Genomic DNA, 57,671 nt, shown 5'->3' with positions numbered 1-57,671 from the left:
GGTTGCGACATATGGTTTACGAGATCATTGCCGCTTCCTCGACACGCTTCCCCTGCTTCGACATCCGCTGTCGAAACCGATCATCCCCATGTTGTTTTTTCAATCCCTCCGGAGAGGGGGGCGCACCTTCGCTGAGGTGCAGGACCCATCGTACGTGACCAACGCACCGGGGTGCCAGCCTATTCCTACTGGCCCCGCTGCCTCCGCTTCGCCGCCGCGATCGCCCGGTCCGACTCCCGCCGGTCCTGCTGCTCACGCAGGGTCTGCCGCTTGTCGTACTCCTTCTTTCCTCGCGCGAGGGCGATCTCGGCCTTGGCCCGGCCGTCCTTGAAGTACAGGGCGAGGGGCACGATCGTGTGACCCGTCTCCTGGGCCTTCGACTCCAGCTTGTCGATCTCCTCGCGGTGCAGGAGCAACTTGCGCTTGCGGCGCACGGAGTGGTTGGTCCAGGTGCCCTGGTGATACTCGGGGATGTGGGCGTTGTGCAGCCACGCCTCCCCCTGGTCGATCTGGACGAAGCCGTCGGTCAGCGAGGTCCGTCCTTCGCGCAGCGACTTGACCTCCGTGCCGGTCAGCACGATGCCGGCCTCGTAGGTGTCGATGATCGCGTAGTCGTGGCGGGCCTTCTTGTTCTGGGCGACGATCTTGCGCTTGCCGCCCTTCTCGCCGTCCCGGCCCTTGGCGGCCGTCCCGCCCTGCTTGGGCTGGGACTCCTTCGGTACGTACATTCCCTTGCTCATAGTGCCGTCCATTTTCGCACTACGGAGGGGGTGTACGGGAAGTCGTTTACGACGGGGGGCCCAGTCCGCTCAGGACCGTCTCCGCGCGCTCGATCATCTGCTGGTCGGCGTCCAGGTCGGGGGTGATGCCCGCGCCGTCGACACCGCGTCCGGACGGCGTCCGGTAGTGCCCCACGGTCAGCTCGGCCACTGACCCGTCGGGGAGCCGGCTGGGCATCTGCACCGAGCCCTTCCCGAAGGTGCGGGACCCCACGACCACCGCGCGCCCCCGGTCCTGCAACGCACCCGTGAGCAGCTCGGCCGCGCTCATCGTGCCGCCGTCGACGAGCGCGACCAGGGGTCTGGTGGTGTCGCCGCCGAGGTCGGCGTGCAGGGCCTGCTGGGCGCCGTCGACGTCGTAGGTGGCGACGAGACCGCCGTCGAGGAAGGCGGAGGCGGCGGTGACGGCCTCGGTGACCAGGCCGCCGGAGTTGCCGCGCAGGTCGAGGATGACGCCGGAGGCGGCGGGGGCCTGTCGTACGGCGGTGCGGACGGCGTCGCCCGAGCCCTTGGTGAACGAGTCGATCTTGATGACGGTGATCCCGCCCGCGAGCTGCCGGACGGTGACCGAGTCCGTGGACAGCCGGGCCCGTCGCACCGTCTCGTCCCACGCGCGCGTGCCCCGCTCCAGCCCGAGCGTGACCGCCGTACCGGCCGCCGCGTCGGTGGCGTCACCGCGCAGTAAGGAGATCACCTCGGTGACGGGCCGCCCGTCGACCTTCCGCCCGTCGACACTGCGCAACTGGTCCCCGGCCCGGATCCCGGCGACGGCCGCGGGCGACCCGGCCCGCACCTTGGTCACCTCGATACGCCCGCCCCGCTCCCGCCGCGCCCACAGCCCGACGCCGGTGTACCGCCCGTCGAGGGCCTCTTCGAACTCCTCGTACTCCCCCGGCGAGTAGACGGCACCCCACCGGTCCCCACTACGGCTGACGGCCCGCTCGGCCGCCTCCACGGGCGACTTCCCCGCGGCCATGGCCTCGGCGGCGGCCTCGGCGACATTCTCCTGCCGCTCGGCCGGCACGGCCGAACCCGCCCTGTCCTGGGTACCTTTCCGGTCGGCCTCGGGCAACGACCCGGTCGCGGCCCCCGCCACCAGCACACTCGCGAACACCAACGTCAGGGCCGCCCCGCGGCCGATGCGACGGGGCTGACAGAACAGGTCTCGGCCTGACATGCGGGTGAGTCTAGGACAACGCGAAGGGCCGCACGGGCGGTTGCCCGTACGGCCCTCTTGGCATGAGTCACACCTTCAGGTACTTGCGCAGCGCGAAGAACGCCGCCAGGGCCGGCATCAGCAGGCTTGTCGCCAGGATGAGCGGGAGTTTGGTCAGTACGGCGTCCCAGCCGATGAAGTTGATCAGGTTGAGCTTCTCGGACAGGGCCAAGCCGTGGTCGATGATGAAGTACCGGGCGACCACCAGGAATCCGCAGGCGACCGTGCCTCCGATGAGCCCGGCGACCGCGGCCTCCATGATGAAGGGGGCCTGGATGTAGAAGCCCGAGGCGCCGACCAGGCGCATGATGCCGGTCTCGCGCCGTCGGCTGAACGCGGAGACGCGCACCGTGTTGACGATCAGCATCAGGGCGACGACCAGCATCAGAGCCATGACCGCGCGCGCGGCCCAGTTCATGCCGTTGAGGAGGCCGAAGAGGTTGTCCAGGATGCCCTTCTGGTCCTGGACGGACTGCACGCCGTCGCGGCCGTCGAAGGCGGTCGCGACGACCTGGTACTTCTCCGGGTCCTTCAGCTTGATGCGGTACGACTCCTGCATCTGGTCCGGCGTGAGGGAGGCGGCCAGCGGGGAGTCGCCGAACTGCTCCTTGTAGTGCTTGTACGCCGCGTCCTGGGACTCGTAGGTGACCTTCTCGACGACCGGCATCTTGTCCAGGTCGCCGAGGATCTCCTTCTTCTGGTCGTCGGTCACCGCGCCCTTGGCGCAGTTGGGGTCGGACTCGGCGTCGCTCTTGTTGCAGAGGAAGACCGAGACGTTGACCTTGTCGTACCAGTAGCCCTTCATGGTGTTGACCTGGTCGCTCATGAGGAGCGACCCGCCGAACAGGGCGAGTGACAGGGCGACGGAGACGACGACGGCGAAGGTCATCGTCAGATTGCGACGGAGACCGACACCGATCTCGGACAGTACGAACTGGGCGCGCATGGCGTCTGGTTGGGCCTTTCCGTGGACTGTGCGGTCAGTGCTGGTAGCCGTAGACGCCGCGCGCCTGGTCGCGGACGAGGCGGCCCTGCTCCAGCTCGATGACGCGCTTGCGCATCTGGTCCACGATGTTCTGGTCGTGCGTCGCCATCAGCACGGTGGTGCCCGTCCGGTTGATCCGGTCGAGGAGCTTCATGATGCCGACGGAGGTCTGCGGGTCGAGGTTGCCGGTGGGCTCGTCGGCGATCAGCAGCTTGGGCCGGTTGACGAAGGCCCGCGCGATGGCCACGCGCTGCTGCTCACCACCGGACAGCTCGCCCGGCATCCGGTCCTCCTTGCCGCCGAGCCCGACGAGGTCGAGCACCTGCGGCACGGACTTGCGGATCTCGCCGCGCGACTTGCCGATGACCTCCTGCGCGAAGGCCACGTTCTCCGCGACCGTCTTGTTCGGCAGGAGCCGGAAGTCCTGGAACACCGTCCCCAGCTGGCGGCGCATCTGCGGCACCTTCCAGTTGGAGAGGCGTGCGAGATCCTTGCCCAGGACGTGCACCTGGCCGTGGCTGGTCCGCTCCTCGCGGAGCACCAGCCGCAGGAAGGTGGACTTTCCGGAGCCGGAGGACCCCACGAGGAAGACGAACTCGCCCTTCTCCACTTCCAGGGACACATCCCTGAGTGCGGGGCGGGTCTGCTTGGGGTAGACCTTGGAGACGTTGTCGAATCGGATCACGGATGCACCACGGTTAGCCGGGGGTAGATGAGCGTGACCATACGCGACCGGGGTGTGCGGGCGCAGGCGCCGGTCGCGGTTGCGTGCTGGTTGTGCCTTTTGTGTACCTGCTCAGGGGGTCACTCCGAGAGCGCTCGAGCCGTTTCCGGAGGAACCTGGCACAGTGGAGGGGGAACGTTCCGGACCCCGAGAGCGTTCTGTAGTAGGAACCGGCACTAGGAGGGCGAGCGCATGACGTACGACCGGCTGGTGTGCGCGAACTGCGCCGCGCCCGTGAATGAGGGCCGCTGCCCCGTCTGCCGCGCGAACCGTGAGCGGCTCACCCAGGACAATCTGTTCGGCCAGCTCAACCCCATGACGCTGATCGCTCTGCTCGCGGTGCTGATCGCGGCCTTGGCCCTGCTGGCCCACCAGACCGCGTAGGCGCCCGTAGGGAACGCCGGAGGGGCCCGGAGCGATCACTCGCTCCGGGCCCCTCGTCGTACGCCTTGCACACCTGTCGTGTGCGCGGGGTCACCGTCAGGCGGCGGCACCGCCGCGGCCGCCCACGAGGCGCGGCAGGATACGGAAGCCGATACCGCCGGCGATCATCGTCGCGGCACCGATGACCAGGAACGTGGTCTTGTCGCCCGCGCCGGTCTCGGCGAGCTCGGCGCCGCCGCCCTGGGCCGACGTGTCGGTGGAGGTGTCCGAGCCGGTGTCGGTCAGGGACGAGGAGCCCTGCTGCTGGGCGGAGGTGTCGGAGCCGCCGTCGGGGTCGGCGTTGTTGCCGCCCCCGTTGCCGTTGCCGCCGCCGTTGTTGCCGTCGTCGGTCGGGTCAGCGGTGGGCTCGTCCGTCGGGTCCTCGGTGGGCTCCTCGGTGGGCTCCTCCGTCGGCTCGGTGGGCTCGTCGGTGGGCTCCTCGGTGATCGGCGGCTCGTCCGTGGGGAGGTCCGTCGGGAGGTCGGTGGGGACCGTGTCCGTCGGCGTCGGATCCGGGGTCGGCGATTCCTCGCCGCACAGGATGCCGAGCAGGCAGTCGTCCGTCTCGGCCGCGGAGGCGGCACCCGCGGCGGTCAGGGAAGCGCCGGCCGCGATCACGGCACCGGCGGCTATGCGCGCGATCCGGATGCGCGTCTTCTTGGTCATAAGGTTGCTACCCCCAGTAGCTCATCGTCAGTGAGGCGGCGCTCGGGGGCCGTGATCGACGGGGGCGGCTGCGCTCGGGTCCCCCGGTTCACATGCGCCCCAGAGATACGCATGCCGCGCGTAACCCTTCCCATTTTTCAAAGCAACGTCAAGGCCGTTGCGTACGCGATGTCCGGGTAAGGGTTCTTTGCCGGGGGATGGAGCCTGTGAGTGTGATGTAAAACCCAGACATCCGGGCACAGAAAAGGCAACTACCGCCACGGGGGCAGTAGTTGCCTTGTCGACAAACTTACTTCTCCTGCTGCTTGCGCCAGCGAATTCCCGCTTCGAGGAAACCGTCGATCTCGCCGTCGAGCACGGCCTGCGGGTTTCCGACCTCGAATTCGGTGCGCAGGTCCTTGACCATCTGGTACGGGTGCAGGACGTACGAACGCATCTGGTTGCCCCAGGAGCTGCCGCCGTCCTTGAGGGCGTCCATCTTCGCCCGCTCCTCCTGGCGCTGCCGCTCGAGGAGCTTGGCCTGCAGGACGTTCATGGCCGTGGCCTTGTTCTGGATCTGCGAGCGCTCGTTCTGGCAGGAGACCACGATGCCGGTGGGGAGGTGGGTGAGCCGGACCGCGGAGTCCGTCGTGTTCACGCCCTGGCCGCCGGGGCCCGAGGAGCGGTAGACGTCGACGCGCAGATCCGACTCGTCGATCTCGACGTGGTCGGTCTGCTCCACGACGGGAAGGATCTCCACACCCGCGAAGGAGGTCTGGCGGCGCCCCTGGTTGTCGAAGGGCGAGATCCGGACGAGCCGGTGGGTGCCCTGCTCGACGGAGAGCGTGCCGTAGGCGTACGGCACCTGTACGGCGAAGGTGGTCGACTTGATGCCGGCCTCTTCGGCGTACGACGTCTCGTAGACCTCGGTCTTGTAGCCGTGGCGCTCGGCCCAGCGCAGATACATGCGCTGGAGTTGCTCGGCGAAGTCGGCGGCGTCGACGCCACCGGCCTCGGCGCGGATGTTGACGAGCGCCTCGCGGGCGTCGTACTCACCGCTCAGCAGCGTCCGGACCTCCATCTCGTCCAGCGCCTTCTTGACGGAGACGAGCTCGGACTCGGCCTCCGCGAGCGTGTCCGGGTCGTCCTCCTCCTCGGCCATCTCGAAGAGCACGGAGAGATCGTCGATCCGCCCGCGCAGCGCCTCGGCCTTCCTGACCTCGGCCTGCAGGTGGCTCAGCTTGCTGGTGATCTTCTGCGCCTCGTCCGGGTTGTCCCACAGGGACGGCGCGGCCGCCTGCTCCTCGAGCACGGCGATGTCTGCCCTCAGCTTGTCGAGGTCCAGAACGGCCTCGATCGACTCCATGGTCGAGGAGAGGGACTTGAGCTCTTCGGATACATCGACGACTGCCACGCCTCCAGCCTAACGGCTGTGGCAACCGACCAGCGCCGAGCGGTATCGGGGCGGGAAATCCGGCGCGCACCCCCACCCGCCGTCACGGAGACGCCGGTGCCGAGTTCTTCGTGTCCTGGGGAGTTCCCGCGTCGTCCCCCGAGGTGGCCGCCCATGTGCCCACCCCGGCCGCGGCCACGAGCACCACCGCGGCGACGCTCACCACGACCCGGCGCCGACGGGTCGCGGCCCGGTTGCGCGCGGAACCGGGCCGAGGGGCCCCCGCAGCCCGCGGCACCCGTGCCGTCCCCCGCGCGCCTCCCGCCAGTTCGTCCGGGGCCGGCACCCTCATCGACGTATGGGTGTCCCGGTTGGAGTCGGCCGGCTTCGCCCCCGGCACCAACGGCACCGCGCCGCGCCGTACCGGCGCCGAGGACGCGGGCTGCTCCGAGGGCGCCTCGTAGGGCTCCTCCTCGTCGTCCTCCGCGTCCGGCTCGTCCACGTCCAGCGGCGGCATGCCGACGAGCAACGGCAGCAGCTCCCGCAGCCGCGCCCCCAGTTCGGAGGCGCGCAGCCTGGAGGCCGGCGCCTTGGCGAGGCACTGCACGAGCAGCTGCCACAGCTCGTCGGGGATGCCGGGGAGCGGCGCCACGGTCTCGGTCACATGGCGGCGCAGCACCGCGCCCGGGTGTCCGCCGCCGAAGGGCGTGAAGCCCGCCAGCAGTTCGTACAGCACCGTCGCCAGCGCGTAGATGTCCACGGCCGCGCGCGGCGGCAGTCCCTCCACGATCTCCGGCGCCAGATAGTCCGGCGTACCGATGATCTTCGTGGCGCGGGTGCGGCGCGGGGTGTCGATGAGCTTGGCGACCCCGAAGTCCGTCAGCAGCGCCCGGTGCGAGCCGCCGGGCCCCAGGGGGCCCTGCATGTCGAGGAGTACGTTCTCCGGCTTGACGTCCCGGTGCACGACGCCCGCCGCGTGGGCCGCCGCCAGCCCGTCCGCGATGTCCGCGACGATCGCCACCGCCGCCTCGGGCGCCAGCCGCTTGTCCCGGTCGAGCCGGGTGCGCAGGTCGGTGCCGCGGACGAGGTCCATGACGAGCGCGAGGTCGTTGCCGTCCACCACGAGGTCGCGGACCGAGACGATGTTGGGGTGCTCGAGCCCGAGCAGTGCCGTGCGCTCCTGCACGAACCGCCCGACGAGCTCCTGGTCGGACGCGAGGTCCTCGCGCAGCAGCTTGACGGCGACGGGCCCCTCGGGCCCCTCACCCAGCCACACCGTGCCGGCACTGCCCCGCCCCAGGATCTGGTTGGCGGTGTACCGGCTGCCGATCTTCCGTGCCAAGGCTGCTCCTACAGACGCGTGTTGGCGACGCTGCGCCGTCCTGGGGGATAACCCCCAGACCCCCAGCCGACAAAAATACGCGTCCGAAGAGCCGACCTTCACCACGGAGGCCGAAATCACCCGCCAGGTGTCGACAAATCTCCAGAGTCGTCGCCGATCCGGCGGCCTACGGGGGCTACTGGCCGCCGGAGCCGCCGCCCAGGTCCCCGATCCATCCGGACACCGTGCCGATCCAGTCGCCGATCTGGTCCCAGTAGCCCTTGCCCGTGCCGATCCAGTCCTGGAGCGGGCTCAGCTCCCAGATCAGCCAGCCCGCGACGAAGAGGATGACGATCGTGAACAGGCAGCCCTTGAGGCAGCCCAGACCCGGGATCCGCATCGGGCTGGAGCTGCGCTGCCGCGGCTGGCGGGGCTCACGCTGCGGCTGCTGCGGCTGCTGGGGCGGTGCGTACCGCTGCGGCTGCGGCTGGGGCTGCGGCGGCGGCGCATACCGCTGGGGCTGCTGTTGCTGCTGCGGATGACCGCCGTAGCCCTGCTGGGGCTGCTGGGGCTGTGGGCGCTGCTGGCGCTGCGGCGGCTGCTGCGGGCGGGCGACCTGCCGCTGGGGGCGGCGGCGCAGCGGGTCCTGGTTCGGGTCGAGGTACTGGACCTGCGTCTGCTCGTTGCGGTCGCGGGCCGCGCGCAGCTGGTTCTGCCAGGGGTGCGGGTCCTCGGGTCCGCCCTGTCCCTGCTGGCCCGGCTGTCCCGGCGGCACCGGCGGCAGGACGGCCGTCGGGTCGGCGGCGCCGCGGTTCGGCAGGACGGCGGTGGGGTCGGCGGCACCCACGTGCGGCAGGACGTTGGTCGCGGCGTTCGGGTCGTACGCGCCCGCACCGTGCTGCATCACCTGGGTGGGGTCGGCGGAGCCCGGTACGGCCGCGGGGGCCGGGTCGGGCGCGAGGAGGGCCGCGACGTTCTCGGCGGCGGCGATCTGCGCGGAGCTCGCGTGCACGCCCACGCCCGCGGCGACGACCCGCAGACCGCGCGCGAGGTTCTCGGCGCTGGGCCGGTCGTCGGGGTTCTTGCGCAGACAGCGCTCGATGATCGTCCAGAGCGGGTCGGGGACCGTGGACGGGCGCCGGGGCTCGGAGCTCAGGTGCTGGTGGAGCACCTCCAGGGCGGAGCCGCCGGAGAACGGCGGGCGGCCGGTGACCAGCTCGTACAGCAGGATGCCGGCGCCGTAGATGTCGACGGCGGAGGTCTGCGGGCGGCCCTCGGCGGACTCGGGGGCCACGTACGCGGGCGTGCCGACGAACTCGTGGGTGCGGGTCAGGCCCGGGGAGTCGGCGAGGCGCGCGATGCCGAAGTCGGTGAGCAGCGGGTGCATCTGGCCGCCGTGCTGCTTGAGCAGGACGTTGGCGGGCTTCAGGTCGCGGTGGACGACGCCGTCGGCGTGGCTGGCGGCGAGCGCGTCGGCGATCTGCGCGGTGAGCAGGGCGGCGCCGACGGGGCTGAAGGGGCCGTTCTCCCGGAGGTAGCGGTGCAGGTCGGGGCCCTCGACGAGGTCCATGACCAGGGCGAGCAGATCGCCCTCGACGACCAGGTCGCGCACTCGCACGATGTTCGGGTGGGTGAGCCGGAGCAGGACGGAGCGCTCCCGCAGGAACCGCATCACGATGTCCGGGTCGCTCGCGAGCTCCTCCTTGAGGACCTTGATCGCGACTGTCTCGCCGGCCTGCCCCTGCACGGCGGCCTCGGCGCCCGCGGCCTCACGCTGGCGGGCACGCCACACGGTCCCCGTGGCACCGCGCCCCAGCGGCTCCTCGAGGAAGTACTTGCTGCCTACCGGCCGCACGTCATGCGCTCCCTGCTGCTTGCCTGTGTTCCGGTCCACTGTAGTGCCGTCTCCCTGAGCACTACGTAGGCGTTGCGAAGCCTGTTCGCAGGAAAGACGCCCGACTCGGTCTCCTGGTTGCCGAAGGGTGACGTGACCGATCTCAAGTGATCGTCGACGATGCACTGGTCAGGCACTTTTAGGGGCAGAGCTGACCAATCAAGATCACTTATCCTCGGGAGCGGGGCGCGTTGTCAGTGGCAGGTGCGAGGATGCCTCCAGTACTGGCCGATGTGCTCGTGTGGGGTGGGGGACAGTCCGCGCCCGGGCAGAAGGGACCGCTGACGGCGATGCAGATCCGGCTGACCGTCGTAGACCCGCTGGGCCCGCCTGCCGAGGCCCACGTCCGCGCCGCGAGCTGCGACGTGCTGGTCACAGCACCCGCCGGTACGGCCCTGGCGGCGATAACGTCCGCACTGGCCTCCGCGGTCTCCGGCGACGGCCCGCTCACCTCCGGCACCGGACAGCCCGTGCTGTACGCCGGTGCCGAACGGCTCGACGCCCAGCGCTGCACCATCGGCGAGCCCCCGCTGACCGACGGCGCCGTGCTCTCCCTCGGCGCCCCCACCGACCCTGAGCCGCACCCCGAGGTGGACGACGCGCCCACCCGCCTCGACGTGGTCGCCGGGCCGGACGCGGGCGGGGTCCATCTCCTGCACGGCGGCCGCATCGAGATCGGCCGCTCCGCCGACGCCGACGTCCCGCTCGACGACCCGGACGTCTCCCGGCTGCACTGCGCGGTGACGGTCGCCGCCGACGGCCGTGTCTCGGTCGCCGACCTCGACTCCACCAACGGCACGGTCCTCGACGGCGTCCGCGTGGGCACCCGCCCGGTCCGCTTCGCACCGGGCGCGCTGCTGCGCGTCGGCGAGTCGGCCCTCCGGCTGGCTCCGCCCGGCGGCCCGGGCGCGCGGCTGCGCACGGCGCCGGACGGCGAGGGGCACGTGCGCGTGGCGCCTCCGACGCAGACCGACACCGGTTCGGGGGCACCTTCCGGACCGACGCGGTCCGTTTACGGCACCGCCGACTTGAGCACCGCGCCGGTGCCGCAGGACGTGGACCAGCCTGTCGTGCCCGGCCAGGGACAGGCACCACGGATCGAGAGCAGAGGGGCGCGGGCGTACGAGGCCAAGGGCCCCGTGTCCCGCCGGCGGGTGTCCGGGGTCGCGGGGCTCTCCGGGGCGCCGGGCGCGGGCGCCGGGGGCAGTGGCGAGACCCACGGCGGACGGCTCGGCGTGCGCGCCTCCGACGGGGGTTACGGGGGTCCGGCGACCGCGGGCGGCCCGGCCTCCGACGACGGGGGTGCCGCGAGCGGCCACCCCGGCCCGGACGGCGTTCCGGCCTCCGGCGGACCGCAACACGGTGCGGCCACGCGCGGCGGCCCCGCCGCCCCTCGTGGCACCGCCGCGTCCGGCGGGACCTCCGGCCCCGGAGACACCCGCGCACCCGGCGGGACGTCCGGCTCCCGGTCCACCCCGGACCACGGCGTGCCGACCGACACCGCACACGCCTCCGCGGCCACCGGCTCCGGCTCCGGCTCCGGCTCCGGCTCCGGCTCCGGCGACGAGCACACCCGCGCCGTGGACACCCCGGCGGGCAGCCGCCGCAAGGGCACCCCCCTGCGGGGCACCGACGTACCGCAGGGCGTGCGCAAGCGCGGAGGCCTCGGCGCGTGGGCACGGAAGCTGACCGGCGGCCGCGGTGAGCAGAGCACCGCGGCCGGGAGCGAGACGTACGACGAGGAAGTGGCCGACACCCCGCCCGTCCCCTCGCCCGTCACCCCGCAGCAGCCGGAGACCTGGCCGGACCCGGCAGCACTGCTGCTGACCGCGCTGGGCCCCGGACCGCGTCTCTGGGAGCGCGGACCGGACCACCCGGAGGCGCTCACGGTGCGGCTGGGCACGGCGGACCGGGCGGCACCCGACGGCTCGGGGCTGCTGCCCGCGGTGCCGGTCACCGCCGATCTGCGCGAGGTGGGTGCGCTGGGGCTGGCGGGCCCGCGCGCGCGGCTGGCCGGGCTGGCCCGCGCGGTGGTGGCCCAACTCGCCGCGCTGCACTCCCCCGACACCCTCGAGATAGTCCTGATCAGCGCCGACCGCTCCCGTCCCGTGGCCGAGCGCACCGCCGAGTGGTCCTGGCTGGGCTGGCTCCCGCATCTGCGCCCGGCCCACGGCCAGGACTGCCGCCTCCTCCTCGCCTACGACCGCGAACAGGCGACGGCCCGCACGGAGGAGCTCCTGCGACGCCTGGACGAGACACCGCAGCCGACGGGAGCGAAGGGCCGACCGGGGCTTCCCGCTCAGGGGCCCGGCGGCAAGGGGCTGCCGGAGCAGGACCGGGGGCGCGACGCGACCCGTGCCCGCAGCGAGAGCGACAGCCGAGGCGTCACCCCGGCCGAGGCCCGCGGCGCGACCCGGCGGCCCTCCTGGGCGCGCGACGACGACAGGGCCGACAGGGCACCCGGCTTCGAAGGGCCGTACACCGTCCTCCTCGTGGACAGCGACCCCGGCGGCGCCGATGTGCGCGAGGCCGTGGCGCGGCTGGCGCTGGAGGGCCCGCGGGCCGGGATACACGTGGTGTGTCTCGCCGAGACGGCACCGGCCTCGCCCGCGTCGCCGGTGACGGAGACGTACGAGACGGCGTGCGCGGCGTCCCCGGCGTTCCGGGAGTGCGGCGCGGTCGCGCTGCTCAGCGGGGACGTGGCGACGGCGTTGCGGCTGATGCGGGTGGCGCGGGGCGGAGCTCTCGGCTCCGACGGCACCGTCGTCCTCAGTTCCGACGACCCGCTCGCGCCCGGCCGCCCTTCCGGCCCCGCGGACCGCGGTCCCGTCGGCGAGGTCCCCGCCGGTCATCCCGCCCCCCAGACCCACACGACCGGGCCCGTGGGCCACGGCACCGTCGCCACTGTGGACGCCGTCTCCCCCGCCTGGGCGGAGCGGTTCGCGCGGGCACTGGCACCGTTGCGCACGGACGGCGCGGGCGGTGAGCGGCAGGCGCGGGTGTCGGCGCCGTTGCCGCAGATGGCGCGGCTGCTGGACGAGTTGGGGCTGGCACGGGCCACCCCGGCGTCGCTGATGACGCGTTGGGCGGACGCGGCGGACGACACGGAGGCGCTCGGCGGACGGGCCCTGGCGGTGCTGGGCGCCGGGCCGCGCGGGCCGGTCTGCGCGGACCTCGTGGCCGACGGCCCGCATCTGCTGATCGAGGGCCCGGCGGGCAGCGGCCGTACGGAACTGCTGCGCGCGGTCGTCGCCTCGCTGGCCGCCGCCGAGCGGCCGGACCGGCTGAGCATCGTTCTGATGGACGGCCGGGACAGCGTGGGCGCGGGCGCCGGCCACGGCGAGGGCCTGCGGGTCTGTACGGACGTACCGCATGTCACCACCCACCTCACCGCCAACGACCCCGTGCGGATGCGGGAGTTCGCCCAGTCCCTGAGCGCCGAGCTGAAGCGGCGGGCCGAGCTGCTGGGCCGCTCCGACTTCGCCGAGTGGCACACCGGACGGGAACTGACGGGCCGTATGGTCGCCCAGCGCGGGTCCGCCGCGGGAGCCGGTGACCTCGAGACCCCGCCCAGCTCGACCATTCGTCTGCGGCCCGCCGCGGCCCGTCGGCAGACCGAGTCGGCACCGCCGTTGCCCCGTCTCGTGGTGGTCGTCGACGATCTGGACGCCCTGGTCTCCCCCGCGCTCGGCTCGCCGGGCCGGCCCTCGGCGGGTTCGGTGATGCGCGCGCTGGAGGCCGTGGCGCGGGAGGGCGAGCGGCTCGGCGTCCACCTGGTGGCCGCGGCGGCCTCCGGTGGTCGTACGGCGGAGTCGGACGCGGCCAGGAGGGCGGCCCTGCGGGTCACCCTGGACGCCCCGGCATCCGGCCCGGACGAACCCGCGCCGGGGCGCGGCCGGCTGGCCTCCTCGGACGGCAGGGTCACGCCCCTCCAGAGCGGGCGGGTCACCGGACGTATCCCCCGCACGGCGACGCTGCGCCCGACCGTGGTCCCCCTGGACTGGCACCGCATGGGCGACCCGCCGGCCCGCCGCCCGGTACGGGAACTGGGCAACGGGCCGACGGACTTGGCACTGCTGGCGAGCGCGCTGGAGCGGGCGGCCCGCGAGGTGGCGGCCACGGAGGTCCCGTCGCTTCTCTAGTCCCGGTCCGGTTCCGGTGCGGTTCCGGTCGACGAGCGCTGTCCAACGTCTGTGTCCCGTTACGACGCGACAACGATCCCCCGCTTGACACCGCACGCGGTCTTGCCGACCCCAGGCCCCCGGCGTAGACCAGAGCCACGGGACAGCGCTCGACGTTCGACGACGAACGAAGAACGGGGCAGTGATGCGCAGCACGAGCACATACCGGACACGAAGGGTCACCGCGACAGCCGCCGCCCTCCTGGCGGGAGCCCTGACGCTCACCGCGTGCGGCGGGGACGACGACAACGGCAGCGACAACCCGACCAAGGGCACGGAGACCGGCGGCACCTCCGTCACGCTCCCCAAGCTCGACGGCCAGACGCTGGAGGTCGCCGCCGTCTGGACCGGAGCCGAACAGGAGAACTTCACCAAGGTCCTGAACGAGTTCACCAAACGCACCGGCGCCAAGGTCAAGTTCGTACCGACCGGCAACAACACCTCCACCTTCCTCGCCGCCAAGATCGAGGGCGGTCAGCCCCCGGACGTGGCGTTCCTGCCGCAGGTCGGCGTGTTGCACCAGTTCGCGGAGAAGAAGTGGCTCAAGCCCCTCGGCGCGGAAGCCAAGGCGCAGTTGGACAAGAACTTCTCCCCGGGATGGCGTGACCTCGGGGCCGTCGACGGCCAGCAGTACGGCGTCTACGCGAAGGCCGCCAACAAGTCCCTGATCTGGTACAACACCGCGGCCTTCGAGGCGGCCGGGATCTCCGAGACGCCCAAGACGTGGAAGGAGTTCATCTCCACCGCGCAGACGCTGTCCGACGCCGGCTCCCCCGCCGTCTCCGTCGGCGGCGCGGACGGCTGGACGCTCACCGACTGGTTCGAGAACGTCTATCTGTCCCAGGCGGGTCCGGAGAAGTACGACCAGCTCGCCAAGCACGAGATCAAGTGGACGGACCCTTCCGTCAAGGACGCCCTCAGCACGCTCGCCGAGCTGTGGGGCAAGGACGAGCTGCTCGCGGGCGGCCGCAAGGGCGCGCTGGACACGGAGTTCCCGAAGTCGGTCACCCAGGCCTTCACCGGTGACACCCCGGCCGCGATGGTCTTCGAGGGCGACTTCGTCACCGCGAACATCAACGCCGACACCAAGGCGAAGGTGGGCACGGACGCCAAGGTGTTCCCGTTCCCGGCGGTGGGCTCCGACTCCCCGGTGGTCAGCGGCGGCGACGTGGCCGTGGCGCTGAAGGAAAGCAAGGGCGCCCAGGCGCTGCTGACCTTCCTCGCCTCGACGGACGCGGCCGAGGTCTGGGCGGCGCAGGGCGGTGTCCTGTCCCCGAACAAGGAGATGGATCAGAGCACGTACAAGGACGACGTGACCCGGCAGATCGCCAAGGCGCTCATCGACGCGGGTGACGACTTCCGGTTCGACATGTCCGACCAGGCACCGGCGGCCTTCGGCGGCACACAGGGCACCGGCGAGTGGAAGGACCTGCAGGACTTCCTCAGCAACCCGAGCGATGTCGCGGGCGCCCAGCGGAAGCTGGAGGCCGACGCCGCCAAGGCGTACGGGGCCGGCTGACGCCATGGCCTCCGTGGCGAACTCGACGGAGGGCGCCGGCGCACTGCCGACGCCCTCCGTGTCTCCGCGCAAGAGCGTGACGAAGACGCGGCTGTGGGTGGCGGTGCTGTTCCTGCTGCCCGCGCTGATCCTTCTCGGCGCGCTCGTGGTCTACCCGATCGGGTGGTCGGTCTGGCGCAGTCTCTACGACGCCGACGGCTCCGGCTTCGTCGGCCTGGACAACTACGGCGACATCTTCAGCAACGACGCGACGCTGACCGCGGTCAAGAACACCGCGATCTGGGTCGCGGTCGCCCCGGCCGTGGTCACGGCGCTCGGTCTGATCTTCGCGGTGCTCACCGAACGGGTGCGCTGGGGCACGGCGTTCAAGCTGATCGTCTTCATGCCGATGGCGATCTCGATGCTGGCCGCGGGCATCATCTTCCGGCTGGTGTACTCGGCGGACCCGGACCAGGGGGTCGCCAACGCGGTGGTGACGACCGTGCACGACACGTTCGTGGACTCCTCGGTCTATCCGAAGGCCCGCCCGAACGCGGCGGTGAGCGATCTGAAGGCCTCGGGCGACGGCTCGTTCACCTCGACCGGCACGGTGCGGGCGGGCACGCCGGCGCTGCTCCCGCTCGTCGGTATCGCGCCCAACAAGCTCCCCGGCAGCCCCGAGGGCGCCAAGGCGGCCACCGGTGACGGCGTCACGGGCACCGTCTGGCTGGACTTCAAGCTGGGCGGCGGCGGCACGAAGGGCCAGATCGACGCCGGGGAGAAGGCGCTGAAGGGCGTGAAGGTCGAGGCCGTGAAGGACGGCAAGGTGGTCGCCTCCACCAAGAGCGGCGCCGACGGCACCTTCAATCTGCCCGGCGAGGCCGACGGGGCCCAACTGCGGCTGCCCGGCTCGAACTTCTCGGCGCCCTACAACGGCATCGACTGGCTCGGCCCGGCACTGATCACTCCGGCGATCATCGGGGCGTACGTGTGGATGTGGGCGGGCTTCGCGATGATCCTGATCGCGGCCGGGCTCGCGGGGGTGGACCGCAACCTCCTGGAGGCGGCCCGGGTCGACGGCGCCAACGAGTGGCAGGTGTTCAGAAAGGTCACGGTGCCCATGCTGGCGCCGGTCCTGGTCGTCGTCCTCGTCACGCTGATGATCAACGTGATGAAGATCTTCGACCTGGTCTACATCATCGCCCCGCAGCCCAGCCAGGACGACGCCAACGTGCTGGCGCTGCAACTGTTCCAGTCGTCGTTCGGCGGCGGCGCCAGCTACGGCATCGGCAGCGCGATCGGCGTCATCCTGCTGCTGCTCGTGCTGCCGGTGATGTGGGTCAACCTCCGACGGCTGCGGAAGGAGCGTGAGCGGTGACCTCTCTCGACACGACCGTGCGCGCCAAGCGCTCGCTCGCCGCCCGGGTGGCGAGCGGGGCGGCCGGCGGGGCGATGCGGGTCTTCCTGATCGTCATCGCGCTGGTGTGGCTGGTGCCGACCTTCGGGCTGCTGGTCTCCTCGTTCCGCGACCCGACCGACATCGCCACCTCGGGCTGGTGGAAGGTGTTCACGGCTCCGGGCCAGCTGACCGCGAACAGCTACGAGACGATCCTGAAGAACGACACGATCACCAGCTCCCTGTTCAACACCATCTGGATCACCGTCCCCTCGACCCTGCTCGTCGTGATCATCGGGGCGATGGCGGGATACGCCTTCGCGTGGATGGACTTCAAGGGCCGTGACACGTGGTTCATGGTCGTGGTGGGGCTGCTCGTGGTGCCGGTGCAGATCGCGCTGATCCCGCTGACGTTCCTCTTCCGCGACGTCGGGATCTTCGGCGACATCATCGCCGCCGTCCTCTTCCACGTCGCCTTCGGGCTGCCGTTCGCGATCTTCCTGCTGCGCAACTTCTTCGCGGAGATCCCCCGGGAACTCCTGGAGGCGGCGCGCCTGGACGGGGCGGGCGAGGCCCGGCTGTTCGCGACCGTGGTCATGCCGCTGGCGGCACCCGCGCTCGCCTCGCTGGGCATCTTCCAGTTCCTGTGGGTGTGGAACGACATGCTGGTGGCGCTGGTGTTCACCAACGCCGACTCGCAGCCGCTGACGGTCGCCCTGCAGCAGCAGGTACGGCAGTTCGGCAGCAACATCGAGATCCTGGCGACCGGCGCCTTCATCTCGATGGTGATCCCGCTGCTCGTGTTCTTCGCGTTCCAGCGGCAGTTCGTGACCGGGGTGATGGCGGGCGCGGTCAAGTAGCCCGTACGGCAGCCCAATTGAGGGGGCGGACCGCGGTCGGTCCGCCCCTTCGCTCTCACCGGGAATTCCCCCGTATGCCGCACACCACGTAACCAAGTCACATCACCGGCAGTTCCCGGGCAAGGCCGACACGGCCCACCGCCCGCGCCGACTCTTGGATGTGCCTTGCCCAGGTTCAGTGTCATCGTCCCCGCATACAAGGTTCAGGCGTATCTGCACGAGTGCCTGGACTCGGTGCTCTCCCAGTCGTGTTCTGATCTGGAGCTGATCGCCGTCGACGACTGCTCGCCGGACGCCTGTGGGGCGATCGTCGACGAGTTCGCGGCCCGGGACCCGCGTGTGCGGCCGGTGCACCTGGCCGAGAACCGTGGAGCGGGCGGCGCGCGCAACGCCGGTCTGGCGGCGGCGACCGGTGACTACCTGGTGTTCCTGGACGGCGACGACACCCTCACCCCGGACGCGCTGCGGGCGATCGCCGACCGGCTGAAGGAGACGGGCGACCCGGACGTCCTGGTCCACGACCACGCGCTGACCGACTGGACGGGCGCGGCGGTCCGCGACGGCTTCGCCACGCAGCTCACCGAGGAGGGCCCGGCGCCCTTCCGGCTGGAGGACCGCCCGGGTCTGCTGCGCCTGCGGGCGGCGGCCTGGAACAGGGTGTACCGCCGGGAGTTCGTGGAGCGCGCGCGCTTCACCTTCCCGTCGGGCCACTGCCAGGACATTGCCTGGACGTATCCGGCCCTGATGGCGGCGGAGACCCTCGCGACCCTGGACCGGGTGTGCGTCCACCACCGCCGACGCCGCCAGGGCGCGGTCCCCGGCACGAGCCGCGGCCACTTCGATGTCTTCGACCAGTACGACAGGGTCTTCGCGTACGTCGACCAGCACCCCGAACTCGCCCGGTGGCGCCCGGTGTTGTTCCGCCGCATGGTCGACCACCTGTCGACGGTCTTCACCGAGCGGTACCGGCTGCCGCGCCGCGTCCGGGCCGAGTTCCTGCGCAAGGCCCGCGCCCACTACCGCCGTTACCGCATCCCGGGCCACCCCGTCCCGGTGCGCGCCCGCCTGCGCCACACCCTGGTCCGCCTGGGTCTGCATCGCACCTTCCGCGCACTGGAGCTGGCCAAGAGGCTCAGCCACCGGACCGCCCACCGTGCCACCCGCCTCGCGAAAGCCCTGCGCATCGCGGCCCTCCGCCTCCACTACCGCGTCCAGCGCCGCCTCCCCCTGCGCGCGGACCACGCCGTCTTCGCCGCCTACGGCAGCCGCGGCCACGGCTGCAACCCGGGCGCCCTGGAGCAGGCGTTCCGCACCCACGCGCCGCACATCCGCACGGCGTGGATCGCCGGCGCCGAGCACCACCACACGATCCCCACCGCCACCCGCCGGCTGCGCCCCGGCTCGGCCGCGTACTGGACGGCACTCGCCCGCTCCAAGTACCTGGTCAACAACACCGACTTCGACCACCGCCTGGTCAAGCGCCCCGGCCAGGTCTTCGTCCAGACCCAGCACGGCACGCCCCTCAAGCACATGGGGCTGGACCTCCAGGAACACCCGGCGGCCGCCCGCGGCATGGACTTCACGGCCCTCCTCGACGATGTCGACAAGTGGGACTACCTGCTGTCCGCCAACCGCCACACCACCCTGACCTGGGAGCGCGTCTACCCGGGCACGTACACGACACTCGAGTACGGCTGTCCCCGCAACGACGTGTTCCAGCAGGCGACTTCGCAGGACGTACGCCGGCTGCGCGAGTCGCTCGGCATCCCGGAGGGCACGGTCGCGATCCTGTACGCCCCCACCCACCGCGACTACCGCCGCACCCAGCGCCCCGCCCTCGACCTGGACCGCGTGCTGCGCCGTCTGGGCCCCCGTTTCGTCGTCCTGGCCCGCGCCCACCACCGGCACGGCGGCCCCCTCGCGACGAGCACCGGCAGGATCATCGACGTCACCGACCACCCGAGCGTCGAGTCCCTGTGTCTGGCCTCGGACGCCCTGGTGACGGACTACTCGTCCCTGATGTTCGACTACGCCAACCTGGACCGCCCGATCGTGATCCACTCCGACGACCGGGAGGCGTACGAGGCGGCCCGCGGCACCTACTTCGACCTGCGTGCCTTCCCGCCGGGCGCGGTCGCGCGCAGCGAGGACGAGTTGACCGACATCTTCTCCACCGGCCACTGGCGGGGCTCGCGCTCCACTCAGCTGCGCTCGGCGTTCCGCGAGCGCTTCTGCCCCTACGACGACGGACGCGCCGCCGAGCGGGTCGTACGCCATGTGGTGCTGGGCCAGACCGAACCGGCACCCTTCGTGCCGCTCGCCGAGCGCTTCCCGGTGCCCTCCGCGGCGGCGGCGCTCGAACTGCCGCCGCAGGCGACCGTGGAGCGGGCCTCGGCCCCGTCACTCGTCACCGAAACCGTCTGAACGCCGTCCTCATCCAGGGGAGTTCCCATGCCCTCCAGCCCGTCGCGGCCCACTCCGACCCGCCCCCACACCTGGCGTCCGGCAGGCCGCCCCGGCGGCTGACCCGCCGGGCGGCCGGGGAGAGCGCCGCTGCGCCAGGCGTGTGATGCGAGGCGCGGCGGCCCGCTCCGACGGGAAGGCTGGTGCGGTGAGCAGCGGTCTTCTGAGCCGACGGTCTCTTCGTGGCGCGACGGCGCTGCGCGGCGGCCGTGCCTGGCGTCCCGGCCCGTATCTGGTCTTCGGCTTCCTGTGCTGGCTGGTGATGTCGCTGGCGTACTGGGCGGCGCCGCTGTGCTGCGAGGCGGGGCTGCACGCGGCGGTGATCGAGCGGCTGCGGGTGGATCTGTGGCATCCGCGGCATCCCCTGGCGGATCTGCCGGGTGCGGGCAGCCCGTACTACTCGCCGTACGCGGTGGCGCAGGGCCTGTTCGCGCGGCTGACGGGGCTGGGTGGCTGGGAGGTCGTGCGACTGGCCGGGCCACTGAACCTGTTGGTGGTGCTCACCGGCCTCGGCCGTCTGGTGCGGGTGCTCACGCCCCGGCCGTGGGCACCGGTCCTGGCGCTGCCGGTCGTGCTGATGGCCGGGGACCCCGGCTCCCCGGCGGCCTTCGCGGCCGGGCTGAGCCTGTGGGCCTGGGCGCTGACGGGGGCGCGGGCGCGCAACGACGGGGCGCTTCGGTATGTGGGCCCGAGCGGGCTGCCGGGGATCGCCGGGTACGTGGGCCCGGGCGTGCTGTACGGGGCGGTCCTGCTGGTCGATCCGGTCACCGCGGTGGGGGCGGTCGCGGGGGCCGTCGCCTTTGTCGCGGGGTGGCAGCGGGGGTGGGGGCGGGCCGTCGGGGTGCGCTGGGCGGTGACGGCCGGTGTGGCGGTGCTGGTCGCCGTGGGGTGGCCGTACTTCGACCTGGTCGCGCCGGAGCGGGTGCCGGTTCCCTGGCGGTTCTGGCCGGCGCTGGTGGGACTGCCGGCGCTGTGGGCGCGGGGGCAGCGGGATCCGCTGACGGTGATGTTCGTCCTCGGCTGCGCGGTGGCGGCGTGCGGGTACGGCGGGTTCGCCGGGCTCGTGGCGCCGGTGTGCGCGGCGGCCGTGGCCCTGGCGGCGCCCCGGCCGTGGGGTGCGCGGCGGAGGGGGTACGCCGGGGTCGTGGCCGCGGTGGCCTGTCTCGGGCTTCTCACGGTGCCGAAGTCGGCGGCGCCGCCGACGTACGAGTGGGCGGCGCGGCACATCGGACGCGGTGAGGTGGTCCTCACGGCCGACCGCCACGCCGCCCTGGCGCTCGCGGGGTTCGGGGCGAATCTCGTCCCGCCCGGACCTGTGGCACAGGGCCACGAGCCGGACGTACGGGCCTATCTCGCCCCGGCGTCGACCCGCGCCGACCGTGCCGCCGTGGTCCGGCGCCACCAGGTGCGCTGGCTGCTGCTGACGCGGCAGGACAGGGTGCCCGGGGAGGCGGTGGTGGTGGCGTGGAGCGCGCGCACGGGGGAGGTGCTGGCGCGGGTCGTCGGGGCGGTGCCGACTCCGACGACTACTCGATGACGAGCTCGACCTCGATGTTGCCGCGGGTGGCGTTGGAGTAGGGGCAGACCTGGTGGGCGGCCTCGACGAGCTTGCGGCCGGTCGCCTCGTCCAGGGTGTCGGGCAGCTCGACGCGGAGCACGACGGCGAGACCGAAGCCCTCGCCCTCCTTGCCTATGGAGACCTCGGCGGTCACCGCGGCGTCGCTGACGTCGACCTTGGCCTGGCGGCCGACGAGACCGAGGGCGCTGCCGAAACAGGCGGCGTAGCCGGCGGCGAACAGCTGCTCCGGGTTGGTGCCCTGACCGTTGCCGCCCAGCGCGGCCGGCGGGGCCAGCTGGAGGTCGATCTGACCGTCGTTGCTGACGGCGCGACCGTCGCGGCCGTGGGTGGCGGTGGCGACAGCGGTGTAGAGCGCGTCCATGGGTTCCATCCCTCTCAAACGTGGTGACGGGGGCGGCCGGCCCGTTCTCTGCGGCCCGGGCCGTCTCACGACCACAAGTAGAGCACACAATTCAGTTGTGCACAACTAAATGGCGAACAAGCGCTACTCTGGAGACATGACCACGCCTCCGCCCACCACCGACTGGCTCCGCCTCGACCAGCAGATCTGCTTCTCCCTGAACGCCGCCTCGCGCGCCTTCGGCGGCGTCTACCGCGTGATCCTCAAGGACCTGGGGCTCACGTATCCGCAGTACCTGGTGATGCTGGTGCTGTGGGAGCACGGCGACCTGCCCGTCAAGAAGCTCGGCGAGCACCTCCGCCTCGACTCCGGCACCCTCTCCCCGCTGCTGAAGCGGCTGGAGTCGGCCGGCCTGGTACGCCGTGAGCGCAGCGCCCGCGACGAGCGTTCCGTGGAGGTCCGGCTCACCGAGGAGGGCGTCGCGCTGCGCGAGCGTGCGCTGGAGGTGCCGCGCCGGATCGCCGCGGCGACCACCTTCGACATGGACGAGATCCGCGAGCTGCGGGCCCGGCTGGACGAGCTGACCACGGCGCTGGACTCGGCCCAGCTGGACGAGAACTCCTGACGCCTGCGACGTGAAGGCCGAAGGCGGAAGGTCACACCGCCACGGCCGTACCCCCTTCCGGGTGTGATGTCCCGCCCCGCGCCCACGAATGAACCCGGTGCGGCTTCCCACCGTCTTCCGGATCGAGCACCGCCCCTTCACGCGATCCCGGAACACGACCCCCATGGACCCTCACGCCCCCCAGGCCTGTGCCGTCGTGACCGGCTACGACGACGCCCCGCGCGTGCGGGCCACCGTGCGCTCCGTGCTCGCCCAGGGGCCCGCCGTCCGTGAGGTCCTCGTCGTCGACGACGGCTCGACGGACGGCGGCGCGGAACTGCTGGCCCGCCTCGCTTCGATCGACCCACGCGTGCGCGTGCTCCGCCGCCGGGTGCACAGCGGCGGCCGCGGCACCCCGCGCAACACCGGGCTGGACCGGGTGACATCGCCGTACGTGATGTTCCTGGACGGCGGCGACACGCTGCTGCCCGGCGCGCTGACCGCGCTGCTGGGGGCGCGCGCGGAACTCGCGAGCGGGTTGTGCGCGCGTCCCGCGCAGCGCCCGCTCCTGGTGCACGACACCGTCTGCGGCAGCAAGCTCTACCGCACCGACTTCCTGCACGACAACGGCATCCGCTTCCCCGAGGGCCGCTTCGCCCACGAGAACGTCGTCTTCCACGCGCGCGTGCTGGCCGCGAGCCCGGACATCGTGCTCGTGCCCGAGCGGGTGTACGTGCCGCGCGCCCCGCGGGCCCCCGACGGCGAAGCCCTCACGGAGGCGTACCGACTGGCGTACGACATCCTCCTGACCGCCGGACGGGAGGAACTGGCCCGGGCCGTGCGCGCCGGGCACGAGGCGGCGGAACCGGTACCGCACGTGGTGTCCCGCTCACGGGGAGTTGTCGCGGTTGTCCGCGGTGTGCTCCGGCGCCTGATTGACTGAAGCCGGTGTCCGACCGCGCACCACACGCACATCTCGCTCCATCTGACGAGGGGACGGCCGTACATGACCTGGCTGATCACCGGCGGTGCCGGCTACATCGGAGCGCACGTCGTACGGGCGATGACCGAGGCGGGCGAGCGCGCGGTGGTGTACGACGACCTGTCCACGGGGATCGCCGAGCGCGTCCCGGACGGGGTGCCGCTGGTCGTGGGCTCCATCCTGGACGCGGAGCGCGTGGCGCGCGCCCTCGCGGACCACGCCGTCACCGGGGTCGTGCATCTGGCGGCGAAGAAGCAGGTGGGCGAGTCGGTCGACCTGCCGCTGCACTACTACCGGGAGAACGTCGAGGGCCTGCGCGTCCTGCTGGAGCAGGTGACCGGGGCCGGGACGCCAGGAGCGCCCGGTGCATCCGGGGTGTCCTCCTTCGTCTTCTCGTCCTCGGCGGCGGTGTACGGCATGCCGGACGTGGAGCTGGTCACGGAGGAGACGCCGTGCGTGCCCATGTCGCCCTACGGCGAGACGAAGCTGGCCGGCGAGTGGCTGGTCCGCGCGACGGGCCGGGCGACGGGCCTGGCCACGGCGTCCCTGCGCTACTTCAACGTGGCGGGCGCGGCGACCCCGCACCTCGCGGACACCGGCGTCTTCAACCTGGTCCCCATGGTCTTCGAGAAGCTCACGGACAACGCGCCCCCTCGCATCTTCGGCGACGACTACGCCACACCGGACGGCACCTGCGTCCGCGACTACATCCACGTGCTCGACCTGGCCGACGCCCACGTCGCCACGGCCCGCGCCCTGCGCTCCTCCCCCGGCCGCGACCTCACCCTCAACGTCGGCCGCGGCGAGGGCGTCTCGGTCCGCGAGATGATCGACCACATCAACGCCGTCACGGGCTACGACCGCCCCCCGACCGTCACCCCCCGCCGCCCCGGCGACCCGTCCCGAGTCGTCGCCTCCGCCGACCGCATCACCGCGGAGCTGGGCTGGAAGGCCAAGCACGACGTCCAGGACATGATCACCTCGGCCTGGGAGGGCTGGGTACGACTGCATCCGGAGGCGGCTCGGGGGTAGGGGCAGAGGCTCCGAGCGGGCTGGAGCTGCCCCGTCCGACGGCCCGTACCGGGCAGGCCCTAGCCTGCCCCGATGACCGACCTCACCTCGCGTGCCCTGGGCGCCGTCATCGGTTCCGCCGTCGGCGACGCCCTGGGCGCACCCTTCGAGTTCGGCCCCGAGGGCGCGTTCTCCGCCCGCTTTCCCCACCCGGGGTACGGCGGCGAGATGTGCGGGGGCGGCGGCTGGGAGCCGGGCGAGGCGACCGACGACACGCAGATGGCCGTACTGGTCGCCGAGTCGCTGCTGGAGCACGGCGGCCTCGAACTCCCGGACGTCTTCCGCCGGTTCCGGCGCTGGGCCGCCGCGGACCCCAAGGACATCGGCCTGCAGACGGAGGCCGTGCTGAGCAGCGGCGACCCCTGGGACCTGGCCGCCGCCCTGCACTTCCAGACCAGCCAACGGGCCGCCGGGAACGGCGCGTTGATGCGGGCGGCGCCCTCCGCGGTCTTCTTCGCGCCCCAGGGACGGGAGCTCACCATGGACGCCGCCCGCCGCCTCTCCGCCCTCACCCACGGCGACCGGGCGGCCTGGGAAGGCACCGCGATCCTCCATGAGCTGATCCGCACGGCCCTGACCGGCGCCGACCCGCTCGCCGCCCTCCCCGCCGCGCTCCCCGCGGTACACCCCGACCACCGGCAGAGGTACGCCACCGTCCTCGCCCCCGACTGGCACCCCGACCGGGCGACGGAGTTCAACGGTGCCGTCTGGCCCTGCCTCGGCTCCGCCGTCTGGGCCCTGCGCACCACCTCCTCGTACGAGGAGGCCGTACGCGCCGCGATCGACCTCGGCGGCGACACGGACACCGTCGCCGCGGTCACCGGCGGCCTCGCGGGAGCGGTCCACGGCGTCGAAGCCGTCCCCGCCCGATGGACGGAAGCACTCCATGTCCCGCTTCCCGGCTTCGGCGAACGGGTCCTGCGCGCACCGGAGTTGGCAGCTCTCGCCCGTCAACTGCTCGGCTGAGGGCCCAGGACCGGCGCCCGCTCCCGAACCGACCGGGCGGCTGCCCGGCTACAGCGCCTTGAGCGCCGCGGCCGTCCCGCGTGCCAGTGCGTCCAGGTAGCCCTTCGGCAGCTTCGGGCTCCGGATCACCACGGACCGCCAGTACAGCGGCCCGGAGATCAGATCGAGCGCCAGCTCGTCATCGAGCCCGGACCGGACCTCGCCCCGCCGCTCCGCCGCCACGAGGATCTTGCTGGCGACACCCTCCTGCCCGTCCCGCAGCGCCTTCTGCACCGCTTCGGCGATCTCGGGGTTGCGGGCCGCCTCGGCCTGGAGGTCCGGGAGGATCTGCGAGGCCACGGGGTGGCGCAGCGCGCGCGAGGTCACCTCGTACAGCAGCCGCAGATCGCCCTCCAGCGCACCGGTGTCCGGCGCGGGCAGCCCCTGCACGGCGAGGGCCGACACCACGTCGAGGACGAGATGCAGCTTGGAGCGCCAGCGCCGGTAGACCGCGGTCTTGCCGACCCCCGCCCGGCGCGCGATCCCCTCGATGGACATCCGCGCGTAGCCGACGGACGCGAGCTCCTCGAAGACGGCCGCCCGGATGGCTTCCGTCACGTCCTCCCGGAGCACGGCGGCTCCGGCGGGGGCCCGGCGGCGCGGACGGGTCTGCGGCTCGTCGGCGTTCGTCGTCATGCGAACCAGCATAGGGCGTTACGACGATACGGTCCCGTCCCCACGCAGAACGTCACGACGAAACGGTTGCGTTCCGACGCCGACTCGGCCTACGCTCACGTTGCGACGATACGGTCCCGTCCCGACGTAAGAGAACGTGAAGAGAAGCGTAAGGAAACGTCGGGTGCCGGACACACCCCCCAACCGAAAGCAGCGGATGTGAGCCAGGTCCTCCACACACCGCCTCCGACGACGGCGACCCTCCCCCCGACCGCCGAAGGCGACCTCGCGGCCCTAGCCGCCCGCCACGGCCTCTCCGTCAGCGGTGCCCGCCCGACCCTGCCCGCGTACATCCGCCAGCTGTGGGCCCGGCGCCACTTCATCACCGCGTTCTCGACCGCCAAGCTCACCGCCCAGTACAGCCAGGCGAAGCTCGGCCAGATCTGGCAGGTGATGAACCCGCTGCTCAACGCGGCGGTGTACTTCTTCATCTTCGGCGTGCTGCTGGGCACCAAGAAGGGCGTGCCGGACTACGTCCCGTTCCTGGTCACGGGCGTGTTCATCTGGACCTTCACCCAGAGCTCGATCCTCACGGGCACCCGCGCCATCTCCGGCAACCTCGGCCTGGTCCGCGCCCTGCACTTCCCGCGGGCCGCGCTGCCGCTCTCCTTCTGTCTCCAGCAGCTCCAGCAGCTGCTGTTCTCGATGGCCGCCCTGGTCGTGATCCTGCTCTGCTTCGGCGTGCCGGTGTCGGTCTCCTGGCTGCTGGCGATCCCGGCACTGGTGCTGCAGTTCACCTTCAACGCCGGCGTCTCGATGATCGTGGCCCGGGTCGGCGCCAAGACGCCGGACATCGCCCAGCTGATGCCGTTCATCCTGCGCACGTGGATGTACGTGTCCGGCGTCATGTGGAGCATCGACCACCTGGCCGCCAAGCACACCCACTGGCCGTCCTGGGTGGTCCCCGTCCTCCAGGCCAACCCGGCCGCCATCTACATCGACCTGATGCGCTTCGCGCTGATCGACAGCTTCCACTCCAGCCAACTGCCGCAACACGTCTGGCTGATCGCCACGGGCTGGGCCCTGCTCGCCGGCGTCGGCGGCTTCATCTACTTCTGGAAGGCTGAGGAGACGTACGGCCGTGGCTGAGAACCTCGAGAACACCGCAACCCCGACCGCGTCTCCGACCGCGTCCCCGGCCGGCCTGGTCCCCACCGTCGTCGCCGACAACGTCGACATCGTCTACCGCGTCAACGGCACCGGAGCCGGCCGCGGCTCCGCGACCGCCGCCCTCAACCGCATCCTGCGCCGCGAGAAGACCGAACGGGCGTCCGGCGTGCGCAAGGTCCACGCGGTGAAGAAGGTCTCCTTCGTCGCCTACCGCGGCGAGGCCATCGGCCTGATCGGTACCAACGGCTCCGGCAAGTCGACCCTTCTCAAGGCTGTCGCCGGTCTGCTGCCGGTGGAGAGCGGCGCCATCTACACCGATGGCCAGCCCTCCCTCCTCGGCGTGAACGCGGCCCTGATGGGCGACCTGACCGGCGAGCGCAACGTCTACCTCGGCGGCCTCGCGATGGGCATGTCCCGCGAGCAGATCAAGGAGCGCTACCAGGAGATCGTCGACTTCTCCGGTATCAACGAGAAGGGCGACTTCATCACCCTGCCCATGCGCACGTACTCCTCCGGCATGGGCGCCCGCCTCCGCTTCTCCATCGCGGCCGCCAAGGACCACGACGTCCTCCTCATCGACGAGGCCCTCGCCACCGGCGACCGCGCCTTCCAGAAGCGCTCCGAGCAGCGCATCCGCGAGCTGCGCAAGCACGCCGGCACGGTGTTCCTGGTCAGCCACAACAACAAGTCGATCCGCGACACCTGCGACCGCGTGCTGTGGCTGGAACGCGGCGAACTGCGCATGGACGGCCCCACCGAGGACGTCCTGAAGGAGTACGAGGCCTTCACCGGCGACAAGACGACGAAGCCGAAGCCCAAGCCGAAGCCGAAGGTCGCCGTCTAGCGCACCTCGTGCTGGAACACCCACGTCCGGTAGACCAGGAACCGGAAGGCGGAGGCCAGCACGATCGACGTGGCCTTCACGGCGTTCGACGCGAGCGGACCGTGAAGGCCGAGGCCGTGATAGCCGATGTAGAAGAGTCCGCTCTCCATCGCCACACCGATGGCGCTGAAGACGAAGAACAGCACGACCTGCTGACGTGTGCGCGCATCCCGGTCGCGATAGGTGAAGAAGCGGAAGCCGAGGTAGTTCGTGCCCATGGCGACGAGGCTGGCCAGCACCGTCGCCACCATCGCCCGCCGGCCGAGGCCGTGCAGCAGCACGTTGAAGACGAGGAAGTTCACCACGACACCGCTGCCGCCGACGACCCCGAAGTTCACCACTTCACGGACGATCCGCCGGACCCGCTCGAGCGGCACGGCGGGAGCGGCCACTCGCTCCTCGGAGAGGTTCACAGTCACCGCACAAGGCTTAGCCGCCCTGGGTAAGCCACCTGCCGGATTTTCCCTAAGCCAGACCAAAAGCCGGGCCAAGAAAGGGGCGCCCCGAGCCATGACGGCCCGGGGCGCCCCTCTCTGTCGTCGTATCGCCTACGAATGCGTCCGCAGCAGCGTCCGCATGGTCCGCATCGCCACCGACAGGTTGGCGAGGTCGAACGCCTCCGAGCCCTGGATCTCCTCCAGGGTCGAGCGCGCCCGGCCCAGGATCGCCGCGTTCTTCTCCTCCCACGCCTTGAAGCGCTGCTCGGGAGTCGAGGTGCCGTTGCCCACCGCGAGCACGTCGGCGGTCAGCGCCGCGTGGGCCGCGTAGAGGTCCTCACGGATGGAGGCGCGGGCCATGGACTGCCAGCGGTCGGCGCGCGGCAGCTCGATGATGCGGTCCATGAGCTGGGTGATCCGCAGCCGGTCGCCGAGGTCGTAGTAGACCTCCGCGACATCCAGCGGCTCCCGGCCCATGCGGTCGGCCACCAGGACGATGTCGAGCGTCGGGAAGGCGGAGGAGAACCCGGCCACACGCGTGGCGAGTTCGTCCGGGACCCCGGCGCCGGTCAGCTCGTCGTAGATCTGCTGGTACCACTCCAGGTCCGCGCCCCGCAGCAGCTTCGGCAGCTGCGACCAGACCTGCTCGACGCGCTCGGAGAAGAACTCGACCGTCTCGGCGAGCTCCAACGGCTGCGGCCGGTTGTTGAGCAGCCAGCGCGTGCCACGCTCGACGAGCCGGCGCGAGTGCAGCCGGATCCGGGTCTGGACGGCGGCCTCGACCTGGTTGTCGAGCGCCTCCACCGCGTCCCACACCACGGCCGAGCGGAAGATCGCGCGGGCCGCGGTCTGCGCCCGGACGATCTCCTCGAGGGAGGCGCCGGTCTCCTCGCGCAGCCGGTGCAGATAGGTCGTACCGCCCGTGTTGACCGTGTCGTTGACCAGCACCGTCGTGATGATCTCGCGGCGCAGCGGGTGGTTGTCGATGTGCTCGGCGAACTTCTCGCGCAGCGCGCTCGGGAAGTAGGAGTCGAGGAGACCGCGCAGATACGGGTCGTCCGGGAGCGAGGTGTGCAGCAGCTCGTCGGAGACCGTGATCTTGGTGTACGCCAGGAGGACGGCCGTCTCCGGGCCCGTCAGGCCCTGTGCGGCGCCCAGGCGTTCCCGGATCTGGCGGTCGGTGGGCAGGAACTCCAGCGCCCGGTCCAGCAGACCCGCGCGCACCAGGTGGCGCAGGTAGCGCTGCTGGGCGTGGAGCATGTCCTTGGACTGGGCCAGCGCGTTGGCGATGGCCGTGTTCTGCGCGTAGTTGTTGCGCAGCACCAGCCGCCCGACCTCGTCGGTCATCTCGGCGAGCTGCTTGTTGCGCTGCTTGACGGTCATGTCGCCGTCTGCGACCACGCCGTTGAGCAGGATCTTGATGTTCACCTCGTGGTCGGAGGTGTCCACGCCCGCGCTGTTGTCGATGGCGTCGGTGTTGATCTTCCCGCCGGTGAGCGAGAACTCGATCCGGCCGAGCTGGGTGAGCCCCAGGTTGCCGCCCTCGCCGACGACCTTGACCCGCAGGTCGGCGCCGTCGACCCGGATCGGGTCGTTGGCCTTGTCGCCGACGTCGGCGTGGGTCTCGGTGGAGGCCTTGACGTACGTGCCGATGCCGCCGTTCCACAGCAGGTCCACCGGCGCCTTGAGGATGGCCTTCATCAGGTCGGCCGGCGTCATCTTGGCGACCTTGCCCTCGATGCCGAGGGCCTCGCGGATGTGCGCGTTGACCGGGATGGCCTTGGCGCTGCGGGGGAACACGCCGCCGCCGGCCGAGATGAGCTCGGAGTTGTAGTCGGCCCAGCTGGAGCGCGGCAGCTCGAAGACGCGGCGGCGCTCGGCGTACGAGGTGGCCGCGTCCGGTTTCGGGTCGATGAAGATGTGCCGGTGGTCGAAGGCGGCGACCAGGCGGATGTGCTCGCTGAGCAGCATGCCGTTGCCGAACACGTCACCAGACATGTCGCCGATGCCGACGACCGTGAAGTCCTCGGCCTGCGTGTTCACCCCCAGTTCGCGGAAGTGCCGCTTGACGGACTCCCAGGCACCGCGCGCGGTGATGCCCATGCCCTTGTGGTCGTAGCCCGCGGAGCCACCGGAGGCGAAGGCGTCGCCGAGCCAGAAGTTGTACGACTCGGCGACCCCGTTGGCGATGTCCGAGAAGGTCGCGGTGCCCTTGTCGGCGGCGACGACGAGGTAGGTGTCGTCCTCGTCGTGCCGGACGACGTCGGCGGGCGGCACGACTTCGCCGGCCACCATGTTGTCGGTGATGTCGAGCAGCGCCGAGATGAACGTCTTGTAGCTGGCGATGCCCTCGGCCAGCCACGCGTCCCGGTCCACGCTCGGGTCGGGCAGCTGCTTGGCGACGAAGCCGCCCTTGGCGCCGACCGGCACGATGACGGTGTTCTTCACCATCTGCGCCTTGACCAGGCCGAGGATCTCGGTCCGGAAGTCCTCACGCCGGTCGGACCAGCGCAGACCACCACGAGCGACCTTGCCGAACCTGAGGTGCACGCCCTCGACACGCGGCGAGTAGACCCAGATCTCGAACGCCGGGCGCGGCGCCGGCAGGTCCGGGATCATCTGCGGGTCGAACTTCATGGACACGTACTCGTGCGGCTTGCCGCCGAGCGCCTCCTGGAAGAAGTTCGTGCGCAGGGTCGCCTTGATGACGGTCAGGAACGACCTGAGGATGCGGTCCTCGTCGAGGCTCGCGACCTGGTCGAGCGCGGCGTCGACCTCTTCGAGGAGGGCGTCCACGATCTCGTGCCCGGCGCGCTGCCGCTCCGGCGACATCCGCGCCTCGAACAGGGAGACGAGCAGCCGGGTGGTGTGGACGTTGTTGCGGAGGGTGTCCTCCATGTAGTCCTGCGAGAAGGTGGAGCCCGCCTGCCGCAGGTACTTGGCGTACGCCCGCAGCACCGTCGCCTGCCGCCAGTTCAGCCCGGCGCTCAGCACGAGGGCGTTGAAGCCGTCGTTCTCCGCGAGCCCGGTCCAGGTCGCGGAGAAGGCCTCCTGGAAGCGCTCGCGGCCGTCGTCGCCCAGGTAGTCCCCGGCGCCGTTCTGCGACTTGGGCATGCGCAGCCCGAAGTCGTAGATCCAGGCGATGCTGCGGTCCGAGCAGCGCAGCTCGTAGGGCCGCTCGTCGATGACCTCGACGCCGAGCCGGTTGAGGACCGGCAGCACGGCGGACAGGGTGATCGCGGCACCCTTGCGGTAGATCTTGAAACGGCGCTCCTCGGGGGCGGCGCCGACCGGCTCGTACAGGCTCAGCGCGAAGTTGTTGTCCTCGGTGAGCTTCTCCAGGTGGACGAGGTCGGCGACCGCGGAGCGCGAGGTGTGGTCGGCCTTGTAGCCCTCCGGGAAGGCGTTGCCGTACCGGCGCAGCAGTTCGGCGGCGCGCTCCTCGCCGAGTTCGTTGTTGAGAGCCTCGGCGAAGCCGTCGGCCCAGGAGCGGGCGGCCTCGACGAGCCGCGCCTCGATGCGCTCCTTGTCGAGGTCGGAGAGCTCCGGCAGCTCGGTGCCCTGCGGGACCCGGACCACGAAGTGCAGCCGGGACAGGATCGACTCGGTGTTCCAGGCCGTGAAGTCGACGCTGATGCCGCCGAGTTCCTCCTTCAGGATGTCGATGATCCTGAGGCGCACCCCGGTCGTGTACCGGTCGCGCGGCAGGTAGACGAGGGCGGAGTAGTAGCGCCCGTACTCGTCCTGGCGCAGGTAGAGCCGCAGCCGCCGCCGCTCCTGGAGGTACAGCACGGAGGTGACGATCGACTCCAGCTCGTCGGGCGGGGTCTGGAAGAGCTCGTCGCGCGGGTAGGTCTCCAGGATCTGGAGCAGGTCGCGCCCGTCGTGGCTGTTGGGCGAGAACCCGGCGCGCTGGAGCACTTCCTCGACCTTGCGCCGGATCACGGGGACCCGGCGGACGGACTCGGTGTAGGCGGCGGAGGAGAAGAGCCCGAGGAAGCGGCGCTCACCGACGACATTGCCCTCGGCGTCGAACTTCTTCACACCGATGTAGTCCAGGTACGACGGCCGGTGCACGGTCGCCCGGCTGTTGGCCTTGGTCAGTACCAGGAGCTTGTGCTCGCGCGCCTTGGCGCGGGCGTCGGCAGGCAGCCGCTCGAAGGAGGGGCTGACGGGGTGGCTCTCGTCCTCGGCGTGATGCGGGTCGGAGCGCAGGATGCCGAGGCCGGTGCCCGGCACGGCGACGAGGGAGTCGTCCTCGCGGAGCTGGTACTCGCGGTAGCCGAGGAAGGTGAAGTGATCGGCGGCCAGCCAGCGCAGCAGCTCGCGGGCCTCCTCGATCTCCTGCTCGCGCAGGTCGGAGGCGACGGGCTCGGCGGGCAGCTCCTCGGCCATCCGCAGCGCCGCGTCCCGCATCTTCTCCCAGTCCTCGACGGTCTCGCGGACGTCCGACAGGACGCGCAGCAGATCGGCGGTGATCTGCTTCAGGTCCGCGCGGTCGGTCTCGCGGTCGATCTCGACGTGGATCCAGGACTCGGTGTGCGCGTCGTGCGGAAGTTCGCCGCTGGGTCGCCGGGCGAGCACCTCGATGAGCTTGCCGGTGACGTCCCGCCGGACGACGACCTGCGGGTGGATGACGACATGGATGCCGCGCCCCTGCCGGGTCAGCTCATTGGTGACGGAGTCGACGAGGAAGGGCATGTCGTCGGTGACGACCTCGACGATCGAATGCGTGCACGCCCATCCGTTCTCTTCCACGGTGGGCGTGAGCACCCGCACACTGGCCGTGCCCTGTGGCCGGTTCTCGGCCAGCCGGTAGTGCGAGTACGCGGCTCCGAAGACGTCGACCGGGTCGCGATCGGTGAGGTCCTCCGGGGCGGTGTGCAGGTAGTAGCGCTGGAGGAACGCGAGCACGGTCTCCCGGTCGGGGGTGCCCTCGTCCGTCGTCCCGGTCGGTAGGTGCCCCCCGACCGGGCTGTTCTCAGCTACCCGGGCGGCCCTCTCGAGCAGCTCGGCTTTGGCTTCGTCCAGCTTGGTCTGCATTGTCCTCTGGCTCCTGTCGCGCGCCGTTGCGTGACGTTGAAGGAAGTACGGTCTCTTCCCCTGGGACGTAACGCCGCGACGCGGGGTGTCCGGTCTGCTCCGACGCTATGCCGCAAGGTGAGATGAGCGGGGGGTTATCAGCCATTCTTGGCACGCCCGACGGATGTGACGCTGCTCTCTGCGACGCCGCTCCAGGGGAGGTGCGTGGCGCCCCGGGGGCCCATGTGCCCCCGCCCCGCCCGCGAAGACCAGCGACCGCCGCCCGGTCACGGATGTCGTCCGTGCTCTCCGGGCGCAGGGCAGGGGCGACGATGCCCCCGCGAACTATCGCGCTGATCACGCCACTAAGGCTATCGCTCCTTACAGGGGGCCCGTCATGAGCCGTATGTGTACAAAACCGGGGGTCGAACTTTGACGTTCTGCACAGGGGCAGGAAGCGGCGCGCCATGCGGTGGGTGTCATTGACCGGCCCCCTTGGCAAGCGCCCGCTTCGGATGCACATTGCCGACATGACAGCCAAAATCCTGATCGTCACCGGCGACGCAGCGGAGTCACTGGAGGTCCTGTACCCCTACCAGCGCCTCCGTGAAGAGGGCTACGACGTCCATATCGCGGCCCCCACCCGCAAGAAGCTCCGGTTCGTGGTCCACGACTTCGAACCCGGCTTCGACACCTACACCGAGAAGCCCGGCTACACCTGGCCCGCCGACCTGGCCTTCGCCGAGGTCGACCCCGGTCAGTACGCCGCGATCGTGATCCCCGGCGGCCGTGCCCCCGAGTACCTGCGCAACGACCCCGAACTCCGCAAGATCCTCAAGTCCTTCTTCGACGCGGACAAGCCGGTCGCCCAGATCTGCCACGGCCCCCTGCTCACCGCCGCGATCGACGGCCTCCGCGGCCGCCGCGTGACGGCCTATCCCGCCCTGGAACTCGACATGCAGGCGGCCGGCGCCACCTTCCAGGACGCCGAGGCGGTGGTCGACGGCACGCTGGTCTCCGCCCGGGCCTGGCCGGACCACTCCCGCTGGATGCGCGAGTTCCTGACGATCCTGCGGGCGAAGGCGCCGGTGACATGAGGGATGTGCCGGTGAGGTAGTCGTCCGCCTGCGGCTGGGCGGGGGCCGGTCACGCGGTTCCCACCGACCCACGCACCGCCACCGCTCAGCCCTCGCCCCCGCCCCGCCACGTCTCGGCCGGGAACCCGACGAGTCAGCCCCGCCGCTACGCCGCGAGCCGCTCCGCCTCCACCACGGCCTCCGCCAGGGTGTCCACCACAGGCACCCCGACCTCCTCCAGGCTGGCCCGGCTGTGCGAACCCCCCGTGTACAGCACGGCCCGCGCCCCCACATGCCGTGCCGCCACCGCGTCGTCGGCCGCGTCCCCGATCACCACGGTCCGCGCGGGGTCCACTCCCGCCACCCCGGTCAGTGCCGCGAGGTGTCGTGTCATGTGCTCGGCCTTGCTGCCCCCGGAGGGCCCGGTCCGTCCGTCGACGCGTATGAAGTGCGCCTCGATCCCGAACCCCCGGACCAGCGGGAGCAGTTCCTCGTGCCCGTACATGCTGAGGATCGACTGGCTGCGCCCCGCCGACCGCCACCCCGCGAGCAGTTCGGTCGCACCGGCCGTGAGCCCGCAGCCGACCCGATGCTCGGTGTAGTACCGATGGAAGGTCTCGTCCATGACGGCCCACTCGGCGTCGGTCGGCAGCCGCCCCAGCAGCCGCTCGTAGAACTTCGGCACCGGCACGCAGTAGAGCGCCCGGTACCGCTCCATCGTGATCGGCGCGAGTCCCAGCTCGGCGAACGCCGCGTTCGTCGCCCCGATGATCGCGTCATTGTCGTGGAACAGCGTCCCGTTCCAGTCCCACACAATGTGCGCGCTCATGTGCTTCCCCATGTCGAGAAAATGTACCCGGCGCCACTGACAATCAAGTGACGCGCAGGTCACACAGGCACGGCCGGCGCCTCAGTTCCCCAGCCCGACCAGGTTCGGGATCTCCTGCGTGGCGAACCAGAGCAGTTCGTGGTCCCCGGCTCCGTCCACGACGAACTGCGCGTCGTCGTCCCCGCCGTCCGCCGCCACGACCGCCTCCGCGGCCGCGGTCACGTCCGTCTCGGCGTCACTCGCGTCGACGTGCACGGCGGCCGCCTTGCCGAGCGGTACGGCCCGGTCGACCCGTACCTGGCCCAGCGCGGTCGGGTCGAGCCCCCGGTCGGGGTCGGAGACCGCCGCGCCGTCGGGCACGTCGACGGCGACCACGACCCGGCGCCGTACCGCCCCGGGGTCGGCCGCCAGCAGCCGCAGGGAGGCGAGCGCGGCCCGGTTCAGCGCCGCGTACTCCAGCTCCTCGATGTCGTCGGAGAGGTACCACTCGCGCAACGCGGGCGTCACGGCGTAGGCGACGAGCGGTCCGGACCCCAGCTCGCCCGTCTTGTACGCCTCGGCGAGACCGGAGAGGGTCAGGGGGACGTAGACGCGCATGGGCTGCCGCTTTCGTGGTCGGGGGGCGGGTCGGAGTGCTCCGCAGGTGCCTCGGTGAGGGCCTTCAGGATACGTGCGGGCGTCCCCTTTCGAGTCCCTGCCTCCACGTCCGCGGGCGTCCACCCCGGTCCGGGAATTCACCTGGTGCGCCCCCGCGGTCACGGCCTTCGGCCCGTCTCGATCACTCGGATAAGTGAACGTTCCGGCCGCTCGCCCGGGCCCTCGGCTTCCTTGCCGCGGCCACCCGCGGCCCCGTACAAGATCCCCAACGCAAAAGTTACCGCCCGGTACAACTCCGGGCCCACCGAACGGGGACCCCATGAACAAGGTCATGACCAGGGCACAGAACCGTCCGGGCACCCGCCCCCCGGGCCGCCGTGACGCACGCCGCCCGGGCACCACCCCGCCCCGCACCCCGACCGGCGGCACGCTCCGCACGACCGCGGGCGACGGCCGCCCGCCGGGCTCACGGACCGGCAACGGCCCGCACACCTCCCCCGCCGACAACCGCCCGCCGACGACTCGCTCAGAGGCCCGCGAAGTGCCCCTCGGCGCCCCTGTCGTCCCCTCCCGGACGCCCCGCGGGCCCGTCCCCCAGCCTCGCCCCACCGACCTCTTCGCCGACCTCCTCCTGGCGGTCCTCAGCGGCCAGCGCCCCGTCCACTCGATGCTCCGGCACACCATCGGCCAGGCCTACGACGAACTCGCCGTGCTCGCCGAACGCGGCCCCCTGCGCACCCACGGCACCCGACCCGTCGTCCGCGACATCGGCTACTACGTCCCCCGCGACGGCGCGGTCGAGGCCTTCGCCCGCATCGGCGCCGGCGACCAGCTCCGCGCCATGGCCTTCCGCCTGGAACAGGGCCGGGACCGCCGCTGGCGCTGCGCGGCGGTGGAACTGGGCGGCCCCAAGGGCAGCCGCACGGACGACGCCTGACACCACCCCCGCCGAACGCCGAAGGGCCGGGCCACCCCAGGTGACCCGGCCCTTCACACCGCTACAGCGTCACTTCTTGCGGCGCCGCCCACGCGACTGCTTGCGCCGCTCCGCGCGGGTCAGACCATCCGCCTCGGACCGCACCGGCTCTTCGTCGTCGGCGAACTCACCCTCGACGACACCGCCCTCGCCGTCCACGGTCGGCGCGGAGAAGTGCAGATCCCGGCGCTGCGGAGCGTCGAGCCCCTTCGCGCGGATCTCCGGACGCGCACCCGCCTGCGCCGGCACCGAGTCCTGCTTGTCGAGCGACGGCTTGTCGTCCTGGACCGGGACCTCCTCGACCTGCTGCTCGACCTGGACCTCCAGGTTGAACAGGTAGCCGACGGACTCCTCCTTGATGCCCTCCATCATGGCGGTGAACATGTCGAAGCCCTCGCGCTGGTACTCGACCAGCGGGTCCTTCTGCGCCATCGCGCGCAGGCCGATGCCCTCCTGGAGGTAGTCCATCTCGTAGAGGTGCTCGCGCCACTTGCGGTCCAGGACCGACAGCACGACCCGGCGCTCCAGCTCACGCATGATCTCGGAGCCGAGCTGCGCCTCGCGCCCCTCGTACTGCTCGTGGATGTCGTCCTTGATGGACTCGGAGATGAAGTCGGCGGTCAGTCCGGCACGGTCGCCGGCCGCGTCCTCCAGCTCCTCGACGGTGATCTTCACCGGGTAGAGCTGCTTGAACGCGCCCCACAGCCGGTCGAGGTCCCAGTCCTCCGCGAAGCCCTCGGCGGTCTCCGCCGCGATGTACGCGTCGATCGTGTCGTCCATGAAGTGCACGACCTGCTCCTGCAGGTCCTCGCCCTCCAGGACGCGGCGCCGCTCGCCGTAGATGACCTCGCGCTGGCGGTTGAGGACCTCGTCGTACTTCAGGACGTTCTTACGCGTCTCGAAGTTCTGCTGCTCGACCTGCGACTGGGCGGACGCGATCGCGCGCGTGACCATCTTGTTCTCGATCGGCACATCGTCCGGGACGTTCGCCATCGACATCACGCGCTCGACCATCTGGGCCTTGAACAGACGCATCAGGTCGTCGCCGAGCGACAGGTAGAAGCGGGACTCACCCGGGTCACCCTGACGGCCGGAACGACCGCGCAGCTGGTTGTCGATACGACGCGATTCGTGCCGCTCGGTGCCGAGGACGTAGAGCCCGCCGAGGTCCTTGACCTCTTCGAACTCCGCCTTGACGGCCTGCTCGGCACGCTCCAGGGCGGCGGGCAGGGCCTGCGCCCACTCCTCGATGTGCTCCTCGGGGTCGAGGCCGCGCTGGCGCAGCTCCGCCTCGGCGAGGTCCTCGGGGTTGCCGCCGAGCTTGATGTCGGTACCGCGGCCGGCCATGTTGGTGGCCACGGTCACGGCGCCCTTGCGGCCGGCCTGGGCGACGATCGTCGCCTCCCGGTCGTGCTGCTTGGCGTTCAGCACCTCGTGCTGGACTCCGCGCTTGCTGAGCTGCTGCGAGAGGTACTCGGACTTCTCGACCGACGTCGTACCGACGAGGATCGGCTGGCCCTTCTCGTGCTTCTCGACGATGTCGTCGACGACCGCCTCGAACTTCGCGACCTCGGTGCGGTAGATCAGGTCCGACTGGTCCTTGCGGACCATGGGCCGGTTGGTCGGGATCGGGACGACGCCGAGCTTGTAGATCTGGTGGAACTCGGCGGCCTCGGTCATCGCCGTACCGGTCATGCCGCAGAGGCCGGGCTGTTCCTTGCCGTTGTGGTCGTGGCGCTTGTAGAGGCGGAAGAAGTTCTGGAGGGTGATCGTGGCGAGTGTCTGGTTCTCGTCCTTGATGTCCACCCCTTCCTTCGCCTCGATCGCCTGGTGCATGCCCTCGTTGTAGCGGCGGCCGGCGAGGATACGGCCGGTGTGCTCGTCGACGATCATGACTTCGCCGTCCATGACGACGTAGTCCTTGTCCTTCTTGAAGAGCTCCTTCGCCTTGATGGCGTTGTTCAGGTAGCCCACCAGAGGGGTGTTCACCGACTCGTAGAGGTTGTCGATGCCCAGCCAGTCCTCGACCTTGGCGACACCGGACTCGTGGATGGCGACCGTGCGCTTCTTCTCGTCGACCTCGTAGTCGCCGGTCTCCTCGATGCCCTTGAGCTGGTTGCCGGCCTCGCCCTTCTTCAGGCGGGTGACCAGCTTGGCGAAGTCGCCGTACCACTTGGTGGCCTGGTCGGCCGGACCGGAGATGATCAGCGGCGTACGGGCCTCGTCGACCAGGATGGAGTCGACCTCGTCGACGATCGCGAAGTTGTGGCCGCGCTGGACGAGCTCGTCCTTGGACCACGCCATGTTGTCGCGCAGGTAGTCGAAGCCGAACTCGTTGTTCGTGCCGTACGTGATGTCGCACGCGTACTGCTCACGGCGCTGGGCGGGCGTCATGTTGGCGAGGATGCAACCGACGTTCAGGCCCAGGAACTTGTGGACGCGGCCCATCATCTCGGAGTCGCGCTCGGCCAGGTAGTCGTTGACCGTGATGAGGTGGACGCCCTTGCCGGACAGCGCGTTCAGATACGCGGGCAGGGTGCCGACGAGGGTCTTGCCCTCGCCGGTCTTCATCTCGGCCACGTAGCCGAGGTGGAGGGCGGCGCCGCCCATGATCTGCACGTCGTAATGACGCTGGCCGAGCGCGCGCTTGGCGCCCTCGCGCACGGTGGCGAACGCCTCGGGCAGCAGGTCGTCCAGCGTCTCACCATCGATGTACCGCTGCTTGTACTCATCGGTGAGGGCCCGCAGCTCGGCGTCGGAGAGGTCGACGAAGTCCTCTTCGATGGAGTTGACCTGGTCCGCGATGCGGTGCAGCTTGCGCAGGATCTTGCCTTCGCCTGCACGCATGATCTTCGAGAGGACGGACACGGGGGTAAGTCTCCTTGCCGGTCGGGCCTGGGACGGTCGGTTTCCATTTGACTTGACTGAGCAACGGCCATCGTATGCGAGGACCCGGCCACGCCGGGAGCCTGCCGAGGACGCCGACCGTCCGCTGCTTCAAATCTCCGTCAAAGGCAACAACGGACGGAGGTTGCGGATGGTGCCGCGTTCCCCCGACGATTTGCGCGAACTGTGATCACCCGCTCACACAGAGCAAAAGGATGGCGTCCGCGCCCGAATTCCGAGCAGAATCGGCCGATGGAACCTGTCACGCTCACCACCGGCCGCCTGGTTCTGCGCACCGTCGGTCCCGACGACACCGACGCCGTGCACGCCGCCGCCCAGGACCCCGAGATGCAGCGCTGGCTCTCCCAGCTCCCCTCGCCCTACCTCCACGAGCACGCGCAGGCCTTCACGGAACAGTTCGCCCCCGACGGCTGGGCCAACGACTCCATGTTCACCTTCGGCGTCTTTCTCCCCACCGGCGAACTCGTCGGCATGCTCAGCATCACCATGCGCTCCCTCGGCGTCGCCGAGATCGGTTTCTGGGCCACGAAGGAACACCGCGGCAACGGCTACATCACCGAGGCCACCACCACGACCGCCCGCTGGGCCTTCACAGCCCTCTCCATCGACCGCATCGAATGGCGCGCGGAAGTAGGCAACACCCCCTCCCGAGCGGTGGCGGAACACACCGGCTTCACCCTCGAAGGCACCCTCCGCTCCGCGCTCAACAACAGGGGCGTACGACGGGACTGCTGGGTCGGCTCCCTATTGCCCTCGGACCTGGGCCTCCCCTCAACATCCCCCTACCTCCCGGCACGACCACACCCCAACGCACCCACCCCCTGACCCCCACCGCACGAGGCCGACCCCCGCCCCGACCGTATGGAGTCGAGGCTCACCACCCTGGCCCCGCCACGGACTCCACCCCTCCACCACCAACCTCAGCCCGCCCGTACGGAGCCGAGGCCTTGCCATCCCGCCCCCCACCCCGCCATGGACTCCACTCCTCCACCACCAACCCCAGTCCGCCCGTACGCGGCCGAGGCCTTGCCACCCCGACCCCCCACCCACCCCGCCGCTGACTCCGCCTCTCCATCGCCGGCCCGCTGCTCCCAGCCCGTCCGGCGTCTGAGGACAAGGCCCTTAGGGGCCGACGGGGGTCTGGGGGCGCAGCCCCCAGGAGCCGGGGTCGAAGGGGCGGAGCCCCTGGAGGATGGGACGGGTAGGGGCGGCGGGGGCGAAAAACCCCGACGCCACCCCAACACAGCGCACCACCCGAAGAACCCCCAGGTCATCCCCCGCTGTCAGTCCCACCTCCTATCGTGCGGAAGCATGACGACCCCGCGCCCCACCGCAGCGCTCTCCGCAGACGAGGCCCGCCGCATCGCCCTCCACGCCCAGGGCTTCCTCGGCACCCCCAACCGCAAGGCCGGCGTCCGCGGCACCCTCCGCCACCTCGGCGCGGTCCAACTCGACACCATCTCGGTCCTGGCCCGCTCCCACGAACTCATCCCGTACGCCCGCCTGGGAGCCGTGGGCCGCAAAACGGTCGAGGACGCCTATTGGACGGACACACACGCCTTCGAGTACTGGTCCCACGCCGCCTGCATCCTCCCCATCGAGGAATGGCCCCACTTCGCCTTCCGCCGCCGCGCCTACCGCAACCGCCCGCACTGGAACCACACCCTCCCGGACGGCACGTACGACCAGGTCATCAAGCAACTCCGCTCCGAAGGCCCCCTCACCGCCACGGAGTTGGGCGGCGCGAAGAAGACCAGCGAGTGGTGGGACTGGTCCGGCACCAAGGTCGCCGTGGAGCGCGCGCTGATGTACGGCGAGGTGGTCTGCGTGGAGCGCCGCGGCTGGAAGCGCGTGTACGACCTGGCAGAACGCGCCGTCCCCAAGGCCCTGCTGCACGACGACCTGGACGACACCGAGTGCCTGCGCACCCTCGTCCGCCTCGCCGGCCAGTCCCTCGGCGTCGGCACCCGCGCGGACATCGCCGACTACCACCGCCTCAAGGGCGATCAGGTCGACGCGGTGATCGACGACTCGGGCCTGGTCCCGGTCACGGTCGAGGGCTGGTCCAAGCCGGCCTGGGCGGACCCCGCGGCCCTGGAGACACCCCCGCGCGGCCGCCACCGTACGACCCTCCTGTCGCCCTTCGACTCCCTGATCTGGGAACGCGCGCGCACGGAGCGGATCTTCGGCTTCACCCACCGCCTGGAGGCCTACGTCCCCAAGCCGAAGCGGGTGTACGGCTACTTCGCGATGCCGGTCCTGGCCGGCGGCCGTCTCGTCGGCCGCGTCGACCCGGCACGCGAGGGCCGCACCCTGGTCGCCAGGCAGGTCACCCTGGACGGCCCGAAGGCGGTCCCGGCGGTGGCCCAGGCGCTGGTCGAGGCGGCGAGCTGGGTGGACTGCACGGACGTACGCGTCGAAAGAGTGGACGCGCCGGACCTCCGCGAGCCCCTGACCCGTGAACTCACCCGAGCACTGGCTTGACGGAACCGCCGGACCTCAGCGGATCTCGAGGATCTTCTCCCGCATCGCATAGACGACGGCCTCCATCCTGGAGTGCAGCTGCAGCTTCTCCAGGATGTTGCGCACATGGTTCTTCACGGTGTTCTCGGAGATGAACAACTCCTTGGCGATATCGCGGTTGTTCATACCGGTGGCGACGAGTTTGAGAACCTCCAGCTCCCGGTCCGTCAGCCGCGGCGCGGGCACAAGTCGGCGTTCATCCGTCCGCTGGATCATCGATTTGAACTCGGTGAGCAGTTTCGACGCCATGGACGGGCTGATCTGCGACTGCCCGTCGGCCACCGCGCGAATGGCGGTGGCCACCTCGTCCGTGGAGATCTCCTTGAGGAGATAACCGGTCGCGCCGGCCTTGATCGCCTCGTAGAGGTCTGCTTCCTCGTCACTGATCGTCAACATGATGATCTTGGCGCTGGGTGCCACCTCCTTGATGGAGGTGCACGCCTCGATACCGCCCCGCTTGGGCATCCGTACGTCCATCAGGACGATGTCGGGCAGCAGATCGGCGGCCTTGTCGACCGCCTCTGCGCCGTCGCCCGCCTCGCCCACGACCTGGATGTCCTCCTCGGCCGCGAGCACGATCTCGAGTCCCCGTCGGAAGAGGGCATGGTCGTCGACGACCAGGACACGGATGGGCTCCTTGCGTGGTGAGCCCGCGTCCGATCCCATGCCGACCACGCCGTCGCCGGCGCCCTCGGCATGCATCGGTCCGAAGCTGTCCGCCATCGTTCCTCCCCCTGAAGGCTGTGGCTGGTCATGTGCCATCGCCAACCCAAGGCAACGGCCCACCGATTGGGCCGATGCGGCCATGATTTCATGCCCGGACGACACTGCGGTGACAGAGCCGGGCGCGAAGTGGTCGCACACCGGTGCCCCTGGGGGCGCACACGCGCTCCAGGGGCACCGCTCAGCCGCCAGCCGGGCGTGTGTCAGCCACCCAGCGTGCCTCCGGCCGCGGGAGGCTGCGCCTGGGCGACCATGGGGTCCGTGCTGAGGTGGATGACGCCGTAGTCGTAGGCGTGCCGCCGGTAGACGACACTCGGTTCCTTGGTCTCGGAGTCGACGAACAGGTAGAAGTCGTGCCCGACCAGCTCCATCTCGTAAAGAGCCTGGTCAAGGGTCATCGGAGAGGCGACGTGGGTCTTCTCGCGGACGATGAGGGGGCCTTCGCCCTTCACTTCCAGCGAGCCGATCTTCTTGGTGGGTACGCCGTCCGGCTCCTGCTCGTGGACCGGGTTGCCGTTCCCGTTGAGCGTCGCCGCGCCCGGGACGTGGTCGGGAACCTCGGCCGCCGTGAGCCGGCGTGAGCCGCGACGGGAGTAACGCTTGTCGTGCTGCTTGCGCAGCCGGGCGTCGAGCTTTTCCGCCGCCAGGTCGAGCGCCGCGTACGGATCACTTGCTGCCGCCTCCGCCCGGATCACCGGACCGCGGGAGCGGAGCGTGATCTCCACTCGGTCACAGCGGTCGGCCTGTCGGGGGTTCGGCTCCTTGGACACCTCGACGTCGAGGCTGATCACCTTGCCGTCGAGCTTCTGGATCTTCTCCAGCTTCAGCTTCTCGGCCACGTGCTTGCGGAACCGCTCGGGCACCTCGGTCTTGCGGCCCTTGACGACGATGTCCACGCAGAACTCCGTTCCCGGATCACTCCGCGCCACTGGCGGAGCATCTCCCTTTTGCACCAGGTCCCGGTGAGCCCCGGAACCTCGGACTCGGTGACGTCCACCTCCTCCCCCGTGGGCAAGATCTCCACTCCACCGGGACGGGTGATTGTGAAAAACCCGCGGCACGGCAATCGGATATGAGAGGTGTGGCCTGGGCCTTTCCTCACAACCGAACATATCTCGCCCGGACGGATGTCGTCACCCTCTACCGCGGCGTACCTCCGTTCAGGTGAATTGGCCCTCTTATTACCTGCAACGATGCAACTTCGCAGTCAGTTCCGGTTTATTTCGAACGAACTTGGCGACGCCGCGACCACAGCCGCGCAGATCACGTCACCGGCACGGTAGGTCTGCACCATTCGGGGCCCACCGCCCATGTCTGCCTCCGCTGATCGATTTCTCCGTCCCCCTGTGCCTTCCCGAGCAGCCGTGTCGTACACAGCTGTTCCGGTTGAGCCGTACGCGACCGAGCCACTCCCACGCCCCCGCGCGACCACCTCCGCAGCCACAGCCGTCGCCGCCCGCACGGCACGCGCCGCCTCCGTCAGGGACGCACCCGTCGTCATCAGGTCGTCGACGAGCACGACCGGACCGTCGAGAAGGAGTCGCCCACCACCGGGAACGACCTCCAGCGCACCCGCGAGGTTCTCCAGCCGCTCCCGCGAATCGAGCCCCGACTGATCAGCCACGGCACGCCGCTGCCGCAACACACCGACCACCCGCGCCGCCACCCCACCACGCCGCAGCTCCCCCGCCGCCGCAAGCGCGATCCGCCGCGCCGGATCATGCCCCCGAGCCCCCACCACCCGCCGCGCGGAAGGCACCGGAACAAGCAACACGACCCGGCTCCTCGCCCCCGCCCCTCCGCCTGCCGACCCGAACCCGGAACCGTCTCCCGCCCACCGCATCCCGGGCCCCGCAGCCGCCCCGGCAAACCGCGCAACACCACCCACAGACCGCGCCCCGGCACCCGCCAAACCGCCGATACGCCCCGCGCCGGCACTCAAGGAACCTCGACCGCGCGCCCCCACCAGGCCACCCTCGTGCCCCACCAAGGCACCCTCCGCCCCCCAGCCGGGACCCCCCGCAGGATCGCCCGCCCGTTCCTCCGCGCCCTCCGCCGGCCCCCAGCCCTCAGCCCCGGCGACACCTCCGGCCCACCCAGCTCCCACGGGCCCTCGGCCACCACCCCCTGTCAGGCCTCCGAACGCGCCACCGGCCCCCACAGGCCCCTCGCCGGAGCGCCCCGGCCCAATGACACGACGCCCCCGCTCAGCCCCCTCAGAGCCCCACGCAGGCCCCTCAGGGCCCCAGCCAGCCCCCGTCGCCCCCGCACCAGCCCCGGTGACCGCACCACGACCGTCCGCCACACCCTCGGCCCGCGCCTCCCGCAGCCCCGCCCGCACAGCCCCCGCCAGAGCCGCGCCCAGCGGTGCCGCCAAGGTCAGCGCGCCACGTTCCTTGTGCGCCAGCAGCACCGCCCGCACCTCGTCGGCGTACCGCGCGGCCGCGTGCACCGCCGGCAGCCCCGCCGGCTCCGGCTCCGGTCGCACCCGGCACGGCACGGTCCCGCTCAGGGCGGCACGGCACTCCGGACAGAGCACCGTGCGAGCCCTCCCGCAGCCTCCGCACTCGGCCGGCAGCACCAGATCGGTCAGGTCCCGCCACCACCCCCGCATGCCCACCACTGTGCCAACGCCCGCGCCACCCGGCCAGCCCTGTGGACAACCCCCTGTGGACAACTCCCCGCACGGCTCGCGACCCGGTCGGAAACCGCCCACCGCACCGACCGGGCCTCACCGACCCATGCCGCGCCTACCCGGGATAGACCGGCGCCGTCCCGTCCTTCACCACCTGCTGCCACTTCGCCCCGGACAGGAGCCGGACGATGCCGTCCTCCTCCGAGTACGCCATCAACGGCAGTTGCTCGTCCTCGGACGAGGCCAGGACCTTCACACCTGTCAGTGCGGCAGGCGCCGACCCCACCGGAGTGGAGCCGTCGACCTGGACGTACGCCATCTGCTGCACGCCACCGTCCTCGCGTCCCACCACCACGAGCCGGCTGTCCCCGGCCCACGACATGGCGGTGACCTCCACCAACTGCGGTGCCACCGAGCGAGGTTCGACGACCGCGATGGGCTTCTGCCCGCTCGCCTTGTCACCCCGCTCGATCCGCCCGACGTAAAGGGACTTCTTGCTGCCCTTCTCCACGATGAGTGCGATCCGCACTCCGTCGGCGGCCATGCGCACCGCGTCGATGCGTCCGTCGAGCCCCGTGGTGTCGACTTCGATGGGCTCGCCCGCGCCGTTCTTCAGGAGCAGCAGCCGAGGGTGGTCGGGGTCGCGGTCGGCCACCCACAGGTCGCCCTCGCCGTCCCAGCTGGGCGTGGTGAGACGGTCGTTCTGGGTCTTGCCGTCGCTGTGCAGGACCGGCTCGCCGAGCGAGGCCCCCGACACCAGCGACCCGACGTACAGGTCGCTGCCGTCCAGGGACACCCCGGCCGCCTTGAGCTCGTCCCGGGAGACCGCGGCCGACCGCAGCTCCTTCTCCCCCTCACCGAGCGCACCCGGCACCGCCGCGAAGGACTCCGGATTGGTGCTCGCGCTCGCCAGCCTGACCAGGCGGTGCTTGCTGTCGATGAAGTACTGGTAGCCGTCCTTCGCGACCTCGTGCACCACCGCGGTCTCGACGTCGCTCTCGTCGAGGGGGCCGCACAGCTGGGTGCCGTCGGAGCGCTGCAGTTCGACCGAGCTCACCCCCGTGGGGGTCAGGTCCCGCAGCGTGAACAGGAGTTGTGCGGCCATCTCCTGGCACTTCTTCGAACCGACCCGGTCCGCCTTGGCATTCAGCGGCACCGTCAGCCGGTTCTGGTCGTCGGGCGTCAACTGGGTGACGTCCTTCTTCAGCGCCGTACCGGTGGGGAAACTCGACCGGACGACCGGGTTCAGCCAGCGAGAGGGCCCGGCGAGCAGCAGACTCACGGTCTGCGTCATCGGGTCGACCTTCTTGCGCACATAGACGGGGTCGGCGACGGCCACCGGCTGGCCGTCCGACTCGGTCGAGGAGTTCGAGGCGAAGTAGTACCTGTTGACCGACGTGTAGTTGCGCAGGAAGTCCGACTTGCCCATGACCACACCCGGCGGCGAGTCGATGCGCCACTGCTTGGACTTCTTCTCACGCACGAGGTGCAGCGTCTTGTCGTACTGGCCCCCGGCGGGCGAGTACACCTGCTGTCCGTCGACGGTGGCGACCTTCTCGCCGGTCAGCGAGAACACGGCGTCGGACGAGTCCTTCCCGCCGCTCGAAAGCTTCTCGGACGAGTCCGGCCCGTCCGCGAGCACCGTGAGAGACGCCTCGGGCTTCCAGGTGCGCGCGACGTTGGCGGTCAGATACTTTCGCGCCGTCTCGAAATCCGAGTCGTCACTGGTCAGCGCTTCGAGAAAGCCGTCCACGATCTCCGGCGCCTCGGCGTTCTCCCGGGGCGGCTGTGCGTAGACCCGTACCTGCGGGTCCTGCCGTGGCGTGGACTCCACCCCGCGCAGGTCCCCGCTGTCCGGCATCGAGGCGCACCCCGCCAGCAGTACGGCGCCGCAGGCAACCGACACCACCGTGCGCACCGGTCCCCGCCGGCCGCCCCCCACGCGGTCAGCGCCCACGACTTGCCTCCCCTTGCTTGTTCCGGTCCTCAGGACCGACGTTCCGGGCATCCGTGGACGGCGAGTCCGCGACGCCCGTGTCGTCCGCCGGCCTCGCTCCCCCGGTGGGCCGCGGGACCACGCGCGCGCCGTTGCCGGGCAGCGCCGTCGGATCCGCGGTGGGGGCGGCGGACTGCCTCGGCGCGAGGGGCGCCGGATCGCTCGATGTCTGCACCGGCACGGTGGCGCGCTTCTCCCCGTCCCCCGCACGCGGCAAGCCGGCGTCATTGAGTCCACGATTGCGGCGCGAGTCCTTGGGCTCCAGCGGTATCGGCGAGCCCCGCAGCGGCTCGTCCGCCGTCCTGGGCAGCGTCAGCCGGAACTGCGAGCCACCACCCGGCTCGCCCCACGCCTGCAGCCAGCCGCCGTGCAGCCGCGCGTCCTCCAGGGCGATGGACAACCCCAGACCCGTACCACCGGTGGTACGCGCGCGTGCCGGGTCGGCCCGCCAGAAGCGGCTGAAGACCCGGGTCGCCTCACCGGGCTTGAGCCCTACGCCGTAGTCGCGCACCGCGACCGCCACCGCCCCGCCCGCCGAGGCCAGCTTGACCACGACGTCCTTGCCCTCGCCGTGCTCCACGGCGTTGACGACGAGATTGCGCAGCACCCGCTCCACCCGCCGGGCGTCGGCCTCGGCGACGACGGGCTGCTGGTCGCCCACGAGCCGTATCCGCGTGCTCTTGCGCTCGGCGAGCGGCGCGGCCCCGCTGACGACCCGCTGCACGACCACGCGCAGGTCGATCGGCTCCGCCTCCAGCGCCGCCGCACCCGCGTCGAACCGGCTGATCTCCAGCAGGTCGGCGAGCAGCGACTCGAACCGGTCCAACTGGTCGGCCAGCAGCTCCGCCGACCGCGCGGTCACCGGATCGAAGTCCTCCCGCGCGTCATGGATCACGTCAGCGGCCATACGTACGGTTGTCAGCGGCGTCCGCAGCTCGTGCGACACGTCGGACACGAACCGCCGCTGCATCCGCGACAGGTCCTCCAGCTGCTGGATCTTCAACTGAAGGTTCTGCGCCATCTTGTTGAAGGCCTCACCGAGCCGGGCGATGTCGTCCTCACCGGTGACCTTCATACGTTCCTGCAGACGCCCCGCGGACAGCCGCTCGGCGATCCCGGCCGCCATCCGCACCGGCGTGACGACCTGACGCACCACCAGCCAGGCAATGGCCCCGAGGAGTACGACGACGAAGAGCCCGGCCGTCGCCAGCGTCCCCTTGACCAGGCTCAGCGACTTCTCCTCCTGGGTGAGCGGGAAGAGGTAGTACAGCTGGTACGGCTCGTTGTTCGGGTCGTTGACCTGCTTGCCGATGATCAGCGCGGGCTGCGACTCCTGACCGTTGGTGTACACGATCCGGGTGTAGCTCTGAGCCGGGAGCAGGCTGCTGTCGACGCGGTCCCGCAGGTCCTGGGGCACGCTCGCCGGCGGGAAGACATAGCCGGAGGCACGCGGACCGCGCCCCCCGCTGTCTCCACCCGCAGGCAGCGTGACGACGTCGAAGGCGCCCTGGCCGCCACTGGAGAGGGACTCCACGAGGTCGCCCATCCACTGGCTGACGTTCTGGTTGGCACGCCCGTCCGCGCCCGCGGCGTCCTCGCCGCCCGCGCTCACCGCCGCGTCGGCCTTCTGCTTGGCCACCGAGAAACCGCCCGTGGCCTGGCTCTGCGACGCCTTCACCTTGGCGTCGAGCAGGCCGTTGCGCACCTGTCCGATGACGACGAAGCCGAGCAGCAGCACCACGCCCAGCGACATCAGCAGCGTGGTGACGACGACCTTGAGCTGGATGTTGCGCCGCCACAGCCGCATGACGGGCAGCAGCGGCCGGCGCACCCACCGCATGAACAGCCTCAGGACCGGGCTGCCCTGGACTCCGCCCTGCAGCAGCCCGCCCTCGAAGAAGCGGTCCCAGCGGGAGCCCGACGTCTTCAGACCGACAGGCCGCTCCGCACGGGCCCCGGTCCGCCCGGGCGACGAAGCGGCACTGTCTCCGGACATGTCAGCTGGGTCCTGCCTTGTATCCCACGCCACGAACGGTCACCACGATCTCGGGCCGCTCCGGGTCCTTCTCGACCTTGGAGCGCAGCCGCTGCACATGCACGTTGACCAGACGGGTGTCCGCGGCATGCCGGTAACCCCACACCTGCTCGAGCAGCACCTCACGGGTGAACACCTGCCACGGCTTGCGCGCCAGTGCGACCAGCAGGTCGAACTCCAGCGGCGTCAGCGCGATCGACTGCCCGTCCCGCTTCACGGAGTGACCGGCCACGTCGATGACGAGGTCGCCGATGGAGAGCTGCTCGGGGGCCGGCTCCTCCGACCTCCGCAGCCGCGCCCGGATACGGGCGACGAGCTCCTTCGGCTTGAACGGCTTCACGATGTAATCATCGGCGCCCGACTCCAGGCCCACGACGACATCGACGGTGTCGCTCTTCGCCGTGAGCATCACGATCGGCACCCCGGACTCCGCCCTGATCAGGCGGCACACCTCGATGCCGTCCCGACCGGGCAGCATCAGGTCCAGGAGCACCAGGTCGGGTTTGGTCTCACGGAATGCGGCCAGCGCCTTGTCGCCGTCGGCTACGAAAGACGGCTCAAAACCTTCACCACGCAGCACAATGCCGAGCATCTCGGCCAGTGCGGTGTCGTCGTCGACGACAAGGACTCGTCCCTTCATAAACGCCATCATCCCATTCTCATAACAGTGACAGAGGCGCTGGTGAGCAGGGTCACTGGCCCGTGACGATAGTCGTACCAGGTCGTCACTGTCTGCCCCCGTCCGGCGACGTCGATGTCAGTAACGATGTCAGCTACTACTGACATCGACCCAGCGTAGGCGCACCCTCACACCATGGTCGGCCCTACGGCTTTCGGCCGGGCCTCGCCGCCATGGGACCGCTAGCCGATCGTCACCTCGCGCGACCTGGCGCACAGCTCCTCCAGCGCCTCGGCCGTCACCGGCGAAACGACGCCCTCCTCCGTGACGATCGCCGTGACCAGCTCGGGCGGCGTCACGTCGAACGCCGGGTTGTACGCCTGCGTCCCCAGCGGCGCCACCGGCATCCCGCCCCCCGCTCCCGTCACCGGTACCTGCGGCGCGGCGACCTCCGTCACCTCGAACCCGGGCCGCTGCTCGACCTCGATGGAGGCCCCGTCCGGCGTGTCCGGATCCACTGTCGTCACCGGCGCCACCACGATGAACGGCACATGGTGGTACCGCGCGAGCACCGCGAGCGGATAACTCCCCACCTTGTTCGCCACCGACCCGTCGGCCGCGATCCGGTCCGCCCCGATCAGCACCGCGTCCACCTCACCCGCCGCGAACAGCGACCCTGCCGCGTTGTCGGTGAGCAGGGTGTACGCCATCCCGCTGCGCGCCGCCTCGTACGCCGTCAGACGGGCACCCTGGAGCAGCGGACGCGTCTCGTCCACCCACAGGCGCCTCAGCCGCCCCACCCGATGCGCCGCGAGCGCGACCGCGAACGCCGTCCCCTCGCCACCCGACACCAGCGAACCGGTGTTGCAGTGCGTGAGGATCCGATGCCCACCGCCGGGCAGCAACTCGTCCAGCAGCGCCAGCCCGCGCTCCGCCATCCGTGCACTGGCCTCGGCGTCCTCCCGGTGCAACGCCCGTGCCGCGACCAGCGCCGCGATCGCGGCCTGCCCCGCGTCCCCGCTCTTGGCGAGCGCCGCCCGGTACGCGGACAGCGCCCGTCGCACCCCGACAGAGAGGTTCACCGCGGTGGGCCGGGCACCCGCGAGCCCGGTCGCGGCCTCGTCCACGTCGAAGCCGCGCGCGGCGGCGAGCGCGACGCCGTACGCCCCCGCGATGCCGAGCACGGGGGCCCCGCGCACGGCGAGCGAACGGATCGCCTCCACCAGCGCGGGTGCGTCCGTACAGACCAGCTCGACCTCCTCGGCCGGCAGCCTCGTCTGGTCCAGAAGGACCACGACAGGACCTTCGGGTGGCTCTTCCCAGCGGATCGTCGGTATGTCGGTCGGCCTGCTGTCCTCGCCGGATTGCGCGTACTGATCAGCCATGCGGTCAGTCTGCCCCGTATCCGGCGGACAATTGAAGGTGTGCAGCCGATACCGTGCCCGGTCCCCCGGCGACCACCCCATGGCACGATGGCTGCCAACCTGCCACCGCGACCGCGGACGGGCACCGTGAAGGAGCGACGATGAAAGACACTCCGGGCTGGGCCTCGCCCGGATCTGCCCCGTCCGACGGGCAGGAACCCGGTGCGTCCGGCCCTGCCGAGCCCGCAGACCGTCCCGGCCCCTCGGACCAGCCCGGCACGGACCCGCAGGGCCCCGGCTCGAAGTGGTCCAAGGAGCAGCCGCCACCCGCCCAATGGTCTGCACCGACCGGACCGGCGAACCCCGGCCAGACCCCGCCGCCCCCACCACCCGGCCCCGGCTGGGGCGCCCGTCCCCCGGCCGGCCCCGGCGGTCCCGGTACCGGCCAAGGCGGATACGGCGGTTACGGCGGCTGGGGAAGCGGCTGGGGCGGCCCCCCGCCGGCGGCCAAACCCGGTGTGATCCCGCTGCGCCCGCTCGGCGTGGGCGAGATCCTCGACGGCGCGGTCTCCACCATGCGCACCTACTGGCGCACGGTCCTGGGCATCTCCCTGACCGTCGCGGTCGTCACGCAGATCGTCGTCATCCTCCTCGAGGGCCTGGTCCTCAACGACGCCAGCACCGCGGCTCTCGACGACCCCAGCGCCAGCGTCGACGAACTGACCCGCGCCCTGGGCGACGCCATGCTCAGCACCGGTGTCGTCTTCCTGATCTCGCTGATCGGCACAATCGTGGCGACCGCCCTGCTCACGACGGTCACCAGCCGCGCGGTCCTCGGCAAGTCGGTGACCACCGGCGAGGCCTGGCGCGACGCCCGACCTCAGGTGGCCAAGCTCTTCGGTCTGATCTTCCTGCTGATCCTCATCGCCGTCGCCGTCGTCGCGGTCGGAGCCCTGCCGGGCATCCTCGCCGTCGTCGCGGGAGCCGGCGACGCGGGAGCGGCCCTCATCGTCCTCGGCAGCCTCGCCACCGGCGTCGTCGCCCTGTGGCTGATGGTCCGCTTCTCCCTCGCCTCGCCCGCGCTGATGCTGGAGAAGCAGAGCATCCTCAAGTCGCTGAGCCGCTCCGCGAAGCTGGTCCGCGGCTCCTGGTGGCGCGTCTTCGGCATCCAGCTGCTCGCCACGCTCATCGCCAACATCGTCGCCTCGATCGTCGTCCTCCCCTTCGCCTTCATCGCCTCCGCCCTGGACGGCGAGGGCTTCACCGGCCTCGTGAACAGCGAAAGCGATCTCGGCTGGACGTACCTCATCGTCAGCGGCATCGGCTCGGTGATCGGCGCCATGATCACCTTCCCGATCACCGCGGGCGTCACCGTGCTCCTCTACATCGACCAGCGCATCCGCCGCGAGGCTCTCGACCTCGAACTGTCCCGCGCGGCCGGCATCCAGGACTCCGGCTCCGGCACCCCCGGCCCCACGCCCGGAGGCTGATGCGGTGAGCCTGACGGGGGGAGTTCCGGCATCGCTGCCGGCGATGCCGAGTGCGGTCGTGCGCGCCGGCGACACCTTCGTGCTGTCACTGTCACGCTCCGACGGCGAACCGCCGATCGCCATCCCGCGTGATCCCGCACGCGAGGCGGCGCGACGCGAGCTGTCCAAGCGTCTGTACCACGAGAACGACCCCAGCTGGTTCCAGCGTGCCCTCGACGCCTTCTGGGACTGGGTCGACAAGCTGTTCGGTACAGCCGCGACCGCGACCCCCGGCGGCGCGCTCGGCCTGGTCGTCATCATCCTGGCCGTCCTCGCGGTCCTGGGCGCCCTGTGGTGGCGCCTCGGCACCCCGCGCCGCGAACCCGCCTCCTCCGCCGCCCTGTTCGACGACCGCCCCCGCAGCGCCGCCGAACACCGCGCGACCGCCGAGGCACACGCCGCCCAGGGCCACTGGAACCAGGCCGTCCAGGAACGCATGCGAGCCATCGTCCGCTCCCTGGAGGAACGCGCCCTCCTCGACATCCGCCCCGGCCGCACCGCCGACGAGGCCGCCGCGGAAGCCGCCCGCGCCTTGCCCTCCCGCGCGGACCGGCTGCACACGGCCGCCCGCGACTTCGACGACGTCACATACGGCGGCCGCAGGGCGAGCCGGCAGTCGTACCAGCGCATCGCCGAACTCGACCGCGACCTGGAACGCACCAAGCCCCAACTCGCGAGCAGCACCCACAGCGCGGCCCCCAACACCCGCCAGGGAGCCGCCGAATGACGACCGAGGCCGCCCTCCCGTCCACCTCGGCCTCGCCCACGGCACGCCAGGTATGGACCCGCACGCGAGGCATCGCGCTCGCCCTCGTCGCCCTCCTGGCCGCCGCCGTGACGATCGCCGTGATGCGCTCCGACGCCCGGCACGGCGACCTCGACCCGCGCTCCGCCGACCCCTACGGCAGCCGCGCGGTCGCCGAGCTCCTCGCCGACCGCGGGGTGTCCACCCGCGTGGCCACCACCCTGGAGGAGGCACGCGCCGCCGCCGGCCCGGACACCACCCTTCTGGTCGCCGTCCCCGACCTGCTGACGCACCGTCAACAGACCCGTCTGCACTCCACGACCGCAGAATCCGGCGGCCGCACGGTCCTCGTCGCCCCCGGCAGCGCGTCCGTCGAACGGCTCGCCCCCGACGTCACGGCGGACCCCGCCACCAGCGCCGACTCCACGCTCGAGCCCGACTGCGACCTGCCGGCAGCCCGGCGCGCGGGCGCCGCCGACACCGGCGGCATCCGCTACACCACCACCCACCTCGACGCCGACTCCTGCTACCCCAGCCAGCGCCTGGCCACCCTGCTGCGCGTCCCGACGACAGGAAGCGGCGACACCGTCGTACTCGGCGCGCCCGACATCCTCCGCAACGACCGCCTCGACGAGCAGGGCAACGCCTCCCTGGCCCTCCAACTCCTCGGCTCCCGCCCCCATCTGGTCTGGTACCTCCCCTCGCTCTCCGACGCGTCGGCCGCCGACGACGACGAACGCAGCTTCTTCGACCTGCTCCCCTCGGGCTGGCGCTGGGGCACCCTGCAACTCTTCGTCGCCGCGGCCCTGGCCGCCCTCTGGCGGGCACGCCGACTCGGCCCTCTCGTACCCGAAAGACTCCCCGTGGCGATCCGCGCCTCCGAAACCGTCGAAGGCCGAGCCCGCCTCTACCGCAAGGCCAACGCCCGCGACCGCGCGGCCGCCGCGCTCCGCTCCACCACCCGCACCCGCCTCGCCCCCCTCGTAGGCGTCCCCGTCTCCCAGGCACACGCGCCCGAAGCCCTGCTCCCCGCCCTGTCCGCGCACCTCCACAACGACGGACAGACCCTGCCCACCCTGCTCTTCGGCCCGCCGCCCGGCGACGACGCAGCCCTCGTCTCTCTCGCCGACCAACTCGACGCCCTCGAAAGAGAGGTACGCCGTTCATGATGGCCCCGACCACTGACAACGCCGGGTACACCGGGGACCCGGACGCCGCCCGGGCCTCCCTGGAAGCCCTGCGCGCCGAGATCGCCAAAGCCGTGGTCGGCCAGGACCCCGCCGTGACCGGCCTTGTCGTCGCCCTTCTCTGCCGCGGACACGTGCTACTAGAAGGAGTCCCTGGGGTCGCCAAAACGTTGCTCGTCCGCGCCCTCGCGTCCGCACTCGAACTCGACACCAAGCGCATCCAGTTCACCCCGGACCTCATGCCGAGCGACGTGACGGGCTCTCTCGTCTACGACACCCGATCCGCCGAGTTCTCCTTCCAGCCCGGCCCGGTCTTCACCAACCTCCTCCTCGCGGACGAGATCAACCGCACGCCTCCCAAGACCCAGTCGTCCCTCCTCGAAGCGATGGAGGAACGCCAGGTCACGGTCGACGGCACCCCCCGCCCGCTCCCGGACCCCTTCCTGGTCGCCGCGACCCAGAACCCGGTCGAATACGAGGGCACCTATCCCCTCCCCGAAGCCCAGCTGGACCGTTTCCTCCTCAAACTCACCATCCCCCTCCCCTCTCGCCAGGACGAGATCGACGTCCTCACCCGCCACGCCGAAGGCTTCAACCCCCGCGACCTGCACGCCGCCGGCATCCGCCCGGTAGCAGGCCCCGCAGACCTCGAAGCCGCCCGAGCAGCGGTCGCGAAGACGACCATCTCCCCCGAGATCACGGCCTACGTCGTCGACATCTGCCGCGCCACTCGCGAATCCCCGTCCCTCACCCTCGGCGTATCCCCCCGAGGCGCCACGGCCCTCCTCGCGACCTCCCGCGCCTGGGCCTGGCTGACGGGCCGCGACTACGTCATCCCCGACGACGTGAAGGCCCTCGCGCTCCCCACCCTCCGGCACCGCGTGCAACTCCGCCCGGAGGCCGAAATGGAGGGCGTGACAGCCGACTCCGTCATCCACGCGATCCTCGCCCACGTCCCTGTCCCCCGCTGATGGCACTCACCGGACGCGCCGCACTCGTCGCGGCCCTGGGCTCGATCCCCGTCGGCATCTGGGAACCCGGTCTGACGGGCCTCCTCGCCGTGAACGCCCCCCTGGCCCTGGCCTGCGCCTGCGACTTCGCCCTCGCGGCCCCCGTACGCCGCCTGCGCCTGACCCGCTCCGGCGACACCTCCGTACGCCTGGGAGAGACGGCCGACGTCACCCTGACGGTCACCAACCCGTCCAACCGCCCGCTCCGGGCCCACCTCCGCGACGCCTGGCCCCCCAGCAGCTGGCTCCCCGGCACGGAGACAACGGCCTCCCGCCACCGCCTCACAGTCCCCGCAGGCGAACGCCGCCGCCTCACCACACGCCTACGCCCCACCCGCCGAGGCGACCGCCAGGCCGACCGCGTGACGATCCGCTCTTACGGCCCCCTCGGCCTCTTCAACCGCCAAGGCACCCACAACGCCCCCTGGACGGTCCGCGTCCTGCCCCCGTTCACCAGCCGCAAGCACCTCCCCTCGAAGCTCGCCCGGCTACGCGAACTCGACGGCCGCACCAGCGTGCTCACCCGCGGCGAGGGCACAGAATTCGACAGCCTTCGCGAATACGTCCCCGGCGACGACACCCGCTCCATCGACTGGCGCGCCACGGCCCGCCAGTCCGCAGTCGCCGTACGCACCTGGCGCCCCGAACGCGACCGCCACATCCTCGTCGTCCTCGACACCGGCAGAACGTCAGCCGGCCGGGTGGACGACGCCCCCCGCCTCGACGCCTCCATGGACGCGGCACTACTACTGGCAGCACTCGCCTCCCGCGCCGGCGACCGCGTCGACCTCCTCGCCTACGACCGCCGACTACGCGCCCTGGTCCAGGGCCGCACGGCAAGCGACGTCCTACCGTCCCTGGTCAACGCAATGGCGACACTCGAACCGGAACTCGTCGAAACAGACGCACGCGGTCTTACGGCCACTGCGCTCAGGACGGCTCCACGCCGCTCCCTGATCGTGCTGCTGACAACTCTCGACGCCGCCCCGGTCGAAGAAGGACTGCTTCCCGTCCTCTCGCAGCTCACCCAGCGCCACACCGTCCTCGTGGCGTCCGTGGCCGACCCTCATGTCTCCCGCATGGCCAAGGCGCGCGGAAACACCGACGCCGTCTACGAGGCCGCATCAGCCGCACAAGCACAGAGTGAACGTCATCGCACCGCGGAACAGCTCCGACGCCACGGTGTCACCGTCGTCGACGCAACACCGGATGAGCTGGCGCCGGCACTGGCGGATGCGTATCTGGCTCTCAAGACGGCTGGACGTCTGTAATTCAGCGCTCCGAAAGAACATTGGAAAGAAAAGAAAGGGCTTGAAATAGAAAAAGGCCCACGCCTGATGGCGTGGGCCTTTTCTAAAATTTGTTCGGCGGTGTCCTACTCTCCCACAGGGTCCCCCCTGCAGTACCATCGGCGCTGTAAGGCTTAGCTTCCGG

Annotated in this window: 43 protein-coding genes, 1 other RNA gene and 1 pseudogene (1 of these 45 running past the window's edge); 22 read left to right on the top strand and 23 right to left on the bottom strand. The window is 71.1% G+C overall.

Features of this window, described 5'->3' with window-relative positions; translation table 11 throughout:
• The 5 genes from ssrA to ftsE form a co-directional block, all read right to left on the bottom strand.
• Positions 1-88, bottom strand: a transfer-messenger RNA (tmRNA) gene (ssrA, locus tag ACIOHP_RS22670); it reaches 300 nt to the left of the window's first position.
• Between the two features lie 97 nt (positions 89-185).
• Complete coding sequence (gene smpB, locus ACIOHP_RS22665; protein ID WP_307037410.1) at positions 186-728, bottom strand: SsrA-binding protein SmpB; 543 nt, start codon at positions 726-728, stop codon at positions 186-188.
• 58 nt (positions 729-786) lie between these two features.
• Positions 787-1,956 carry a S41 family peptidase gene (locus ACIOHP_RS22660; RefSeq protein WP_401890156.1) on the bottom strand — a complete coding sequence of 390 codons (1,170 nt, stop codon included), beginning with the start codon at positions 1,954-1,956 and terminating at the stop codon, positions 787-789.
• Between the two features lie 67 nt (positions 1,957-2,023).
• Entirely contained in the window at positions 2,024-2,941 is a 918-nt protein-coding gene (gene ftsX, locus ACIOHP_RS22655) for a permease-like cell division protein FtsX (protein ID WP_401890153.1), read from the bottom strand.
• Positions 2,942-2,975: 34 nt separating this feature from the next.
• Positions 2,976-3,665, bottom strand: coding sequence for a cell division ATP-binding protein FtsE (gene ftsE / locus ACIOHP_RS22650; protein WP_030780423.1), 690 nt, complete (start codon positions 3,663-3,665; stop codon positions 2,976-2,978).
• Between the two features lie 231 nt (positions 3,666-3,896).
• Between ftsE and ACIOHP_RS22645 the strand changes: the two genes are divergently transcribed.
• Positions 3,897-4,088, top strand: coding sequence for a hypothetical protein (locus ACIOHP_RS22645; RefSeq protein WP_307029951.1), 192 nt, complete (start codon positions 3,897-3,899; stop codon positions 4,086-4,088).
• A gap of 96 nt (positions 4,089-4,184) precedes the next feature.
• Here ACIOHP_RS22645 and ACIOHP_RS22640 read toward each other — a convergent pair whose 3' ends face one another.
• The 4 genes from ACIOHP_RS22640 to ACIOHP_RS22625 form a co-directional block, all read right to left on the bottom strand.
• The gene (locus ACIOHP_RS22640) at positions 4,185-4,793 is read right to left on the bottom strand and encodes a hypothetical protein (RefSeq protein ID WP_401890151.1); all 609 of its coding nucleotides are present in this window, start codon (positions 4,791-4,793) and stop codon (positions 4,185-4,187) included.
• A 289-nt stretch (positions 4,794-5,082) separates the two neighbouring features.
• Entirely contained in the window at positions 5,083-6,186 is a 1,104-nt protein-coding gene (gene prfB / locus ACIOHP_RS22635; RefSeq protein ID WP_361539739.1) for a peptide chain release factor 2, read from the bottom strand.
• A gap of 82 nt (positions 6,187-6,268) precedes the next feature.
• Positions 6,269-7,507, bottom strand: a complete 1,239-nt coding sequence (locus ACIOHP_RS22630; RefSeq protein WP_361539742.1) for a serine/threonine-protein kinase — start codon at positions 7,505-7,507, stop codon at positions 6,269-6,271.
• A 175-nt stretch (positions 7,508-7,682) separates the two neighbouring features.
• A complete protein-coding gene (locus tag ACIOHP_RS22625) occupies positions 7,683-9,341 on the bottom strand; it encodes a serine/threonine-protein kinase (RefSeq protein WP_401890814.1) in 1,659 nt (552 codons plus the stop codon).
• A 329-nt stretch (positions 9,342-9,670) separates the two neighbouring features.
• Here ACIOHP_RS22625 and ACIOHP_RS22620 point away from each other — a divergent pair, with 329 nt between their 5' ends.
• The 6 genes from ACIOHP_RS22620 to ACIOHP_RS22595 all read left to right on the top strand — a co-directional run bounded on the left by ACIOHP_RS22620 (position 9,671) and on the right by ACIOHP_RS22595 (position 21,315).
• The gene (locus tag ACIOHP_RS22620) at positions 9,671-13,522 is read left to right on the top strand and encodes an FHA domain-containing protein (protein WP_401890811.1); all 3,852 of its coding nucleotides are present in this window, start codon (positions 9,671-9,673) and stop codon (positions 13,520-13,522) included.
• 184 nt (positions 13,523-13,706) lie between these two features.
• Complete coding sequence (locus tag ACIOHP_RS22615) at positions 13,707-15,080, top strand: ABC transporter substrate-binding protein (protein ID WP_401890147.1); 1,374 nt, start codon at positions 13,707-13,709, stop codon at positions 15,078-15,080.
• A gap of 4 nt (positions 15,081-15,084) precedes the next feature.
• On the top strand, positions 15,085-16,437 hold the full coding sequence (locus tag ACIOHP_RS22610; protein WP_401890145.1) for a carbohydrate ABC transporter permease: 1,353 nt from the start codon (positions 15,085-15,087) through the stop codon (positions 16,435-16,437).
• Positions 16,434-17,315 (top strand): carbohydrate ABC transporter permease, encoded by an 882-nt coding sequence (locus ACIOHP_RS22605; RefSeq protein ID WP_401890143.1) that lies wholly within the window; start codon positions 16,434-16,436, stop codon positions 17,313-17,315. The genes ACIOHP_RS22610 and ACIOHP_RS22605 overlap by 4 nt, the downstream gene beginning before the upstream one ends.
• 165 nt (positions 17,316-17,480) lie before the next feature.
• Complete coding sequence (locus ACIOHP_RS22600) at positions 17,481-19,739, top strand: CDP-glycerol glycerophosphotransferase family protein (protein ID WP_401890141.1); 2,259 nt, start codon at positions 17,481-17,483, stop codon at positions 19,737-19,739.
• Positions 19,740-19,926: 187 nt separating this feature from the next.
• On the top strand, positions 19,927-21,315 hold the full coding sequence (locus tag ACIOHP_RS22595) for a hypothetical protein (RefSeq protein ID WP_401890139.1): 1,389 nt from the start codon (positions 19,927-19,929) through the stop codon (positions 21,313-21,315).
• Here the strand turns inward: ACIOHP_RS22595 and ACIOHP_RS22590 are convergent.
• Positions 21,305-21,718 carry an organic hydroperoxide resistance protein gene (locus ACIOHP_RS22590; RefSeq protein WP_327717432.1) on the bottom strand — a complete coding sequence of 138 codons (414 nt, stop codon included), beginning with the start codon at positions 21,716-21,718 and terminating at the stop codon, positions 21,305-21,307. The two genes, ACIOHP_RS22595 and ACIOHP_RS22590, sit on opposite strands and share 11 nt — an antisense overlap.
• Positions 21,719-21,854: 136 nt before the next feature.
• Here ACIOHP_RS22590 and ACIOHP_RS22585 point away from each other — a divergent pair, with 136 nt between their 5' ends.
• The 4 genes and pseudogenes from ACIOHP_RS22585 (at position 21,855) to ACIOHP_RS22570 (ending at position 25,320) form a co-directional block, all read left to right on the top strand.
• The gene (locus tag ACIOHP_RS22585; protein WP_361496496.1) at positions 21,855-22,322 is read left to right on the top strand and encodes a MarR family transcriptional regulator; all 468 of its coding nucleotides are present in this window, start codon (positions 21,855-21,857) and stop codon (positions 22,320-22,322) included.
• Between the two features lie 163 nt (positions 22,323-22,485).
• A pseudogene (locus ACIOHP_RS22580) lies at positions 22,486-23,148 on the top strand (glycosyltransferase family 2 protein); the annotation flags it as partial.
• A gap of 159 nt (positions 23,149-23,307) precedes the next feature.
• Complete coding sequence (gene galE / locus ACIOHP_RS22575; RefSeq protein WP_401890136.1) at positions 23,308-24,315, top strand: UDP-glucose 4-epimerase GalE; 1,008 nt, start codon at positions 23,308-23,310, stop codon at positions 24,313-24,315.
• 72 nt (positions 24,316-24,387) lie between these two features.
• Positions 24,388-25,320 (top strand): ADP-ribosylglycohydrolase family protein, encoded by a 933-nt coding sequence (locus ACIOHP_RS22570; RefSeq protein WP_401890133.1) that lies wholly within the window; start codon positions 24,388-24,390, stop codon positions 25,318-25,320.
• A 48-nt stretch (positions 25,321-25,368) separates the two neighbouring features.
• Here ACIOHP_RS22570 and ACIOHP_RS22565 read toward each other — a convergent pair whose 3' ends face one another.
• Positions 25,369-25,995 carry a TetR/AcrR family transcriptional regulator gene (locus ACIOHP_RS22565; RefSeq protein ID WP_361539770.1) on the bottom strand — a complete coding sequence of 209 codons (627 nt, stop codon included), beginning with the start codon at positions 25,993-25,995 and terminating at the stop codon, positions 25,369-25,371.
• 198 nt (positions 25,996-26,193) lie between these two features.
• Here ACIOHP_RS22565 and ACIOHP_RS22560 point away from each other — a divergent pair, with 198 nt between their 5' ends.
• The gene (locus ACIOHP_RS22560) at positions 26,194-27,123 is read left to right on the top strand and encodes an ABC transporter permease (protein ID WP_361539773.1); all 930 of its coding nucleotides are present in this window, start codon (positions 26,194-26,196) and stop codon (positions 27,121-27,123) included.
• Positions 27,116-27,988 carry an ABC transporter ATP-binding protein gene (locus ACIOHP_RS22555; protein WP_401890130.1) on the top strand — a complete coding sequence of 291 codons (873 nt, stop codon included), beginning with the start codon at positions 27,116-27,118 and terminating at the stop codon, positions 27,986-27,988. The genes ACIOHP_RS22560 and ACIOHP_RS22555 overlap by 8 nt, the downstream gene beginning before the upstream one ends.
• Here the strand turns inward: ACIOHP_RS22555 and ACIOHP_RS22550 are convergent.
• Both ACIOHP_RS22550 and ACIOHP_RS22545 read right to left on the bottom strand, forming a co-directional pair.
• Complete coding sequence (locus ACIOHP_RS22550) at positions 27,985-28,446, bottom strand: GtrA family protein (RefSeq protein WP_267015719.1); 462 nt, start codon at positions 28,444-28,446, stop codon at positions 27,985-27,987. The genes ACIOHP_RS22555 and ACIOHP_RS22550 overlap by 4 nt on opposite strands.
• A gap of 129 nt (positions 28,447-28,575) precedes the next feature.
• Positions 28,576-33,507: an NAD-glutamate dehydrogenase gene (locus ACIOHP_RS22545; RefSeq protein WP_401890127.1), complete on the bottom strand. Its 4,932-nt coding sequence runs from the start codon at positions 33,505-33,507 to the stop codon at positions 28,576-28,578.
• A gap of 509 nt (positions 33,508-34,016) precedes the next feature.
• On the opposite strand from ACIOHP_RS22545, the gene ACIOHP_RS22540 reads away from it, so the two are divergent.
• Positions 34,017-34,583 (top strand): DJ-1/PfpI family protein, encoded by a 567-nt coding sequence (locus ACIOHP_RS22540; protein WP_266826265.1) that lies wholly within the window; start codon positions 34,017-34,019, stop codon positions 34,581-34,583.
• A 145-nt stretch (positions 34,584-34,728) separates the two neighbouring features.
• Here the strand turns inward: ACIOHP_RS22540 and ACIOHP_RS22535 are convergent, their stop codons facing one another.
• Both ACIOHP_RS22535 and ACIOHP_RS22530 read right to left on the bottom strand, forming a co-directional pair.
• Positions 34,729-35,403 carry an HAD family hydrolase gene (locus tag ACIOHP_RS22535; RefSeq protein WP_401890125.1) on the bottom strand — a complete coding sequence of 225 codons (675 nt, stop codon included), beginning with the start codon at positions 35,401-35,403 and terminating at the stop codon, positions 34,729-34,731.
• 69 nt (positions 35,404-35,472) lie between these two features.
• Positions 35,473-35,988 (bottom strand): DUF6912 family protein, encoded by a 516-nt coding sequence (locus ACIOHP_RS22530; RefSeq protein ID WP_401890123.1) that lies wholly within the window; start codon positions 35,986-35,988, stop codon positions 35,473-35,475.
• 319 nt (positions 35,989-36,307) lie between these two features.
• Between ACIOHP_RS22530 and ACIOHP_RS22525 the strand changes: the two genes are divergently transcribed.
• Positions 36,308-36,925, top strand: a complete 618-nt coding sequence (locus tag ACIOHP_RS22525) for an Rv3235 family protein (protein ID WP_401890120.1) — start codon at positions 36,308-36,310, stop codon at positions 36,923-36,925.
• Between the two features lie 69 nt (positions 36,926-36,994).
• Here ACIOHP_RS22525 and secA read toward each other — a convergent pair whose 3' ends face one another.
• The gene (secA, locus tag ACIOHP_RS22520; protein ID WP_361539795.1) at positions 36,995-39,832 is read right to left on the bottom strand and encodes a preprotein translocase subunit SecA; all 2,838 of its coding nucleotides are present in this window, start codon (positions 39,830-39,832) and stop codon (positions 36,995-36,997) included.
• 270 nt (positions 39,833-40,102) lie between these two features.
• On the opposite strand from secA, the gene ACIOHP_RS22515 reads away from it, so the two are divergent.
• On the top strand, positions 40,103-40,696 hold the full coding sequence (locus ACIOHP_RS22515) for a GNAT family N-acetyltransferase (RefSeq protein WP_401890117.1): 594 nt from the start codon (positions 40,103-40,105) through the stop codon (positions 40,694-40,696).
• A 486-nt stretch (positions 40,697-41,182) separates the two neighbouring features.
• The gene (locus tag ACIOHP_RS22510) at positions 41,183-42,355 is read left to right on the top strand and encodes a DNA glycosylase AlkZ-like family protein (RefSeq protein ID WP_361539801.1); all 1,173 of its coding nucleotides are present in this window, start codon (positions 41,183-41,185) and stop codon (positions 42,353-42,355) included.
• 15 nt (positions 42,356-42,370) lie between these two features.
• Here the strand turns inward: ACIOHP_RS22510 and ACIOHP_RS22505 are convergent, their stop codons facing one another.
• The 7 genes from ACIOHP_RS22505 to mtnA form a co-directional block, all read right to left on the bottom strand.
• Positions 42,371-43,117: a response regulator transcription factor gene (locus ACIOHP_RS22505; protein WP_351681154.1), complete on the bottom strand. Its 747-nt coding sequence runs from the start codon at positions 43,115-43,117 to the stop codon at positions 42,371-42,373.
• A 203-nt stretch (positions 43,118-43,320) separates the two neighbouring features.
• Positions 43,321-44,013, bottom strand: coding sequence for a ribosome hibernation-promoting factor, HPF/YfiA family (gene hpf / locus ACIOHP_RS22500; protein ID WP_401890114.1), 693 nt, complete (start codon positions 44,011-44,013; stop codon positions 43,321-43,323).
• Between the two features lie 311 nt (positions 44,014-44,324).
• Positions 44,325-45,038 carry a ComF family protein gene (locus ACIOHP_RS22495; RefSeq protein WP_401890808.1) on the bottom strand — a complete coding sequence of 238 codons (714 nt, stop codon included), beginning with the start codon at positions 45,036-45,038 and terminating at the stop codon, positions 44,325-44,327.
• 829 nt (positions 45,039-45,867) lie between these two features.
• Entirely contained in the window at positions 45,868-47,709 is a 1,842-nt protein-coding gene (locus ACIOHP_RS22490; protein ID WP_401890112.1) for an LpqB family beta-propeller domain-containing protein, read from the bottom strand.
• Entirely contained in the window at positions 47,699-49,744 is a 2,046-nt protein-coding gene (mtrB, locus tag ACIOHP_RS22485; protein ID WP_401890109.1) for an MtrAB system histidine kinase MtrB, read from the bottom strand. Before mtrB ends, ACIOHP_RS22490 begins: the two co-directional genes overlap by 11 nt.
• Before the next feature lies 1 nt (position 49,745).
• Positions 49,746-50,435, bottom strand: coding sequence for a two-component system response regulator MtrA (gene mtrA / locus ACIOHP_RS22480; protein WP_199924729.1), 690 nt, complete (start codon positions 50,433-50,435; stop codon positions 49,746-49,748).
• A gap of 209 nt (positions 50,436-50,644) precedes the next feature.
• A complete protein-coding gene (mtnA, locus tag ACIOHP_RS22475) occupies positions 50,645-51,787 on the bottom strand; it encodes an S-methyl-5-thioribose-1-phosphate isomerase (protein WP_401890105.1) in 1,143 nt (380 codons plus the stop codon).
• A gap of 140 nt (positions 51,788-51,927) precedes the next feature.
• Here mtnA and ACIOHP_RS22470 point away from each other — a divergent pair, with 140 nt between their 5' ends.
• From ACIOHP_RS22470 to ACIOHP_RS22450, 5 genes are read left to right on the top strand one after another with little or no spacing between them, the layout of a single operon-like run.
• Positions 51,928-53,256: a hypothetical protein gene (locus tag ACIOHP_RS22470; protein ID WP_401890103.1), complete on the top strand. Its 1,329-nt coding sequence runs from the start codon at positions 51,928-51,930 to the stop codon at positions 53,254-53,256.
• A gap of 43 nt (positions 53,257-53,299) precedes the next feature.
• Positions 53,300-54,022, top strand: a complete 723-nt coding sequence (locus tag ACIOHP_RS22465) for a DUF4129 domain-containing protein (RefSeq protein WP_401890806.1) — start codon at positions 53,300-53,302, stop codon at positions 54,020-54,022.
• Complete coding sequence (locus ACIOHP_RS22460; RefSeq protein ID WP_401890100.1) at positions 54,019-55,209, top strand: DUF4350 domain-containing protein; 1,191 nt, start codon at positions 54,019-54,021, stop codon at positions 55,207-55,209. Before ACIOHP_RS22465 ends, ACIOHP_RS22460 begins: the two co-directional genes overlap by 4 nt.
• Positions 55,209-56,198: a MoxR family ATPase gene (locus ACIOHP_RS22455; protein WP_361539824.1), complete on the top strand. Its 990-nt coding sequence runs from the start codon at positions 55,209-55,211 to the stop codon at positions 56,196-56,198. The genes ACIOHP_RS22460 and ACIOHP_RS22455 overlap by 1 nt, the downstream gene beginning before the upstream one ends.
• The gene (locus tag ACIOHP_RS22450; protein WP_361539827.1) at positions 56,198-57,508 is read left to right on the top strand and encodes a DUF58 domain-containing protein; all 1,311 of its coding nucleotides are present in this window, start codon (positions 56,198-56,200) and stop codon (positions 57,506-57,508) included. Before ACIOHP_RS22455 ends, ACIOHP_RS22450 begins: the two co-directional genes overlap by 1 nt.
• Positions 57,509-57,671: the final 163 nt, after the last annotated feature.

The organism is Streptomyces sp. NPDC087859, from assembly GCF_044742595.1.
GTDB classification, from domain to species: Bacteria; Actinomycetota; Actinomycetes; order Streptomycetales; family Streptomycetaceae; genus Streptomyces; species Streptomyces canus_F.
The sequence above is the reverse complement of the archived record's forward strand: the minus strand, read 5'-3'. Positions and strand labels throughout refer to the sequence as shown.

What these genes read in the sequence shown, in the direction of transcription:
- smpB (WP_307037410.1), bottom strand. Translation starts at nt 728, where the DNA reads ATGTACGTACCGAAGGAGTCCCAGCCCAAGCAGGGCGGGACGGCCGCC.
- ACIOHP_RS22660 (WP_401890156.1), bottom strand. Translation starts at nt 1,956, where the DNA reads ATGTCAGGCCGAGACCTGTTCTGTCAGCCCCGTCGCATCGGCCGCGGG.
- ftsX (WP_401890153.1), bottom strand. Translation starts at nt 2,941, where the DNA reads ATGCGCGCCCAGTTCGTACTGTCCGAGATCGGTGTCGGTCTCCGTCGC.
- ACIOHP_RS22645 (WP_307029951.1), top strand. Translation starts at nt 3,897, where the DNA reads ATGACGTACGACCGGCTGGTGTGCGCGAACTGCGCCGCGCCCGTGAAT.
- ACIOHP_RS22640 (WP_401890151.1), bottom strand. Translation starts at nt 4,793, where the DNA reads ATGACCAAGAAGACGCGCATCCGGATCGCGCGCATAGCCGCCGGTGCC.
- ACIOHP_RS22620 (WP_401890811.1), top strand. Translation starts at nt 9,671, where the DNA reads ATGCAGATCCGGCTGACCGTCGTAGACCCGCTGGGCCCGCCTGCCGAG.
- ACIOHP_RS22615 (WP_401890147.1), top strand. Translation starts at nt 13,707, where the DNA reads ATGCGCAGCACGAGCACATACCGGACACGAAGGGTCACCGCGACAGCC.
- ACIOHP_RS22610 (WP_401890145.1), top strand. Translation starts at nt 15,085, where the DNA reads ATGGCCTCCGTGGCGAACTCGACGGAGGGCGCCGGCGCACTGCCGACG.
- ACIOHP_RS22590 (WP_327717432.1), bottom strand. Translation starts at nt 21,718, where the DNA reads ATGGACGCGCTCTACACCGCTGTCGCCACCGCCACCCACGGCCGCGAC.
- ACIOHP_RS22585 (WP_361496496.1), top strand. Translation starts at nt 21,855, where the DNA reads ATGACCACGCCTCCGCCCACCACCGACTGGCTCCGCCTCGACCAGCAG.
- galE (WP_401890136.1), top strand. Translation starts at nt 23,308, where the DNA reads ATGACCTGGCTGATCACCGGCGGTGCCGGCTACATCGGAGCGCACGTC.
- ACIOHP_RS22570 (WP_401890133.1), top strand. Translation starts at nt 24,388, where the DNA reads ATGACCGACCTCACCTCGCGTGCCCTGGGCGCCGTCATCGGTTCCGCC.
- ACIOHP_RS22565 (WP_361539770.1), bottom strand. Translation starts at nt 25,995, where the DNA reads ATGACGACGAACGCCGACGAGCCGCAGACCCGTCCGCGCCGCCGGGCC.
- ACIOHP_RS22545 (WP_401890127.1), bottom strand. Translation starts at nt 33,507, where the DNA reads ATGCAGACCAAGCTGGACGAAGCCAAAGCCGAGCTGCTCGAGAGGGCC.
- ACIOHP_RS22540 (WP_266826265.1), top strand. Translation starts at nt 34,017, where the DNA reads ATGACAGCCAAAATCCTGATCGTCACCGGCGACGCAGCGGAGTCACTG.
- ACIOHP_RS22535 (WP_401890125.1), bottom strand. Translation starts at nt 35,403, where the DNA reads ATGGGGAAGCACATGAGCGCGCACATTGTGTGGGACTGGAACGGGACG.
- ACIOHP_RS22530 (WP_401890123.1), bottom strand. Translation starts at nt 35,988, where the DNA reads ATGCGCGTCTACGTCCCCCTGACCCTCTCCGGTCTCGCCGAGGCGTAC.
- ACIOHP_RS22525 (WP_401890120.1), top strand. Translation starts at nt 36,308, where the DNA reads ATGAACAAGGTCATGACCAGGGCACAGAACCGTCCGGGCACCCGCCCC.
- ACIOHP_RS22515 (WP_401890117.1), top strand. Translation starts at nt 40,103, where the DNA reads ATGGAACCTGTCACGCTCACCACCGGCCGCCTGGTTCTGCGCACCGTC.
- ACIOHP_RS22510 (WP_361539801.1), top strand. Translation starts at nt 41,183, where the DNA reads ATGACGACCCCGCGCCCCACCGCAGCGCTCTCCGCAGACGAGGCCCGC.
- ACIOHP_RS22505 (WP_351681154.1), bottom strand. Translation starts at nt 43,117, where the DNA reads ATGGCGGACAGCTTCGGACCGATGCATGCCGAGGGCGCCGGCGACGGC.
- mtrB (WP_401890109.1), bottom strand. Translation starts at nt 49,744, where the DNA reads ATGTCCGGAGACAGTGCCGCTTCGTCGCCCGGGCGGACCGGGGCCCGT.
- mtrA (WP_199924729.1), bottom strand. Translation starts at nt 50,435, where the DNA reads ATGATGGCGTTTATGAAGGGACGAGTCCTTGTCGTCGACGACGACACC.
- mtnA (WP_401890105.1), bottom strand. Translation starts at nt 51,787, where the DNA reads ATGGCTGATCAGTACGCGCAATCCGGCGAGGACAGCAGGCCGACCGAC.
- ACIOHP_RS22470 (WP_401890103.1), top strand. Translation starts at nt 51,928, where the DNA reads ATGAAAGACACTCCGGGCTGGGCCTCGCCCGGATCTGCCCCGTCCGAC.
- ACIOHP_RS22465 (WP_401890806.1), top strand. Translation starts at nt 53,300, where the DNA reads ATGCCGAGTGCGGTCGTGCGCGCCGGCGACACCTTCGTGCTGTCACTG.
- ACIOHP_RS22460 (WP_401890100.1), top strand. Translation starts at nt 54,019, where the DNA reads ATGACGACCGAGGCCGCCCTCCCGTCCACCTCGGCCTCGCCCACGGCA.
- ACIOHP_RS22455 (WP_361539824.1), top strand. Translation starts at nt 55,209, where the DNA reads ATGGCCCCGACCACTGACAACGCCGGGTACACCGGGGACCCGGACGCC.
- ACIOHP_RS22450 (WP_361539827.1), top strand. Translation starts at nt 56,198, where the DNA reads ATGGCACTCACCGGACGCGCCGCACTCGTCGCGGCCCTGGGCTCGATC.